The sequence below is a fragment of the Mycobacterium sp. PDNC021 genome, from assembly GCF_048282635.1.
In the GTDB taxonomy this organism is placed as follows: domain Bacteria; phylum Actinomycetota; class Actinomycetes; order Mycobacteriales; family Mycobacteriaceae; genus Mycobacterium; species Mycobacterium llatzerense.
Genome location: NZ_CP182502.1, coordinates 2,907,327 through 2,963,144, shown reverse-complemented (window position 1 = coordinate 2,963,144; position 55,818 = coordinate 2,907,327). Strand labels below are relative to the sequence as shown.

56 protein-coding genes, 1 tRNA gene and 1 pseudogene (2 of these 58 running past the window's edge) are annotated in these 55,818 nt (G+C 67.3%); 19 read left to right on the top strand and 39 right to left on the bottom strand.

All coding sequences use genetic code 11. The features are described from left to right. Positions 1–466, bottom strand: partial view of an FAD-dependent monooxygenase gene (locus ACNO8X_RS14025; protein ID WP_418001484.1) — the start only. The gene continues 983 nt to the left of window position 1, outside the view; the window shows 466 of its 1,449 coding nt (coding positions 1–466); the start codon lies at positions 464–466; the stop codon falls past the left edge of the window. Further along, positions 463–1,029, bottom strand: coding sequence for a TetR/AcrR family transcriptional regulator (locus tag ACNO8X_RS14020; protein WP_418001483.1), 567 nt, complete (start codon positions 1,027–1,029; stop codon positions 463–465). The genes ACNO8X_RS14025 and ACNO8X_RS14020 overlap by 4 nt, the downstream gene beginning before the upstream one ends. Before the next feature lie 126 nt (positions 1,030–1,155). On the opposite strand from ACNO8X_RS14020, the gene ACNO8X_RS14015 reads away from it, so the two are divergent. The 4 genes and pseudogenes from ACNO8X_RS14015 to ACNO8X_RS14000 all read left to right on the top strand — a co-directional run. Next, on the top strand, positions 1,156–1,596 hold the full coding sequence (locus tag ACNO8X_RS14015; RefSeq protein ID WP_231575628.1) for a Zn-ribbon domain-containing OB-fold protein: 441 nt from the start codon (positions 1,156–1,158) through the stop codon (positions 1,594–1,596). Next, positions 1,578–2,795 (top strand): lipid-transfer protein, encoded by a 1,218-nt coding sequence (locus ACNO8X_RS14010; RefSeq protein ID WP_418005897.1) that lies wholly within the window; start codon positions 1,578–1,580, stop codon positions 2,793–2,795. Before ACNO8X_RS14015 ends, ACNO8X_RS14010 begins: the two co-directional genes overlap by 19 nt. A 77-nt stretch (positions 2,796–2,872) precedes the next feature. Beyond that, positions 2,873–3,094: a DUF167 domain-containing protein gene (locus ACNO8X_RS14005; RefSeq protein WP_418005896.1), complete on the top strand. Its 222-nt coding sequence runs from the start codon at positions 2,873–2,875 to the stop codon at positions 3,092–3,094. Between the two features lie 18 nt (positions 3,095–3,112). Then, positions 3,113–3,592 (top strand): annotated as a pseudogene (locus tag ACNO8X_RS14000) (O-acetyl-ADP-ribose deacetylase); the annotation flags it as partial. 516 nt (positions 3,593–4,108) lie between these two features. On the opposite strand, the gene ACNO8X_RS13995 reads toward ACNO8X_RS14000, so the two are convergent. The 6 genes from ACNO8X_RS13995 to ACNO8X_RS13970 form a co-directional block, all read right to left on the bottom strand. After that, a complete protein-coding gene (locus tag ACNO8X_RS13995) occupies positions 4,109–4,843 on the bottom strand; it encodes an ABC transporter ATP-binding protein (protein WP_418001482.1) in 735 nt (244 codons plus the stop codon). Beyond that, on the bottom strand, positions 4,830–5,675 hold the full coding sequence (locus ACNO8X_RS13990; RefSeq protein ID WP_418001481.1) for an ABC transporter ATP-binding protein: 846 nt from the start codon (positions 5,673–5,675) through the stop codon (positions 4,830–4,832). Before ACNO8X_RS13990 ends, ACNO8X_RS13995 begins: the two co-directional genes overlap by 14 nt. Continuing rightward, complete coding sequence (locus tag ACNO8X_RS13985; RefSeq protein ID WP_418001480.1) at positions 5,672–6,910, bottom strand: branched-chain amino acid ABC transporter permease; 1,239 nt, start codon at positions 6,908–6,910, stop codon at positions 5,672–5,674. Before ACNO8X_RS13985 ends, ACNO8X_RS13990 begins: the two co-directional genes overlap by 4 nt. Beyond that, positions 6,907–7,944 (bottom strand): branched-chain amino acid ABC transporter permease, encoded by a 1,038-nt coding sequence (locus tag ACNO8X_RS13980; protein ID WP_043398377.1) that lies wholly within the window; start codon positions 7,942–7,944, stop codon positions 6,907–6,909. The genes ACNO8X_RS13985 and ACNO8X_RS13980 overlap by 4 nt, the downstream gene beginning before the upstream one ends. A gap of 95 nt (positions 7,945–8,039) precedes the next feature. Further along, the gene (locus tag ACNO8X_RS13975) at positions 8,040–9,254 is read right to left on the bottom strand and encodes a branched-chain amino acid ABC transporter substrate-binding protein (RefSeq protein WP_418001479.1); all 1,215 of its coding nucleotides are present in this window, start codon (positions 9,252–9,254) and stop codon (positions 8,040–8,042) included. Positions 9,255–9,461: 207 nt separating this feature from the next. After that, entirely contained in the window at positions 9,462–10,094 is a 633-nt protein-coding gene (locus tag ACNO8X_RS13970) for an ANTAR domain-containing response regulator (RefSeq protein WP_418005895.1), read from the bottom strand. Between the two features lie 99 nt (positions 10,095–10,193). Here ACNO8X_RS13970 and ACNO8X_RS13965 point away from each other — a divergent pair. The 3 genes from ACNO8X_RS13965 to ACNO8X_RS13955 all read left to right on the top strand — a co-directional run bounded on the left by ACNO8X_RS13965 (position 10,194) and on the right by ACNO8X_RS13955 (position 11,108). Beyond that, a tRNA-Leu gene (locus tag ACNO8X_RS13965) sits at positions 10,194–10,270 on the top strand. Between the two features lie 23 nt (positions 10,271–10,293). Then, positions 10,294–10,566, top strand: coding sequence for a hypothetical protein (locus ACNO8X_RS13960; RefSeq protein ID WP_418001478.1), 273 nt, complete (start codon positions 10,294–10,296; stop codon positions 10,564–10,566). A 5-nt stretch (positions 10,567–10,571) separates the two neighbouring features. After that, entirely contained in the window at positions 10,572–11,108 is a 537-nt protein-coding gene (locus ACNO8X_RS13955; RefSeq protein ID WP_418001477.1) for a hypothetical protein, read from the top strand. Positions 11,109–11,157: 49 nt separating this feature from the next. Here the strand turns inward: ACNO8X_RS13955 and ACNO8X_RS13950 are convergent, their stop codons facing one another. Next, positions 11,158–13,020: a hypothetical protein gene (locus tag ACNO8X_RS13950; RefSeq protein ID WP_418001476.1), complete on the bottom strand. Its 1,863-nt coding sequence runs from the start codon at positions 13,018–13,020 to the stop codon at positions 11,158–11,160. A gap of 588 nt (positions 13,021–13,608) precedes the next feature. Between ACNO8X_RS13950 and ACNO8X_RS13945 the strand changes: the two genes are divergently transcribed. After that, positions 13,609–14,970, top strand: coding sequence for an adenylate/guanylate cyclase domain-containing protein (locus ACNO8X_RS13945; RefSeq protein WP_418001475.1), 1,362 nt, complete (start codon positions 13,609–13,611; stop codon positions 14,968–14,970). On the opposite strand, the gene ACNO8X_RS13940 is transcribed toward ACNO8X_RS13945, so the two are convergent. From ACNO8X_RS13940 to ACNO8X_RS13920, 5 genes are read right to left on the bottom strand one after another with little or no spacing between them, the layout of a single operon-like run. Continuing rightward, positions 14,943–15,599: a response regulator gene (locus ACNO8X_RS13940; protein WP_418001474.1), complete on the bottom strand. Its 657-nt coding sequence runs from the start codon at positions 15,597–15,599 to the stop codon at positions 14,943–14,945. The two genes, ACNO8X_RS13945 and ACNO8X_RS13940, sit on opposite strands and share 28 nt — an antisense overlap. After that, positions 15,592–16,740, bottom strand: a complete 1,149-nt coding sequence (macS, locus tag ACNO8X_RS13935) for a MacS family sensor histidine kinase (RefSeq protein WP_418001473.1) — start codon at positions 16,738–16,740, stop codon at positions 15,592–15,594. Before macS ends, ACNO8X_RS13940 begins: the two co-directional genes overlap by 8 nt. Further along, positions 16,740–17,492 carry an amino acid ABC transporter ATP-binding protein gene (locus ACNO8X_RS13930; protein WP_418005894.1) on the bottom strand — a complete coding sequence of 251 codons (753 nt, stop codon included), beginning with the start codon at positions 17,490–17,492 and terminating at the stop codon, positions 16,740–16,742. Before ACNO8X_RS13930 ends, macS begins: the two co-directional genes overlap by 1 nt. A gap of 41 nt (positions 17,493–17,533) precedes the next feature. After that, positions 17,534–18,469 carry an amino acid ABC transporter permease gene (locus ACNO8X_RS13925; protein ID WP_418001472.1) on the bottom strand — a complete coding sequence of 312 codons (936 nt, stop codon included), beginning with the start codon at positions 18,467–18,469 and terminating at the stop codon, positions 17,534–17,536. Position 18,470: 1 nt separating this feature from the next. After that, positions 18,471–19,343, bottom strand: coding sequence for an ABC transporter substrate-binding protein (locus ACNO8X_RS13920; RefSeq protein WP_418005893.1), 873 nt, complete (start codon positions 19,341–19,343; stop codon positions 18,471–18,473). A 219-nt stretch (positions 19,344–19,562) separates the two neighbouring features. Here ACNO8X_RS13920 and ACNO8X_RS13915 point away from each other — a divergent pair, with 219 nt between their 5' ends. The 6 genes from ACNO8X_RS13915 to ACNO8X_RS13890 all read left to right on the top strand — a co-directional run bounded on the left by ACNO8X_RS13915 (position 19,563) and on the right by ACNO8X_RS13890 (position 26,412). Continuing rightward, positions 19,563–20,150 (top strand): HdeD family acid-resistance protein, encoded by a 588-nt coding sequence (locus ACNO8X_RS13915; protein WP_418001471.1) that lies wholly within the window; start codon positions 19,563–19,565, stop codon positions 20,148–20,150. A gap of 143 nt (positions 20,151–20,293) precedes the next feature. Further along, positions 20,294–21,742: a cytochrome ubiquinol oxidase subunit I gene (locus tag ACNO8X_RS13910; RefSeq protein ID WP_043986015.1), complete on the top strand. Its 1,449-nt coding sequence runs from the start codon at positions 20,294–20,296 to the stop codon at positions 21,740–21,742. A 12-nt stretch (positions 21,743–21,754) separates the two neighbouring features. Further along, a complete protein-coding gene (gene cydB, locus ACNO8X_RS13905) occupies positions 21,755–22,810 on the top strand; it encodes a cytochrome d ubiquinol oxidase subunit II (RefSeq protein WP_418001470.1) in 1,056 nt (351 codons plus the stop codon). A gap of 23 nt (positions 22,811–22,833) precedes the next feature. Beyond that, positions 22,834–24,453: a thiol reductant ABC exporter subunit CydD gene (cydD, locus tag ACNO8X_RS13900; protein WP_418001469.1), complete on the top strand. Its 1,620-nt coding sequence runs from the start codon at positions 22,834–22,836 to the stop codon at positions 24,451–24,453. Continuing rightward, positions 24,440–25,960, top strand: a complete 1,521-nt coding sequence (locus ACNO8X_RS13895) for an ATP-binding cassette domain-containing protein (protein ID WP_418001468.1) — start codon at positions 24,440–24,442, stop codon at positions 25,958–25,960. Before cydD ends, ACNO8X_RS13895 begins: the two co-directional genes overlap by 14 nt. After that, the gene (locus ACNO8X_RS13890; protein WP_043398402.1) at positions 25,957–26,412 is read left to right on the top strand and encodes a DUF4190 domain-containing protein; all 456 of its coding nucleotides are present in this window, start codon (positions 25,957–25,959) and stop codon (positions 26,410–26,412) included. The genes ACNO8X_RS13895 and ACNO8X_RS13890 overlap by 4 nt, the downstream gene beginning before the upstream one ends. Before the next feature lie 12 nt (positions 26,413–26,424). On the opposite strand, the gene ACNO8X_RS13885 is transcribed toward ACNO8X_RS13890, so the two are convergent. The 10 genes from ACNO8X_RS13885 to ACNO8X_RS13840 all read right to left on the bottom strand — a co-directional run bounded on the left by ACNO8X_RS13885 (position 26,425) and on the right by ACNO8X_RS13840 (position 37,256). Then, positions 26,425–27,285 carry an acyl-CoA thioesterase II gene (locus ACNO8X_RS13885; protein ID WP_043398406.1) on the bottom strand — a complete coding sequence of 287 codons (861 nt, stop codon included), beginning with the start codon at positions 27,283–27,285 and terminating at the stop codon, positions 26,425–26,427. 12 nt (positions 27,286–27,297) lie between these two features. After that, positions 27,298–28,716, bottom strand: a complete 1,419-nt coding sequence (gene pyk / locus ACNO8X_RS13880; protein WP_418001467.1) for a pyruvate kinase — start codon at positions 28,714–28,716, stop codon at positions 27,298–27,300. 108 nt (positions 28,717–28,824) lie between these two features. Further along, positions 28,825–29,220, bottom strand: coding sequence for a DUF2752 domain-containing protein (locus ACNO8X_RS13875; RefSeq protein ID WP_418001466.1), 396 nt, complete (start codon positions 29,218–29,220; stop codon positions 28,825–28,827). A 198-nt stretch (positions 29,221–29,418) separates the two neighbouring features. Next, positions 29,419–30,039 carry a TetR/AcrR family transcriptional regulator gene (locus tag ACNO8X_RS13870; protein WP_418001465.1) on the bottom strand — a complete coding sequence of 207 codons (621 nt, stop codon included), beginning with the start codon at positions 30,037–30,039 and terminating at the stop codon, positions 29,419–29,421. A 332-nt stretch (positions 30,040–30,371) separates the two neighbouring features. Next, entirely contained in the window at positions 30,372–32,144 is a 1,773-nt protein-coding gene (gene lgt / locus ACNO8X_RS13865) for a prolipoprotein diacylglyceryl transferase (RefSeq protein WP_418001464.1), read from the bottom strand. Continuing rightward, the gene (gene trpA / locus ACNO8X_RS13860) at positions 32,141–32,932 is read right to left on the bottom strand and encodes a tryptophan synthase subunit alpha (protein WP_418001463.1); all 792 of its coding nucleotides are present in this window, start codon (positions 32,930–32,932) and stop codon (positions 32,141–32,143) included. The genes lgt and trpA overlap by 4 nt, the downstream gene beginning before the upstream one ends. Further along, on the bottom strand, positions 32,929–34,200 hold the full coding sequence (trpB, locus tag ACNO8X_RS13855) for a tryptophan synthase subunit beta (protein ID WP_418001462.1): 1,272 nt from the start codon (positions 34,198–34,200) through the stop codon (positions 32,929–32,931). Before trpB ends, trpA begins: the two co-directional genes overlap by 4 nt. Positions 34,201–34,238: 38 nt before the next feature. Continuing rightward, entirely contained in the window at positions 34,239–35,057 is an 819-nt protein-coding gene (gene trpC / locus ACNO8X_RS13850; RefSeq protein WP_260942072.1) for an indole-3-glycerol phosphate synthase TrpC, read from the bottom strand. A 94-nt stretch (positions 35,058–35,151) separates the two neighbouring features. Then, positions 35,152–35,754 carry a TIGR02234 family membrane protein gene (locus ACNO8X_RS13845; RefSeq protein WP_418001461.1) on the bottom strand — a complete coding sequence of 201 codons (603 nt, stop codon included), beginning with the start codon at positions 35,752–35,754 and terminating at the stop codon, positions 35,152–35,154. Beyond that, positions 35,751–37,256, bottom strand: coding sequence for an anthranilate synthase component I (locus ACNO8X_RS13840; protein ID WP_043398572.1), 1,506 nt, complete (start codon positions 37,254–37,256; stop codon positions 35,751–35,753). Before ACNO8X_RS13840 ends, ACNO8X_RS13845 begins: the two co-directional genes overlap by 4 nt. 32 nt (positions 37,257–37,288) lie before the next feature. On the opposite strand from ACNO8X_RS13840, the gene ACNO8X_RS13835 reads away from it, so the two are divergent. Further along, positions 37,289–37,744 carry a peroxiredoxin gene (locus ACNO8X_RS13835; protein WP_260942065.1) on the top strand — a complete coding sequence of 152 codons (456 nt, stop codon included), beginning with the start codon at positions 37,289–37,291 and terminating at the stop codon, positions 37,742–37,744. Here the strand turns inward: ACNO8X_RS13835 and ACNO8X_RS13830 are convergent. Next, entirely contained in the window at positions 37,731–39,404 is a 1,674-nt protein-coding gene (locus ACNO8X_RS13830) for a 2-isopropylmalate synthase (RefSeq protein ID WP_418001460.1), read from the bottom strand. The two genes, ACNO8X_RS13835 and ACNO8X_RS13830, sit on opposite strands and share 14 nt — an antisense overlap. A gap of 159 nt (positions 39,405–39,563) precedes the next feature. On the opposite strand from ACNO8X_RS13830, the gene ACNO8X_RS13825 reads away from it, so the two are divergent. Together ACNO8X_RS13825 and ACNO8X_RS13820 are read left to right on the top strand one after the other, a co-directional pair. Next, on the top strand, positions 39,564–40,235 hold the full coding sequence (locus ACNO8X_RS13825; RefSeq protein WP_418001459.1) for a FadR/GntR family transcriptional regulator: 672 nt from the start codon (positions 39,564–39,566) through the stop codon (positions 40,233–40,235). Next, on the top strand, positions 40,232–41,029 hold the full coding sequence (locus tag ACNO8X_RS13820; RefSeq protein ID WP_418001458.1) for an ABC transporter ATP-binding protein: 798 nt from the start codon (positions 40,232–40,234) through the stop codon (positions 41,027–41,029). Before ACNO8X_RS13825 ends, ACNO8X_RS13820 begins: the two co-directional genes overlap by 4 nt. A gap of 55 nt (positions 41,030–41,084) precedes the next feature. On the opposite strand, the gene atzF is transcribed toward ACNO8X_RS13820, so the two are convergent. The 5 genes from atzF to ACNO8X_RS13795 are packed head-to-tail and all read right to left on the bottom strand — an operon-like array spanning position 41,085 to position 47,871. After that, positions 41,085–42,761 carry an allophanate hydrolase gene (gene atzF, locus ACNO8X_RS13815; RefSeq protein WP_418001457.1) on the bottom strand — a complete coding sequence of 559 codons (1,677 nt, stop codon included), beginning with the start codon at positions 42,759–42,761 and terminating at the stop codon, positions 41,085–41,087. Beyond that, positions 42,761–44,794 (bottom strand): 5-oxoprolinase/urea amidolyase family protein, encoded by a 2,034-nt coding sequence (locus tag ACNO8X_RS13810; protein WP_418001456.1) that lies wholly within the window; start codon positions 44,792–44,794, stop codon positions 42,761–42,763. The genes atzF and ACNO8X_RS13810 overlap by 1 nt, the downstream gene beginning before the upstream one ends. Before the next feature lie 29 nt (positions 44,795–44,823). Then, a complete protein-coding gene (locus tag ACNO8X_RS13805; RefSeq protein WP_043398463.1) occupies positions 44,824–45,471 on the bottom strand; it encodes an urea amidolyase associated protein UAAP2 in 648 nt (215 codons plus the stop codon). Continuing rightward, positions 45,471–46,328, bottom strand: a complete 858-nt coding sequence (locus ACNO8X_RS13800) for an urea amidolyase associated protein UAAP1 (protein ID WP_418001455.1) — start codon at positions 46,326–46,328, stop codon at positions 45,471–45,473. Before ACNO8X_RS13800 ends, ACNO8X_RS13805 begins: the two co-directional genes overlap by 1 nt. Positions 46,329–46,362: 34 nt before the next feature. Beyond that, positions 46,363–47,871: an amino acid permease gene (locus ACNO8X_RS13795; protein ID WP_418001454.1), complete on the bottom strand. Its 1,509-nt coding sequence runs from the start codon at positions 47,869–47,871 to the stop codon at positions 46,363–46,365. A gap of 152 nt (positions 47,872–48,023) precedes the next feature. Here ACNO8X_RS13795 and ACNO8X_RS13790 point away from each other — a divergent pair, with 152 nt between their 5' ends. Continuing rightward, positions 48,024–48,674, top strand: a complete 651-nt coding sequence (locus ACNO8X_RS13790; RefSeq protein WP_418001453.1) for a TetR/AcrR family transcriptional regulator — start codon at positions 48,024–48,026, stop codon at positions 48,672–48,674. Here ACNO8X_RS13790 and hisI read toward each other — a convergent pair. From hisI to hisD, 8 genes are read right to left on the bottom strand one after another with little or no spacing between them, the layout of a single operon-like run. Then, positions 48,671–49,021 carry a phosphoribosyl-AMP cyclohydrolase gene (gene hisI, locus ACNO8X_RS13785; protein WP_418001452.1) on the bottom strand — a complete coding sequence of 117 codons (351 nt, stop codon included), beginning with the start codon at positions 49,019–49,021 and terminating at the stop codon, positions 48,671–48,673. The two genes, ACNO8X_RS13790 and hisI, sit on opposite strands and share 4 nt — an antisense overlap. 34 nt (positions 49,022–49,055) lie before the next feature. Further along, the gene (gene hisF / locus ACNO8X_RS13780; protein WP_418005892.1) at positions 49,056–49,856 is read right to left on the bottom strand and encodes an imidazole glycerol phosphate synthase subunit HisF; all 801 of its coding nucleotides are present in this window, start codon (positions 49,854–49,856) and stop codon (positions 49,056–49,058) included. Further along, positions 49,826–50,641 carry an inositol monophosphatase family protein gene (locus ACNO8X_RS13775; protein ID WP_418001451.1) on the bottom strand — a complete coding sequence of 272 codons (816 nt, stop codon included), beginning with the start codon at positions 50,639–50,641 and terminating at the stop codon, positions 49,826–49,828. Before ACNO8X_RS13775 ends, hisF begins: the two co-directional genes overlap by 31 nt. Next, entirely contained in the window at positions 50,638–51,369 is a 732-nt protein-coding gene (gene priA / locus ACNO8X_RS13770; RefSeq protein ID WP_029105632.1) for a bifunctional 1-(5-phosphoribosyl)-5-((5-phosphoribosylamino)methylideneamino)imidazole-4-carboxamide isomerase/phosphoribosylanthranilate isomerase PriA, read from the bottom strand. Before priA ends, ACNO8X_RS13775 begins: the two co-directional genes overlap by 4 nt. Next, entirely contained in the window at positions 51,366–51,983 is a 618-nt protein-coding gene (gene hisH, locus ACNO8X_RS13765) for an imidazole glycerol phosphate synthase subunit HisH (protein WP_418001450.1), read from the bottom strand. The genes priA and hisH overlap by 4 nt, the downstream gene beginning before the upstream one ends. Beyond that, positions 51,980–52,588: an imidazoleglycerol-phosphate dehydratase HisB gene (hisB, locus tag ACNO8X_RS13760; protein WP_418001449.1), complete on the bottom strand. Its 609-nt coding sequence runs from the start codon at positions 52,586–52,588 to the stop codon at positions 51,980–51,982. Before hisB ends, hisH begins: the two co-directional genes overlap by 4 nt. Then, complete coding sequence (locus ACNO8X_RS13755) at positions 52,585–53,703, bottom strand: histidinol-phosphate transaminase (RefSeq protein ID WP_418001448.1); 1,119 nt, start codon at positions 53,701–53,703, stop codon at positions 52,585–52,587. Before ACNO8X_RS13755 ends, hisB begins: the two co-directional genes overlap by 4 nt. After that, on the bottom strand, positions 53,703–55,022 hold the full coding sequence (gene hisD / locus ACNO8X_RS13750) for a histidinol dehydrogenase (protein ID WP_418005891.1): 1,320 nt from the start codon (positions 55,020–55,022) through the stop codon (positions 53,703–53,705). Before hisD ends, ACNO8X_RS13755 begins: the two co-directional genes overlap by 1 nt. 57 nt (positions 55,023–55,079) lie before the next feature. Here hisD and ACNO8X_RS13745 point away from each other — a divergent pair, with 57 nt between their 5' ends. Next, positions 55,080–55,496, top strand: coding sequence for a nitroreductase family deazaflavin-dependent oxidoreductase (locus ACNO8X_RS13745; protein WP_418001447.1), 417 nt, complete (start codon positions 55,080–55,082; stop codon positions 55,494–55,496). Positions 55,497–55,543: 47 nt separating this feature from the next. On the opposite strand, the gene ACNO8X_RS13740 is transcribed toward ACNO8X_RS13745, so the two are convergent. Next, positions 55,544–55,818 carry the final stretch of a hypothetical protein gene (locus tag ACNO8X_RS13740; RefSeq protein ID WP_418001446.1) on the bottom strand. 280 nt of this gene lie beyond the right edge of the window, so 275 of the gene's 555 nt are visible here — the last part of the coding sequence; its start codon lies beyond the right edge, outside the window; its stop codon occupies positions 55,544–55,546.

Here is a 55,818-nt window from a genome sequence, read left to right as displayed (position 1 = left end):
CGGCACGGATGGGCCCTCGATCGGTGCGCACGGTCACACCGTCATCATCTTGCTCGAAACCTGTTACCGCGGTGCCGAATTCGATGATCCCGCCGAGTTCCGCGAACCGCGCCGCCAGGATCTGGTCGGTGCGCCACTGCGGGATCAGCCAGGTGAACGGATACGGCACCGCGGGGGTGGCCGCGAGTTCGGGCAGACCCAGCAGCTCGTAGATCGGCTTGGTCCAGACCACCTCCGCGCCGCGGTACAGCCGCATGGGCGGAAATGCCTCGCCGGCGGCGAGCACCGCACCAACGACGCCCAGGTCGTCGAACACCTCGAGCGTGCGCGGCTGCAGCCCTTTGCCGCGTGAACCCGGGAACAGCGTCGGCGCCCGGTCCAGCACCCGGCACGCGACGCCACGCCGGGCCAGTTCGATGGCGAGGGTCAATCCGGTAGGCCCGGCGCCGGCGATCACCACAGTCATCGCCCACCGCCCAGCAGTGGCAGCAGCACGTCATCGATGAGCCGCGCACTGAAAGCGGCGTCGACAGGTCGGTCGAGATGCATCTGCCGCAGGGTCACCGCCTCGGCCACGTCGTGGATCAGCTCGACATCGGTGTCGGCGGCGATGTCGCCCCGCGCCATAGCGCGCTGCAGCGCGTCATGGAAGGGCGAGAGTTCTTCCTTCTCGAGATGCTGGCGGATGGCCTCCGCGAGTTGCTCGTCGTGCCGCATGAGCGTCGCGAGTTCGGCCGTCACCCGCGTCAACGGGTCGGCGACATTCGCAGCGATTGCCTCCATGACCGCGAACAGGTCACTGCGCAGCGCCCCGGTATCCGGCATCGACGCGTTCCGGGCGGCGTCCGCGGCGTCGAGTGTCGCGCGGACCAGTTGAGCCTTGTTCGGCCAGCGGCGATAGATGGTCGCCTTGCTGGCACCGGCTCGCACGGCCACGGCATCGGTGGTCAACGCCGCGTAACCCCGCTCGACGAGCAACTCGGCCGTCGCGGCCAGCACTGCCTGTTCCCGCTCCGCTCCTCGCACCATGGCCGAAGTGTACGAAACCGTTTCGTACACTTCAAGCGATTCAAGATGCTTTCCCGGTGTCCGGGACAGAACTGCAACACGTTTCAATTTCTTCCGGTCGCCGGTTACTCTGAGCTGGTGCCAGGAGTGACGGACGCCGGGAGTCAGCCGGCAATCGAAGGTTGGTGGGACACCGACGAGAGCGGTGCGCCGCACCTCATCGGGGCCAAGTGCCCGCAGTGCGGGACCTATGTCTTCCCGCCCCGCGCCAACAACTGCCCCAGCCCGGCTTGCGACAGTGACGTGCTTGAGCCCGTCGCGTTGTCGCGCCGCGGCACGGTGTGGAGCTACACCGAGAACCGGTATCCCCCGCCGGCGCCGTACCCGGCGTCCGATCCGTTCGAACCGTTCGCCATCGCCGCCGTCCAGCTGGAGGCCGAAGGCCTCATCGTGCTGGGCAAGGTTGTCGAGGGCACGCTCGCCGCGGACCTCAAGGTCGGCATGGAGATGGAACTGACGACGATGCCGCTGTACACCGATGCTGACGGTGTCGAGCGCACCACCTATGCCTGGGAGATCGCAAAGTGAGCACGCCTGAGCCTTTGTACATCCTCGGTGCGGGCATGCACCCCTGGGGCAAGTGGGGCCGTGACTTCACCGAGTACGGCGTCGTCGCCGCCCGCGCCGCGCTGGCCGAGGCCGGCCTCGACTGGCGTCAGATCCAGCTGGTCGCCGGTGCCGACACCATCCGCAACGGCTACCCCGGCTTCATCGCCGGTTCGACGTTCGCCCAGAAGCTGGGCTGGAACGGCGTGCCGGTCTCGTCGTCGTATGCCGCGTGTGCCAGTGGTTCGCAGGCCCTGCAGAGCGCTCGCGCGCACATCCTGGCCGGCTTCTGCGACGTCGCGCTGGTCATCGGCGCCGACACCACACCCAAGGGCGCCTTCGCCCCGGTCGGTGGCGAGCGCAAGAACGACCCCGACTGGCAGCGCTTCCACCTGCTGGGCGCCATGAACCCGGTGTACTTCGCCCTGCTGGCCCGCCGCCGCATGGACCTGTACGGCGCCACGTCCGAGGACTTCGCCCAGATCAAGGTGAAGAACTCCAAGCACGGTCTGAACAACCCGAATGCCCGCTACCACAAGGAGGCTTCGGTCGAGGACGTGCTCGCCAGCCCCGTCGTCTCCGACCCGCTGCGGCAGCTGGACATCTGCGCCACCTCGGACGGCGCCGCCGCGCTGATCGTGGCCAGCGCCGAATTCGCCCGTAAGCACCTCGGCTCGCTCGACGGCGTGCCGTCGGTCCGCGCCATCAGCACCGTCACGCCGCAGTACCCGCAGCACCTGCCCGAATTGCCGGACATCGCAACGGATTCCACCGCGGCCATCGCCGGACCGGACCGGGTGTTCAAGGATCAGATCCTCGATGCGGCGTACGCCGAGGCCGGCATCGGCCCCGACGACGTCAGCCTCGCCGAGGTCTACGACCTGTCGACCGCTCTCGAGCTCGACTGGTACGAGCACCTTGGCCTGTGCGCCAAGGGTGAAGGCGAGCAGCTGTTGCGCTCCGGTGCCACCACCATCGGCGGCCGGGTACCGGTCAACGCGTCGGGTGGTCTGGCGTGCTTCGGTGAGGCCATCCCGGCCCAGGCCATCGCGCAGGTATGTGAGCTGACCTGGCAGCTGAAGGGTCAGGCCACCGGCCGGCAGGTCGAAGGCGCCCGCGTGGGCGTGACCGCGAACCAGGGCCTGTTCGGCCACGGTTCGTCGGTGATCGTCGCGCGCTAGTTTTCCGGGCCGCCGAACGTGACGAAAATCCCGAGGAACTACCGATTCCTCGGGATTTTCTGCACGCTGGGCCAGTGATGATTTCGGTCCGCGTCAAACCAGGCAGTCGCAAAGGGCCGTTGGTCGAGACCGACGACGACGGCACCGTGGTTGTCTACGTCCGTGAGCAGGCCGTGGACGGCAAGGCCAACACCGCGGTGATCCGGGTTCTCGCCGAGCATTTCGGGGTGCCGAAGTCGCGGGTGGAGTTGGTGTCCGGCGCCGCGGCCCGGATCAAGAGGTTCCGGGTCGACGAGTAGCGCGGGGATACTGCTGTCATGCCCCGCATCACCGCAGTCCTCGGCGATATCACCCAGCAGGATGTCGATGCGATCGTCAATGCCGCCAACAACGCCATGCGTGGCGGCGGTGGCGTCGACGGTGCGATTCACCGGGCCGGCGGACCGGCCGTGCTGCGGGACTGCATCGACCGCTTCCCCAACGGTCTGGCCACCGGTGACGCCGGCTGGACGACCGCCGGCGCGCTCCCGGCCCGTTGGGTGATCCACACTGTCGGGCCGAATTACCGCGCGGGCCAACGTGATCCGGAGTTATTGCGGTCCTGCTACCGCCGCTGCATCGAAGTCGCCGATGAACTCGGCGCGCGCACCGTGGCCTTCCCGTTGATCAGTGCGGGTATCTACGGCTGGCCGCTCCACGACGCGATCATGATTGCCGCTGAGACGATTTCATCGACCACGACGAAGGTCGAAGACGTCCGCCTGGTGACGATCGACAACGACACATCCCGGACGATTGCGCGGCTGCTGATGTTCGCTACGCCACTGCGAATATTGCAGGGCGTGCACACGCTGCACAGGCGTGGTTATCACCGGATTCGATTGACGGCGGGGCTGAGTCCATCAGGCGCGTATTGGCGGGTGAGCATCGAGCACGCCGATGATCCCGGGAACGAATGCGGCCGAAACCGCATCGGCTACTCCAGCTCAGCGAGATCGGACTTCCTCGATCGCACCATCGACCTCAGCGCCACTCCAGACACCGTCGCCGACGTGATTCTGCGGGCGATGCCGACAGCCGTTGCGAGTGCCGACGACGCCGCCTATGCCGATTGGTTCGCTGGCTTGATGGCCCGAGTCGAGGAACTCATCCAACTGCCCATCGCCTACGCCGACTTCCCGCTCAATACCGATGGCTGGGATGTCGGCGGCACCGCCTACCCACCTCCGCCCGCTCACCCAAAGTGAAGAAGATCGCGAGATTTCATCGATTTCTCGGGATCTTCTTCACGCTCGGCGCCAACCGGCTCCAAATCAGGCCACACCCAGGTAAGCCGCACGAATGCTGTTGTCCGACAGCAGCTCGCGCGCCACGCCTTCCCGGGTGATCCGCCCAGTCTCCAGGATGTAGGCCCGGTCCGAACGGCTCAGCGCCTGCTGCGCGTTCTGCTCGACCAGCAGCACCGTGGTGCCCTGGGAATTGATCTCGGAGATGATGTGGAAGATCTGCGAGATCACCTTGGGCGCCAAGCCCATTGACGGCTCGTCGAGCAGCAGCACCCGCGGCCGCGCCATCAGCGCCCGGCCGATGGCCAGCATCTGCTGCTCCCCACCAGAAAGGGTCCCGCCGGCTTGCGAACGCCGTTCGGCCAGCCGCGGGAACGTCTCCAGCACCCAGTCGAGCCGCTCGCGGTACTCGGCCTTCGAAGTGAACTTGCGCCCGTAGCAGCCCATTTCGAGGTTCTCGATGATCGTCATGCCCGGGAAGATGCCGCGTCCCTCCGGCGCCTGGATCAGTCCGGCGGTCACCCGACGATGCGCCTTCAACTTCGAGACGTCCTCGCCGTCGAACCACACTGAACCCGCAGACAACGGCAACAACCCCGACAGCGCGCGCATCATCGTGGTCTTGCCCGCGCCGTTCGACCCGAGCAGGGTGACCAGCTCGCCCTGGTGCACCTGCAGCGAAACACCGTGCAGCGCCTGGATTCTGCCGTAATGCACCGAGACGTCCCGGACTTCCAGCAGGACCTGGTCAGAGTTCGTCATCGGGCACCCCCAGGTATGCGGCGATGACCTTCGGGTCCTCGCGAATCTCGGCCGGTAGGCCTTCGGCGATCTTGCGCCCGAACTCCAGCACCACGATGCGGTCGGTGACGCCCATGACCAGCCGCATGTCGTGTTCGATCAGCAGCACGGTGTAGCCGTCGTCCCGGATCGCCTGGATCAATTCGATCAGCGCGGACTTCTCGCTCGGATTGAAGCCTGCGGCGGGCTCGTCCAGGCACAGCAGTTTCGGCTCGGTGGCCAGGGCCCGGGCGATCTCCAGTCGGCGCTGATCGCCGTAGGACAGGTTCCTGGCCTTCTCCTCGCCGCGGTGCGCGATCCCCACGAATTGCAGTAGCGCCGCGGCACGTTCGATCGCGTCGCGCTCCTCCCGCCGGTGCCGCGCCGAACGCAGGAGCGCGCCGGGCACCGATGTCTTGTGCCGGGCGTCGGTGCCGACGACGACGTTCTCCAGGGCGGTCATCTCACCCCACAGCCGGATGTTCTGGAAGGTGCGTGCGATGCCACGCCGCGTGATCTCGTGGCGCTTGATCTTGCCGAGCGGTGCGCCGTCGAACATCACCGAACCGGACGACGGCCGATACACGCCGGTGATCGCGTTGAAGCAGGTGGTCTTGCCGGCACCGTTGGGACCGATGAGGCCGAGAATCTCGCCGCGCCGGATATCGAAGGTCACGGCATCGAGTGCGGTGAGCCCACCGAATTTGACGGTGAGATCAGTTGTCGCCAAGAGCTTTTCGCCCTCCGCGACCTGCACGTCACGGTGCAGTGCGGCGAGTTCCTCGTCGGGGGCGGGCTCGATCGGGACGCTCATGCCGCCGCCTTCGAATCGTCGGCATTGCGCAACAACCCGCGCGCGGACTTGCCGTACGCCAGCAGCTGCTGGCGTACCGGGAACAGACCCTGCGGACGGAAGATCATCAGTACCACCAGCGCCAGGCCGAAGAACAGGTATTTGAGGTCACCGAGGTTGATGCCGAGCAGGTGCACGCCGAGTAGCCGGTTGGGCAGATAGACGATGATGAACGCGCCGATGATCACGCCGAGCTTGTTGCCCTGCCCGCCGAGCACCACCGCACACAGGAACAGCATCGAGTTGATGATGTTGAAGGTCGGCGGCGCGACGTACTGCACCTGGCCGGCATACAGCGCGCCGGACAGGCCACCGATGCCCGCGCCGATGACGAACGCCCAGAGCTTGAACTTGAAGGTGTTGACGCCCATCACTTCTGCGGCGTCCTCGTCCTCCCGGATGGCAACCCAGGCCCGGCCCACGCGACTGCGCTCCAGGTTGCCGACCAGCAGCAGGATGCCGATCATGAGGACCAGCCCGAGCCAGAACCACCAGGTGCCGTAGTTGGCGTGGCCGGCGGAGTTGCCGCTGGAGAACACGCCGTTGGGGAGATCTGCCGACGGCTCATTGCTGAATTCGCGGAGCAATTGCCCGGCCCAACTGTCCGTCTCCCCCACCCGCGGATAGGCGATCTGGTTGAGGCCGCGGGCACCGTTGGTCAGGTCGGAGAGGTTGTCGGCCAGGAGCCGGATGATCTCGCCGAATCCCAACGTGACGATCGCGAGGTAGTCGCCGCGCAGCCGCAGGGTCGGGATGCCCAGAACCAGGCCGGCCAACGCGGTGACGGCCATGGCCAGCGGTACGCAGGCCAGCCAGGCCCAGTCCTTGTTGAGGAACCCGTCGACCCCGACCTGGTTCCACGGGCTGTCCGGGCTGGTCAGCAGCGCGACGGTGTAGGCGCCGACGGCGTAGAACCCGACGTAGCCGAGGTCGAGCAATCCTGCTTGGCCCACAACCACATTGAGGCCGATCGCGATGATCGCCACCATCGCGAACTGCGCCATGGTGCCGCCGAAGCTGATGCCCGGGGTGTTGAGGAACGGCGGCGTGTACAGCGGCAGCAGCGCCACCACGGTGAACGCGAGCAGCCCGAAGACCCACTTCGCGGGCCGGCTCTGCTGATCCCACCACTGGCGCAACTGGTCGCCGGGGGCCAGCACGTACCGGCTCCGGCCGCTGGTGCGCTCGTCGCTCATGCTCGTGCCTTCCCGAGACTTTCACCGAGTATCCCGGTCGGACGGATCAGCAGCACCAGCACCAGGAGCACGAAGGCGACCACGTCGCGCCATTGGGTGCCGAAGAATGCCTGCCCGTAGTTCTCCATCACGCCGAGGATCAACCCGCCGAGCAGCGCGCCCCGCAGGTTGCCGATGCCGCCGAGCACCGCGGCCGAAAATGCCTTGATTCCCAACAGGAATCCGCCCGAGTAGATGATGCCCTGCGGCACCTTCAAGGTGAAGAGCAGTGCGGCGGCGCCGGCCAGCAGGCCGCCGATGAGGAACGTGGTGAGAATGATGCGTTCGCGCGATACGCCCATCAGGGTGGCGGTCGCCGGGTCCTGCGCGACGGCCCGGATGCCACGGCCGAACTTGGTGCGGTTGAGCGCGATGTCGGTCAGCAACGCCAGCACGACGGCGGCGACCACGATGACGATGGTGACGTTCGAGATGTTCGCAGAGAAGAGCGTGAACTGAGTCTTGGGCTGCACCAGGATGATCGGCTGCTGTGCATTGCTACCGCCGAATCCTTTGAGGATCTTCGGCAACACGAAGTGCACGAACTCCTGCAGGACGAACGACATCCCGATCGCGGTGATGAGGAACGTCAAACCGCGCGCATTGCGGCGGCGCAGCGGCCGGTAGGCCACGACCTCCAACCCGACGGCGGCGGCACCGGAGACCAGCATCGCGACGAGCATGGCAATGCCCAGATAGCAGATCGTCAACCCGACGCCCAGGCTGTAGGCATTACCGCTGGGCTTGAAGCCGAGGATGATCTGCAGCGCGAAGTAGGCGCCGAACATGCCGAACATGAAGATTTCCGAGTGCGCGAAGTTGATGAGTCGCAGCACGCCGAACACCAGCGTGTAGCCGACGGCAACCAGGGCATAGATCGCACCCCACGACAACCCGTCAATCGTCAACTGCCAGAACCCGTTCAACAGGTTGTCGACGTTGAAATTGATATTGGCCGCGGTGCACACGTAGTGGCCGACGCAGTCGGGTGTCATCGGGTGGCGGCTCCTCGGTTGTCGCGGTGGTGACTTGTCTGCGAACGAACGACGCGCCCGGCACGGGGTCCGGACGCGTCGTCGTCTGCAGGTTCCTACTGGACCTTGTAGATCCAGATCAGGTTGGTGGTCAGCTCACCCTTGTTGTTCCACTGGTACTTGCGGGCCACACCCTGGCCTTCGTACTTGGTGACGAAGTCCAGCAGCGCGGGCCGGGTGACCGCACCGGAGTCGATGCCCTTGACCAGGATGGTGCCCAGGTCGTAGCCCTCGGTGCTGTAGGTGCCGGGCTCCTGCCCGAACTTCTTGGTGTACTCCTCGGCGAACTGCTTGCTCGCCGGGCCGCACGGGCAGGACAGGATGGCGCCCTTGGTGGCCTCGCCGCCCTGCTTGACGAACTCGGGGTCCTTGGTGCCGTCGGCGCTGGCGAACGTCGCGGTCACGCCACCGTCCTTGAGCTGCTGGGCGAACGTCGCCGCCTCGGCGTAGTACCCGCTGTAGAAGATCGCGTCCGGTGCCGCACCCTTGATCTGGGTGACGGCGGCCGAGAAGTCCTTGTCGCCCTTCTTGACGGAGATGTTGCACGCCGAATCGGCGACCGGTCCGAGCGTGGTGCGCACGGCGGTGGCCAGGCCCAGGCCGTAGTCGGTGCTGTCGTCGACGACGCAGACCTTCTTGTTCTTGAGCGTGTTCTTCAGGTAGTTCGCGACCGACGGACCCTGCACGCCGTCATTGGCCAGGCCGCGGAAGAAGGTCTTCCAGCCGTTCTCGCTCAGCGTCACGTTGGTGGCCGAGGCAGTGGCGGCGACCAGGCCGGCTTGGTCGAAAACGGTGCCGGTGGCCTTCGTCTCGCCCGAGAAGGCCGGGCCGACCAGGCCGATGGTGAACTTGTCGTCGACGATCTGCGGCGCGATGCCCGTCGCCTTCTGCGGGTCGCCTTCGGTGTCGAAGGTCTTCAGCGTCACCTGACAACCCGGGTTGGCCGCGTTGTGCTTGTCGATGGCGAGCTGCACGCCGTCCTTGATGTTGATGCCGAGCGCGGCATCAGGACCGTTCAGGGCACCAGCCATGGCGATCGAGACCGGCGGGCAGGTCGCCTTGCCGTCGCCGGCGGGATCGGCGGGAGTCGCGCCCCCGGCCGCCTTGATCTCCGCGCCGTTCTCGTCGATCTGCACCTGCTCCACGATCTTGAGATTCGAGCCGGCGGCGCCGCTCTGCTTCGGTTCGGACTGGCTGCATCCCGCCAGACCGAACACGATCAGACCGGCACTGCCGACTGCAAGAGCATTCCGAGCTACGCGACTGCGCACGCTTCACCTCCGGGTCATGGTTACGTGGCACCGGACGCGGCCTGACTCTTCGCAGGTAAGGCCCGATGTCCGCTACTTCGCGTAGACAGTAACCAACACGGCGCGGCGATACGCGCTGTTGAGCGATGCTCGCCAACCTTGTGTCGAGCGGACCTGTGTAAATGCTGCGGCCCGAAACACAGAGTTAACGAGACCCGGCTCCGCGACTCAGTCGGCTGACGGCTCTGTCGCTTCCGCGACCGGCGGATCCAGCGTCTCGACGACGACCTCGGCCACCCGCTTCATCGTGGTGCGACGGTCCATCGCCGCCCGCTGTATCCACTTGAACGCCTCGGGTTCGGACATGCCCTGCTTGGTCTGCAGGATGCCTTTGGCGCGCTCGACGAGCTTGCGGGTCTCCAGTCGGTCCGACAGCGAGAGGACTTCCTTCTCCAACGCCGTCAGCTCACCGAAGCGGCTGACCGCGACCTCGATGGCCGGCACCAGGTCCGTGATGGAGAACGGCTTGACCAGGTAGGCCATGGCACCCGCGTCACGGGCCCGTTCGACCAGCTCACGCTGCGAAAACGCAGTCAGGATCACGATGGGCGCGATGCGCTTGGCGGCGATCTCGGAGGCCGCGTCGATGCCGTCGCGGCGAGGCATCTTCACATCCATGATCACCAGGTCGGGCTTCAGCTTCTCGGCGAGCTCGACCGCCTCCTGGCCGTCGCCGGCCTCGCCGACGATCTCGTAGCCCTCCTCGCGGAGCATCTCCGCCAGGTCCATTCGGATGAGCGCCTCATCCTCGGCCACGAGAACTCGGCGCGGTGTGACGGCATCAGCTGTTGGCCCGGTCATCCCCACATTGTCGCGTGCCTCGGCCGACGAGGCGACCTCGGGGCGCTGCGCGGCCACCAGAATCACATCCACTATGGTGGTACACCGCACCGCCGAAACGCCCTCGTATCCCAACTGGCAGAGGAAACGGATTCAAAACCCGTGCAGTGTGAGTTCGAATCTCACCGAGGGCACCAAAACTCGCCGCTAAACTGCACGCATGGGGGCACTGCGAGTCACTGCGGATGGGCTGTTCGCCGTTGCCGGTCAACTCGAGCAGCATGCCCAAGCTCTGTCGGCGCACACCGTCAGCGGTGCGCCGCTGCCTGCCGGCCAGTCCACCGCAGATGTCGTCGCCGAAATCCAGACCCGCGTTGATGCCGCATCCGCCGCGCATGCCGAGCGCATCTGGTCCGTCGCGTCCGCACTGACCGCCGCCGGACGCGCCTATACCGACTCCGACCGCTCGGCCTCGTCAGCATTGGCGGAATAGCCTCGATGGCCGAACTCGAACTGCCGACACTGGCACAGATCACCGATTGGGACGTTCAGCACCTGGTCGACGCTGCGGCGCAATGGACCAAGACCGCCGACCTGTGGGAGAACTCATTCCACGATGTCTGGCAGGGCACCCTGCGCCCCGGCGGCACCACGTGGGAAGGCAGCGCCGCGGAGAACGCGCAGGACGTCGCCTGGCGTGATCTGGTAAAGGTCCGCGGGTCGGCCGACGCGCTGCGGACCGCCGCCAATATCGCCCACACCGGCGCGGCGTCGCTCTCTGATGTCAAACGACTGGCGCTGGGCGCAATCGACGAAGCACGCACCAACGAGTTCACCGTCGCCGACGACCTGTCGGTGACCGAGGTCAGGTACCGGTTCGTGGCCAGGGAACGCGAATCGCGCGAGTCGATCGCCGACGACCACACCGCCGACATCCGGCACCTCGCTGCGAATCTCGTTGCGCTGGACCGGGATATCGCGCACCGACTGCGGGCGACCATGTCCGGGATCGGCAACCCGATCTACTCAGTGTGAGCGCCTCCCCGGCGCCTGAAGCGCCGGGGAGGCCTCGCCCAAACCGGGACTATGAGCCCTGGTGCTGGTGTGTCTTGCTGTCCGTCGACGAGTCCTTGCCACCGCCATCGCCGTTGGCCCGACCGGCCGGCTTTGCCGGCTCACTCGCCGCGGCCGGGGTCTGCTTCTTGGCTTTGCCGGGCTTCTTACCAGTCTTGCCCTTGGTACCCGCTTTGCCGCTGTCCGACTTGTCCTGCGTCGCACCATCTTTGGTCTGGGTCTTGGACTCGTTCGCCGGCGACGGCGTGGTGTCAGACTTAGGTGTGTCGGCCTTCGGGGTGTCAGCCTTCGGGGTGTCAGCCTTCGGGGTGTCAGCCTTCGGGGCCTCAGCCTTCGGGGCCTCAGCCTTCGGGGTCTCGTCCTTCGGGGTGTCGGTCTTCACCTCGGACTTCGTCTCATCGGCCTTAGGGGTCTCCGCCTTGGGCTCCTCGGTCTTGGTGTCCTCGGACTTGGTGTCCGCAGCCTTCGGGTCGACGGCCCCGGCGGCTTCGTGCTCGGCGGCGTCAACCACCGTCACGTCACCGGATTCCGACTTGTCGCCGGTCTTGGCATGCTCGGCAGTGTCTTTCGAACCGCTCACCTGAGCCTTCAGCTCCGTGATCGCCGTCTTGGCCGCCGCGAGCTTCTCCTCGCTTGTCGCAGCCGCCGAAGTGACGCTCGCGGCAGTAGTTGGCTGCGCCGCAGCGGGTTTGAAGATTGCCGACAGAGCGTCGGTGAACGCCTTGACGGCATTGGCGAACGCGGTCTGCAACGACGCGGTGAACGAGGCGAATGCCTGCTGCGCCTGAGCGATGGCTTTCTGAATGAACTGGATGAACGCGACGAAGGGTGGTGTCACCGGATTGTGTTGCAGCGCATCGGCGATCGCCTGCTGGATCACCGCCACCGCGAGTTTGGGCGTCCAGTCGGCCTGATAGATGCCGTAGCCGGTGTCTGTGCCGGGAGTGCCGTCGCGGGTGGTGTAGATGTACAGCGGTCCGGTGTAGGTCAACGCCCGCCACGCGGTGATCATGTCCTGGATGAAGGCGGACTGGCTCTGGTTGCTGGCGTCGGTCACCTGACCGTTCGCGTCGAGCACCGTCTGGAAGCCGTACTCAGTTGCCCAGATGAGCTTGGTCCCGTCGCCGTTCTGCACCATGAGCGCCCGGACCCCCTCGACCTGACTGATCGCCGTGAGCGGGATCCCCTCTCCTTGGGAGAACTTCACCAGCTGCGAGAAGTCGTACGGGTGCACTGACAGCGCGTCGAAAAATCCTTGCGCGCCAGCGGCATACATCGCCGCCACGTAGGCAGGCGCGGATGCGGTCAGGTTGCCGATGTCCAGCAGCGGAGCCAGTGCGCCGGCAACGACGGTCGCCGTCGGATCGAGCTGCTTGATCACCGGGTAAACCGCCTTCAACAGAGCGGTGTAGCTGGCCGCATTCATCGGCTGGTAAAACGAGGCCGCATTGACCTCATTCCAGATCTCGTATGCGGAGATCGTGTTGCCGTACCGGTTGACGACCTGAGTCATGAAGTTCACGTAGTCCTGCGGATTCGGCGCTCCGGCACCCGGAAGGGTGCCGGAGGGCGCCGCCCACAACGGCGTGCTGCTGACCACAGCCAGCACGCCCATGTTGTGCGCTGCTGCGGCAGTCATCACATTGTCCATCAGCGACCAGTTGTAGCTGCCCTGCGCCATCGGCTCGATCAGTCCCCACGGCACGAAGACCCTGATGTTCTGCACCCCGATCGATTGCAGCTTGGTCAGGGTGGCATCGATGTCCGCCGGCGACAGTCCGTACAGACTCGAATCCGCGATGCCGATGGTGGTGTTCGATTCATCGATCGTGGCGGTGGGCGTTACATCGACCGTGACCGAGCGCGGCGGCATGGGAGCCACGTGGCTATACGCACAGAGGACGGCCAACGGCATCAATACGACAACGACTCTCAACATCAGAGCTCGGACCAGACGGTTCACCGCAGTCCCCTTTCCACCTGGTCATCGCCATTGATCGATGACGCGTAGGCAGTTAATTTACTGCTCCGACAACAACTAAATGCCTCCAAATCGGAAATCTTATTGAAATAGTCCAGCTATGCATGTTAGGCAAATATAGAGCCAGGCTAAATACCTCTGGTATGTTCGCAACCAGCTAATCAATATCACTTTGCTAATTCGCCATAGGCAAGGATTTCGACCTTGTTTCCGCAGCTAATCAGGGCTCAATGACCTCCGCGTGCGCTATTCGACGCCATCGTCGAATATTTGGCAATTTTGATATTGATCGGTTTCGTCCCTATTTTCCAGTTGCGGCGAAGGGACGCTCAGTACCAACCAAAATCCCGCTCAGCGAGCCGTCCTAAATGGCCAGAGCAACTGGCCATTATGGGTACCGCGGTGGCCTGCTGTTTCGCCGTCAGCGGAGTATCCGCAGGCGAGCACCAAATCCGGCCCTGCACGTCTACCCTTGAATCCATGGCGATCATGGACGACGCTCGCCTCGCCGGTGGCGCCGCGAATCCGAACGCCGACCTGGTCGCTGCTGTGCGCCGCTCGGTGTGTGTGCCGACCGCGACTGTCCGCGAGTGCCTTCACCCTGACGCCGACATCCTGAGCCCGACGGTCGCCCGCAGTCGCCGAATCCTGACCCGCACCAGCCGCCTCGGCGCGATGCTCAGCGTCTTTTTCGCATTCCAGGCCTTGTCCACGGGGCCGTATGCGATGTGGATCGGTGCGGTCAATCTGGGCAGTGCGGCGCTGTTCCTGCTCGTCCCGACGCTCTACCGGTTCGGCGAGCTGGTCGCGCCCGCAGCATTCGTGCTGATCGCCTATACCTCGGTCACCGTCGTGACCATCAACATCGGCACCGGCTCCGGCATCCTGCTGTACTTCGCCGTGGCCGGCGCGATCGCCCTGTTGATCGTGGGACTCGAACATCTGGCCTTTGCGGCCGTCGTCGCCGCGGTCGGCATCGTCACCGCAACCATCCTGGAATTCACGATCCCGGCGCACACCGGCGCGCAGACCGAGTTGGAAAGCCGGGTGTCGTTCGTCATCACGGCGGTGTCCGCCTGCCTGATCGTGATGGCGACCGTCTGGTCCGTCCTGCGCGAGAACGCCATCGCCCAGCGCGCCATCCAAGCGGAGTACCTGCGGTCCGAGTCGCTGTTGGCGAACATCCTCCCGGAGTCCATCGCGCAACGACTCAAGGATCCGGCGCATACGGTGATCGCCGACAAATTCGATGACGCCTCAATCCTTTTCGCCGATATCGCCGGGTACACCCAGCGCGCCAGCGACACCGCCCCTGCCGATCTGGTCCAGTTCCTGGACACGCTGTACACCGATCTGGACGCCCTGGTCGACCGGCACGGCCTGGAGAAGGTCAAGACCAGCGGTGACTCCTACATGGTGGTCAGCGGGATACCGCACGGGCGCGCCGATCACCTCGAGGCGCTGGCCTGTCTGGCTCTGGACTTCAACGACGCGGTGCGCGAACTGACCGACGCGAAGGGGCGCCCCGTCCCGGTCCGTATCGGCCTCGCCGCCGGCCCGGTGGTGGCCGGTGTCGTGGGTTCTCGCAAGTTCTTCTACGACGTCTGGGGCGACGCGGTCAACGTCGCGTCGCGGATGGAGAGCACCGACGTCGCCGGGCGAATCCAGGTGCCGCACAACGTGTATGAACGCCTCCAGCATGCCTACGAATTCGAGGAGCGCGGGGAGATCGACGTCAAGGGCAAGGGTCTGATGCACACCTGGTACCTGACCGGGCGACTGTCCGCGGCCGGCGCCTCGCGGGCCGACGGCGCTCAGTCCAGCCCGTGCTCGATGGCGTAGCGCGCAGCTTCGACCCGATTGGCCACCTGCAGCTTGCGGAACGTCGCTTGCACGTGGTTCTCGACAGTGCGGTGACTCAGGGTCAGACGTTCAGCGATCTGCTTGGCGGTCAAGCCTTTTGCCACGTAGCGGAGAATCTCGGTCTCCCGTTCCGTCAAGCCCGCTGCGGGGTCCGCGCCCGGCGCCTTGGCCATGCGCCGGTGCTCCCCCAGCACCAGGCCTGCGAGCCCTGGGGTGAACACCGCACGCCCCTCGCCCGTCGCACGGACCGCGTCGGCCAACTCGGCCTTGGAGGCGCTCTTCACCAGATATCCGGTGGCGCCGGCCTTCACCGCCTCCAGCACGTCGTCGCGCTCGTCGGAAGCCGACAGCACCAGCACTCGACTGGCCGGGGATACCGCCAGCACCTGAATGGTCGCCTCGACCCCGCTACCGTCGGACAGCCGCATGTCCATCACCACCACCTGGGGCTTGACCACCGCAGCCCGACGTCCCGCGGCCCCGACCCCGTCAGCGGTGGCCACCACGGTGAAACCCGAGTCCTCGAGATCGCGGGCGACTGCGTCGCGCCAGATCGGGTGATCATCGACCACCATGACCGTCAGCTCGGACGGTTGCGGCTCAGGCATCGGTGCCGTCTGTTCTGGGCACGGTCAGCTCCCACTCGGTGCCGGCCCCCGGCGACGTCGTCAGCTCGGCGGTACCGCCGAGCGATTCCAGCCGTCCGACAATGGATTTCGTCACGCCCATGTGCCCCTCCGCCGCCGCCTGCGCCAGCCGTCCGTCGGCAATGCCCACCCCATCGTCGCGGATACTCACCACCACCTGCTCCCCCAGGTCTTCGACGAGGACGAAAGCCCGGGCCTCCGGACCCGCGTGCGCAGCCGTGTTGCCCAACACGTTGGCCACCGCGGCATCGAGCTCGCCCGCCACGGCCGCGTCGAGCAGCACCGGGTCCGGCGGCACGCTCACCGCGACACGGTCCCCGGCACGAGTCCGGAGCATCTCCCCGACGTCGACCAGACCACCCGTCGCCTCGTCCAGGCCGGAACTGACCAGCCGGCGCAGCGCCCGTTCCTGCTCACCGGCCAGCTGCGCGAGTTCCGTTGTCTCACCGCCGATTTCCCGCCCCTTACGGGCCACCAGCGCCAATACCTGAATGGCCCCGTCATGCACCTGCCGGGACAGCCGCTCGCGCTCGGCGGTCGCCGCCGCCAATCGGATCGCCCGCTGCAGCTCCGCGTGGGCCCGGCGGGCGGTCTGGGCGGCCATCCCGACCGCGAGTCCCACCGCCAACTCGATGACGAGCGTCGCCTGCCGCCCCAGATTGGGGTCGAAGTAGCCCTTGAGCACCGCACCGGCCGCCGTTACCAGCAGGCCGACGCCCATACCCGCCACCGGCCCCAGCTGGATCGCCGCCGACAGCGTCGCGTTGGTGGCCCATAACGTCGTCGGCCACGACTGGTTGCCGGCGATCCACTCCGGGGACGCCACCAGATCGGTCGACAACACCAGCAGCACCACCACCAGCACCTCGGCCAGCACCCAGCCCGACCGTCTGCCGAAACCTCTCAGATAGCCCACCGCACACGCCACGCTCCACGCCATGAGGACCCCGAACAGCGCCCACGTGACGGCAGGGTGCCGCAGATCGTCATTCACGGCGAGCTGAAAACCCAAGGCGTACAGGCAACTGAGGAGCCGGAAGCCCTGCGCGGCCCGCCACAGCGGGGCAGCGGGGTCCGGCTCGGAAGCGAGGTGCACGGCCACTACATCACTTTGGACAGGAAGGCCTTCGTGCGTTCATGTTTCGGGTTGGCCATCACCTCACGCGGAGCGCCGCGCTCGACCACCACGCCGGCGTCCATGAACACCAGCTCGTCGGCGACCTCGCGCGCGAAACCCATCTCGTGGGTGACCACCACCATCGTCATGCCCAGCTGGGCCAGATTCTTCATGACCGCGAGCACGTCCCCGACCAGCTCCGGGTCCAGAGCCGACGTCGGCTCGTCGAACAGCATCAGTTTGGGCTCCATCGCCAACGCACGGGCGATCGCGACCCGCTGCTGCTGGCCTCCGGACAACTGGGCCGGATACGCGTCGGCCTTGCTGGACAACCCGACCTGGTCGAGCAGTTCCCGCGCGCGACTCAACGCCGCAGCGCGCTTGACGCCCTTGACATGGACCGGTGCCTCGATGATGTTCTCCAGCGCCGTCCGGTGCGGGAACAGATTGAAATGCTGGAAGACCATGCCGACGTCGCGGCGCTGGCGGGCGGCTTCCCTTGGCGGGAGTTCGTGCAGCTTGCCGCCGCGTTCGCGGTAGCCGACCAGCTGCTCGTCGACGTACAGCCGTCCGGCGCTGACCTGCTCCAGGTGATTGATACACCGCAGGAACGTCGACTTACCCGAACCGGAGGGACCGACGAGCACGAGCACCTGGCCGCGCTCGACTTCCAGTGAGACGCCCTTGAGTACATCCAGGGCACCGAAGCTCTTGCACACCTGCTCGGCGCGCACCATCAGGGTCGATGCGCGATCCGCCTTCGGCTCCTCGCTGGTGGTCATGCGGGCACGCCCCCGTGGTCTCCCAGCTGCGCCCGGGCAAGGGCCTCAAGCTGTTTGGTCGTCAGCTTCCGCGACGCGCCCCGCGAGAAGTACCGCTCCAGGTAGAACTGTCCGACCATCAACACGCTGGTGATGACCAGGTACCAGGTGGCGGCCACCAGCAGCAGCGGAATGGGCTGGAAGAGCACCGCCGAGATGTCGCGGGTACGCGTGTAGAGCTCGAGGGTGTACGGCACCGCTGTGACCAGCGATGTGGTCTTCAGCATGCTGATCAACTCGTTGCCGGTGGGCGGCACGATCACCCGCATCGCCTGCGGCAGGACGGTGCGCCGCATGGTCATCCACCACGACATACCGAGGGCGACCGATGCCTCCGTCTGCCCCTCCGGGACGGAAATGATTCCGGCACGGATGATCTCGGCCATGTAGGCGGCTTCGTTGAGGCCCAGTCCGATGAACGCCATCTGGAACGCCAGCGACAGACCCTGCAGCTGGATATGGAACAGCGACGGGCCGAACGGCACCCCGATCTGGATGTTCTGGTAGATCGACGGGAACAGGCCCCAGAACACCAGCTGCACGTACACCGGAGTACCGCGGAAAATCCACAGATAGCCCCACGCGACCGCCCGGAACACCGGGTTGGGCGACAGCCGCATCACGGCCAGGATGACGCCGAGCACCAAGCCGATCGTCATCGCATAGATGGTGAGCTGCAAGGTATTCCAGGCCGCCTCGGCCACCCGCTCGTCGAGCAGGTACTTGAGGTAGGTGTCCCACCCGTAGGCCTCGTTGGTGGCAGCACCGTAGACGAACAGGCCGGCAATGATGAGGATCGCGACGGCCCCCACCCACCGCCACGGGTGTCGTAGCGGCACCGCGTCGATGGCAGCAGGCCCGTGCGGGGCAGCCGCCGACTCAGCACTCGTCACGTCAGCTGGTGGCCCCGTTGACGACCGGCTTGTCGATCATCCCGGCCTGCACGCCCCAACTGGTGGCGATCTGCTTGTAGGTGCCGTTGTCGATCAGATGCTGCAGCGCCTGCAACAGCGACTGGGCCAACGGAGACCCCTTCTTGACCGGCCAGCCGTACGGCGACGAGTTGAAGACCTCGCCCGCCTGCACCAGCTTGCCGCCCGTCTGCTTGATCGCCCACAGCGTCACGGGCGAATCGGCCGACATGGCGTCAGCCTGGCCGACGACGACCGCATTGGCGGCCTGGTCCTGGTTGTCGAACTTCACCACGTCGATGGGCGGCTTGCCGGCGTCGGTGCACGTCTTGGACTTGGCGGGCAGTTCCTCGGTGTCCTGCACCGTGGTCGACTCGACCGCGACCTTCTTGCCGCAGGCGTTGTTCGGGTCGATCTGGCCACCCGCGCGCTGCGCCCACAGGCTGCCGGCCGAGAAGTAGGTGACGAAGTCGACCTGCTGCTCACGCTGCTTGCTGTCGGTGAACGACGACATCCCGACGTTGTAGGTGCCGGCCTGGATTGCCGGGATGATCTTGGAGAAGTCCGATTCCTCGCGGTAGTCGACCGTCAGGCCGAGCGTCTGGGCGATGGCGTTCATCAGGTCGACGTCGAATCCGACGATCTTCCCGGTGCTCGAGTCCTTGTACTCGTTGGGCGCGTACGGGATGTTCACGCCGACGATCAGCTTGCCGCTGGACTTGATGGCCTCCGGCACGGTGTTGGCGATCGACTCGACCTTGGCGGCGGGAGCGGCCGACGAACTCGACGCGGGCGACGTGGATTCGGTGTTCTTCGTGCAACCCGACAGCGCCAATGCGCTACTGGCAGCCACCACCACTGCAATGCGCCATGCTGTGCCCCGACGGGTCTGACTGACACCTGACACGTTGCCTCTTCCCTACTGCTTCACTGTGTACCGACCACACCTGCCATGACTTGGGAGCACCTTATCGGCACTGTGGTCATCAAGCGTGCCAATCGACGGTTGTCCACTGTGAAAAACAGGGTCGTCCGAACTCTGCGCAGCGCGCGTCAAATATGTGAGACTGCGTCAATGACCACGCAAACTCCGCCAAGTCTGTTGCAGCACCTGTGGAAATCCGCCCTCATCTCGGGCCTGCTCGCCGTGGCACTCGGTGCGGCGGTGTTGGCCTGGCCCGGCATCACCATCCTGGTAGCCGCGATCGCGTTCGGCGCCTACCTGCTCATCAGCGGCATCGGCCAGGTGGTGTTCGCCTTCAGCCTGCACATCACAGCCGGTGGCCGGGTGCTGGCCTTCATCAGCGGCGCGGCATCCCTGGTACTCGCCGTGCTGGCGTTCCGTCACATCGGCGATGCCGTACTGCTGCTGGCCATCTGGATCGGCATCGGCTTCATCTTCCGCGGGGTGGCCACCACCGTGTCGGCGATCAGCGACCCCACACTTCCCGCCCGCGGCTGGAACATCTTCCTCGGCATCATCAGTCTGATCGCGGGCTTCGTCGTGCTGGGTTCGCCGATCGAGTCGATCGGCACGCTGGCACTGGTGACGGGCATCTGGCTGGTGGTCACCGGTGTCGCCGAAGTGATCACCGCGTTCGGAATCCGCAAGGGCGCCAAGGCTGTTGACAAGGCCATCAACGAGGCGACGACCAACGCCTGAGGCCGCTGACCGGAATGTGCTGTGCGGCCAGGCGCACGTGTGCGCCTGGCCACACAATTGCCTGTTCGGCAGGTCTAGACCGCCGCCCGCATGAACTACTACAGTAAGTCGTAGATCAATCCCTCCGGCTCGGGGCAGGCTCAATGGACGCACTGGACGTATCGAGGTGGCAGTTCGGGATCACCACCGTCTACCACTTCATCCTGGTCCCGCTGACCATCGGCCTCGCGCCGCTGTTGGCCGTCATGCAGACCATCTGGGTGGTGACCGGCAACCCGGCCTGGTACCGGCTCACCAAGTTCTTCGGCAAGCTGTTCCTGATCAACTTCGCTCTCGGCGTGGCCACGGGCATCGTGCAGGAATTCCAGTTCGGGATGAACTGGAGTGAGTACTCACGATTCGTCGGTGACGTGTTCGGCGCACCCCTGGCCCTGGAAGGCCTGGCCGCGTTCTTCTTCGAATCCACCTTCCTCGGCCTGTGGATCTTCGGCTGGACCAAACTGCCCCGGCTGGTGCACCTGGCGTGTATCTGGATCGTCGCCTTCGGGGTGAACGCGTCGGCGTTCTTCATCATCTCGGCCAACTCGTTCATGCAGCATCCCGTTGGCGCGCACTACAATCCGGAGACCGGCCGGGCCGAGCTCACCAGCATCTGGGAGCTGTTGACCAACAACACGGGCATCGCGGCGTTCACCCACACGGTCGGCGGCGCGATCCTGACGGCCTCGACCTTCGTCGCGGCGATCAGCGCCTGGTGGATGGTGCGCGGCGGCAACACCGAAGAATCGCGCACCATGTTCCGCCCGGCCGCCATGCTGGGCTGTTCCATCGCGCTGGTCGCCGCGGCCTCGCTCGGGCTCACCGGGGATTTCCAGGGCAAGCTGATGTTCGTCCAGCAGCCCATGAAGATGGCGTCGGCAGAATCGTTGTGCCACACCGAAACCGACCCGGACTTCTCGGTCCTGACCATCGGTACCCACAACAACTGCGACAGCGTCACGCACGTCATCGAGGTGCCGTACGTGCTGCCCTTTTTGGCCGAGAGCAAGTTCGAGGGCGTCCGATTGGAGGGCGTGCAGGACCTGCAGAAGGAATACGTCGCCAAGTACGGCCCGGGTGACTACCGACCCAACCTGTTCGTCACCTACTGGTCGTTCCGCATGATGATCGGATTGCTGGCCTTCCCAGGGCTTTTCGCGCTAACCACCCTGTGGTTGACGCGCAAGGGCCGAATCCCGACGCAGCGATGGCTGAGCATCTTCGCACTGGTGACGCTGCCCATGCCGTTCCTGGCCAACAGCGCCGGCTGGGTCTTCACCGAGATGGGCCGCCAACCCTGGGTGGTCGCCAACAACCCGACGGGCGACCCGAACCTGCATCTCACGATCCGGCAGGGCGTGTCGGACCACAGCGCGGGCACGGTCTGGATCTCGCTGATCACTTTCACCACGCTCTACGCGCTGCTGGCCGTCATCTGGTTCTGGCTGCTGCGCCGCTACACGCTCGAGGGGCCACTCGAACACGACGCCGAACCGACACCACCCACCCCACCCGACAGCGACGACGTCGCCCCACTGTCGTTCGCGTACTAGGAAGGGGCAGCCATGACACTTCAGAACCTCTGGTTCGGCATCCTGGCCGCGCTCTTCCTGGGCTTCTTCGTCCTGGAGGGGTTCGACTTCGGCGTGGGCATGCTCATGGAGTTCTTCGGGCGCACCGACAGTGCCGTCAAAGGCGACCCGGAACAGCACCGCCGCGCCGCGCTGAACACCATCGGACCGGTGTGGGACGGCAACGAGGTCTGGATCATCACCGCGGGCGCCGCGATGTTCGCGGCGTTCCCGGGCATGTACGCCACGCTGTTCTCGGGCCTCTACCTGCCACTGCTGGCCATCCTGGTCGGCATGATCGTGCGGGTCTGCGCCATCGAATGGCGCGGCAAGATCGACGATCCGCAGTGGCGCCGACGGGCCGACATCGGCATCGCCTTGGGCTCCTGGCTGCCCGCCGTGCTGTGGGGCGTGGCCTTCGCCTCCATCCTGCGCGGCCTCCCGGTCGACGCCCGGCATCAGATTCAGCTGTCGGCCGGCGACGTGCTCAACCCGTACTCGCTGCTCGGCGGCATCGCCACGGCCAGCCTGTTCGCGTTCCACGGCGCGGTGTTCGTCACGCTCAAAACCGAAGGGGCCGTGCATGATGACGCGCGCCGCTTCGCCACCCGACTGACCGTTCCGGTGACCGTGATCGTCGCCGCGTTCGGCATCTGGACCCAGGTGGCCTATGGCGACGACGTGACCTGGATAGCACTGGGAATCGCTGTGGTGGCACAGCTTTCGGCCGTCCGGCTGGTGTGGACGCGCCGCGCCGACGGCTGGGCATTCGCGGCGACGGCGGTGGTCGTCGCCGCCGTGGTCGCGCTGCTGTTCGGCTGCCTGTACCCGAATCTCATTCCGTCCACCCTCGACCCGGCGTGGAGCCTGACCATCCACAACGCGTCGTCGTCGCCGTACACCCTCAAGGTGATGACCTGGGCCGCGCTGCTGCTCACGCCGCTGGTGATCGCCTACCAGGGCTGGACGTACTGGGTATTCCGGCAACGGATTTCGGCCGAGCACATCCCGGCTTCCATCGGGTTGTCCCGGAACGGCGGGCCGCACTGACCCGATCGTCGACCAATCCCCGCATGACCGCCGGTCTGCGGCGGCATCTGGCGGCCACGGTCGGCAGCGGGGTCGTCGTCACTGCCGCGGCGCTCGCCGCGGCAGTGCTCACCGCGCAGGTGGTGGCCGGGGTCATCACCACCGGCGCACCGCTGTCGCATTGGGCGCCAAGGCTGGCGGCGGTCGCCGCACTGTGGGCGGTGCGCGCCGGCGCCCAGTGGTGGCAGGCCAGGTTGAGCCAGCACGGCGCCACCGCGATGATCGCCGACCTCGATGCTCAGGTGCTCACCGTCGTCGCCGCACTGCCGCCGCACCGTCGACAGGCGGTGCACGACGAGGCCGCGATCCTGCTGACCCGCGGCCTGGACGGACTGCGGCCGTACTTCACCCGCTACCTGCCCGCCGTGGTCATGTCCGTGTTGTTGACGCCGGCGGCCGTGATCGTGATCGCCGCCTGCGACTTGAAATCCGCGGCGGTCGTCCTGATCGCGCTGCCGCTGATCCCACTGTTCATGGTGCTGATCGGTGTCATGACAACCGAGCGGTCAGCGGCCGCGCTGGCCGCCATGGCCACCCTGCAGTCGCGTCTGCTCGATCTCATCGCGGGCATTCCGACCCTACGCGCTCTCGGCCGCGCCGAGGGCGCCGCGCCACGCATCACCGAACTGTCTGACGCACATCGGCATTCGGCCCTGGCCACGCTGCGTATCGCGTTCCTGTCGGCGCTGGTCCTCGAATTGCTGGCGACGCTGGGGGTTGCGCTGGTCGCAGTCGGCGTCGGTCTGCGGCTGGTCAGCGGTGGGGTCACGCTTCCGGTCGCCCTGACCGTCCTGCTGCTGGCCCCCGAGGTGTTCTGGCCGCTGCGCCGCGTCGGCGTGGAATTTCATGCGGCGCAGGACGGCAAGGTCGCCTTCGGGCAGGCCTACCGCCTGCTGGCAGCCGCAGGGCAACCGGAATCCGGCACCGCGCGGATCGGAGCGCGGCCGACCATCGAGTTGGAGCAGGTCAGCATCGACGGCCGCGACGGGCCGGCGCCGCACCAGCTGACGCTGCGGGCCGCGCCCGGCGCGGTGACCGTGCTGACCGGGCCCAACGGCTGCGGGAAAAGCACAGCGCTGCAGGCGATTCTGGGGCTGACGCCGCCCGACGCAGGCCGGGTACTCATCGGAGATGACGCGCAGCGGCTCGAGGTCGGCGCGCTGGACCGGCAGCACTGGTGGCAACAGATCGGCTGGCTGCCGCAACGGCCGGTACTGGTCCCGGGCACCGTGCGGGCGAACCTGGAACTGCTCGGCCCTCTCCCCGACCTCGACGGTGCCTGCCGCGCATCGGGATTCGACGAGGTGCTGGCCACGCTGCCCGCCGGACTGGACACCGTGCTGGGCCGCGGTGGCTCCGGGCTGTCGCTGGGCCAGCGGCAGCGGCTGGCGCTGGCCCGGGTCCTCGGCAGGCCCTGCCCGGTACTGCTGCTCGACGAACCGACCTCACATTTGGACGCCGAGCTGGAAATCCAGGTACTGCACGCGATCCGGGCCCGCGCCGAGGCCGGTGCCACCGTGCTGGTCGTCGGACACCGCGACGCAGTGCTGGCCATCGGCGACGAGGTCGTCCAGGTGGGAGGTGCTTCCCGTGTCCACAGTTAGATTCGCGATCGCGCTGCTCCGGCCCCGTCTCCCGCGTCTGGCGCTGGCGGTCTTCCTCGGGTCCGCGGCGCTCGGCAGCGCCCTCGCCCTGGCCGGGGTGTCGGCTTGGCTGATCACCCGGGCCTGGCAACAACCGCCGATTCTCCAGTTGTCCGTCGCGGTGGTGGCGGTTCGCCTGTTCGGCATTTCCCGTGGGGTACTGGGCTATTGCGAACGCCTGGCATCGCACGACGTGGCCCTGCGGGCCGCAGGCCGGGCCCGCACCGAGCTGTACCGGCGCCTGTGCGCCGCACCACCGGCGACAGTGCTGCGCCTGAGCAGCGGCGAATTGGTCTCGCGCGCAGGCGCTTCCGTCGACGATCTGGCCGACACCCTGGTGCGCTCGGTGTTACCCATCGCCGTGGCGACGGTGCTTTCGACTGCCGCGGTGATCGTCATCGCCGTCATCTCCCCCGCCGCGGCCCTGGCCCTCACGGCCGGGCTGGTGGTCGCCGGCGGGTGGGCGCCATGGCAGGCGGCCCGCGCCGCGGAGGCCACCGAGCGCCTTGCCGCAGAACATCGTTCAGACCGCGACGGGGCCGTCATGCTGGCCCTCGACCATGCCGCGGAACTGGCGGTGGCCGGCCGTCTGACCGACGTCATCGCGCAGGCCACCGAGGACCACCGGCGCTGGGGCGACGCCGCCGACCGCGCCGCCCGGCCCGCCGCCCTGGTCGCCGCGGTCCCGATCCTGGCCACCGGCGCGAGTGCCATCGCCGCGGTGCTGGCCGCCATCTCGCTGACCTCGACCGTCGCGCCCACCACGCTGGCGGTCCTCATGCTGCTGCCGTTGTCGGCGTTCGAGGCAACCGGCGCCCTGCCGGCCGCGGCGGTGCAGCTGACGCGGGCCCGCATCGCCATCGCGCGGCTGACCGGCATGCTGACCGAAGATGCCGACGACCGCGTCCTCACGGCCGTCCCACCGCTCGAGCCGGCGGCCGGCGATCGAGTTGCCGTGCTGGGGGCCAGTGGCCGCGGCAAGACCACCTTGCTGTTGTCGACTGCCGACCGCTTCCGCGAAACCGATTCACCGGCAGGGTTTTTCGCCGAGGATGCGCACCTGTTCGACACCACGCTGCGCGACAACCTCCTGGTGGCCCGGGGCGATGCCACCGACGGCGAACTCACCACCGCCCTGGAGCAGGTCGGCCTGGGTCCGTGGCTGGCGACGCTGCCCGACGGTCTGTCCAGCCTGCTCGCCGGCGGGGCCGCCGCAGTATCGGCCGGCCAGCGGCGCCGACTGCTGCTCGCCCGCGCCCTGCTGACCGACTTCCCCGTGGTGCTCCTCGACGAACCGACCGAACACCTCGACGCGGCGGACAGCGAGCGGTTACTCACCGAACTCCTCACTCCGGGTGCACTGTTCGGCGCCGACCGCGCGGTGGTGGTGGCCACCCACCATCTGCCGGCGAACGTGGACTGCACGGTGCTGGACCTCAGCAACGACGGGTACCCTGCGCAGTCATGAGCATGTATCCCGGTGGCGGGTATCCCCCGCCGCCACCGCCGCCGTACGCCAACGCGGCATACGGGCCGTACACGGCGGCTCCGCGCAACGGTATGGGCACCACGGCGCTGGTGCTGGGCATCGTGGGATTGCTGACCTCGTGGTCGGTGGTCGGTGGGCTGCTGTTCGGGCTTGGCGCCGTCGCGTGCGGCGTCATCGGCCGCAACCGGGTCAAAGAGGGGCTCGCCGACAACGCCGTGGTGGCCGGCGCGGGCATCGCGCTGGGCGCGCTGGCCACGGTGCTGGCGGTGGTGTTCGTCTTCGTGGTGATCGGCTTCTACCGCCAGGTCGGGTTCAGCGACTACACCGACTGCATGACGCGCGCCGGGCAGGACCAGAACGCGCAGAGCACCTGCGTCCAGGACTTCCGGAGCCGCATCGAGAAGGAGTTCGGCGTCAAGGTCGAGGGCTGAGACCGAAAGGCCTTAGCCCGGAAAGTGTTTGACGATGCCTTCCTGGGTCACCGTCGCCAGCACCTGGCCGGCCCGGTCGAAGAAGTGCCCGGACGCCAAGCCCCGCGAATCGGCGGCCACCGGCGACGTCGTCGAATACAGCACCCAGTCGTCGAACTTGATCGGCCGGTGGAACCAGACGGTGTGGTTCATGCTGACCGCGAAAATCCGGTCGTGGCCCCACGACAGCCCGTGGGTGGTGATGATCGAGTCCAACAGCGTCGTGTCCGACGAGTACACGAGCGCCGCGGCGTGCAGCACCTGGTCGTCGGGCATGGCGCCCATCGTCTTGAGCCACACGCGGTTGTGGTCGAGCTTGCCGCCCTTGTCGCGCATCACCCAGGCCGGGTCGTTGGTGTAGCGCCATTCGATCGGTTTGAGCGCCTCGACGAACAGCGGAACAGTCTCCTCGTAGCCCTTCAGCAGATCGTCAATCGTGGGCAGCGACAACGGATCCGGCACCGCAGGCGCCTTGACGCCATGCTCCAGGCTCCGTCCGCCGGCCAGGTGTGACACCAATGCCGTCGCCAGCAGCGTGTCGCCCTGCATGACGTCGACCCGGCGGTTGGCGAACCGCCGCTCGTCGCGCAACCGGACCACCTTGAACTCCAGGTCCCGCTCCGGGTCGCCGCCGGCGATGAAGTGCGTCGTGATCGTCGTCGGCGGCAGCTTCGGCGGCACCGTACGACTGGCGGCGACGAACGCCTGCGCCATCATCTGACCGCCGAAGGTACGGACCGGGTTCCGGCTGGGATGACCACCGGTGAAGGTGTCGTCATCGACCCGGGCGACATCGAGAACCTTGAGCAGTTCCTCGAAATCAGCTGTCGTCACGTGTCGCTCCCGCTAGTGGTCTTCCTCCCCGATCCGGTGCACGTGGATCAGGTTGGTCGAGCCTACTGTGCCCGGCGGCGCGCCCGCGACGATGACCACCAGGTCACCGCGCTTGTAGCGGTCCAGCTCCAGCAGCGCCTTGTCGACCTCCTGGATCATGCCGTCGGTGCTGTCCATCTGCGGGACGATGAACGTCTCGGTCCCCCAGGTCAGCGCCAGCTGGCTGCGCACCTCCGGCAGGTCGGTGAATGCCAGCAGCGGCAGCGGGGTGTGCAGGCGGGACAGCCGGCGCACGGTGTCACCGGACTGGGTGAACGCGACCAGCGCCTTGGCGTCCAGTCGCTCCCCGATGTCGCGGGCCGCGTAGGAGATGACGCCGCGCTTGGTGCGCGGCACGTGGGTCAACGGCGGCGCGTCCGTGGAGTTCGCTTCGACGGCTTTCACGATGCGCGCCATGGTCCGCACGGCCTCGAGCGCGTACTTGCCGACCGAGGTCTCTCCGGAGAGCATCACGGCGTCGGCGCCGTCGAGAATCGCGTTGGCGACGTCCGAGGCCTCGGCCCGGGTGGGCCGGGAATTCTCGATCATCGACTCCAGCATCTGAGTGGCCACGATGACGGGCTTGGCGTTCTCCCTGGCCATCTGGATGGCGCGCTTCTGCACCAACGGCACTTCCTCGAGCGGCAGTTCGACGCCCAGGTCACCGCGGGCGACCATGACGGCGTCGAAGGCCAGCACGATGGCCTCGAGGTTGTCGACGGCCTCGGGCTTCTCCAGCTTGGCGATCACCGGCACCCGGCGGCCCACCTCGTCCATCACCTCGTGCACGAGTTCGATGTCAGCTGGCGACCGGACGAACGACAGCGCGATCAGGTCGACGCCGAGTTTCAGGGCGAACTTCAGGTCGTCGATGTCCTTCTCGGACAAGGCCGGCACGGACACGTTCATCCCGGGCAGGGACAGGCCCTTGTTGTTGCTGACCCGCCCGCCTTCAGTGACGGTACAGACCACGTCATTGCCGTCGACCTCGGTGACCGTCAGTCCGATGTTGCCGTCATCGACGAGCAGGCGGTCGCCGGCGACGGCATCCTCGGCCAGCTGCTTGTAGGTGGTCGACACGCGGTCGTGGCTGCCCTCGCACTCATCGACGGTGATCCGCACCGTTTCGCCGGTGCGCCACTCGGTGGGTCCGTCAGCGAAGCGGCCTAGCCGAATCTTGGGGCCCTGCAGATCGGCCAGGATGCCCACCGCGCGGCCCGAGGCGTCGGAAGCCTGGCGAACCCGCTTGTAAGCCACCTCGTGGTCAGCGTGCGCACCGTGACTGAAATTCAGCCGTGCCACATCCATCCCAGCTTCCACCAGCGCCCTGACGGTCTCATCGGTGGAGGTAGCCGGGCCCAGGGTACAGACGATCTTTCCGCGCCTATTCACAGTGCATGAGCATAGTGGATCGATTCAGATAACGGTCCGCCGGGAGCGCCGTCAGCACGTCAATATCAGTCGAACAGGGAGTTGCGACGTGGTGTCCGCGGCCGGCCGCTACGGCTGGCTGAACGTCGGCACCAGCGGGAATCCCGGCAGATTGCGGACCACCGTCCACACCACCATCGCCACCAGCGCGGTCACCAGCGGCGGCGCCACCGACAGCCGTCGTCGCCAGCACACGACCAGCCACGCCACCAGCAACGGCAATCCGACGAGCGCGAACACGTTGTCGAGCACCGCGGCCGAGAAGTTGCCGTGCAACACGTCGTGAGTCATGCGCAGCCCGCCGCACAGCGGACAGTTCCATCCGGTGAGCGCCTTGAACGGGCACGGGGGAAACCCGAATCCGGGTCGGTGCGGATCAGCCAGGCCGATGTACGTCAGCGCGGCCAGTGCCACGCCTCCGGTGCCGGCCACCGCCGCCACGCGCACGACCCTGCCTGACGTCATCAGTCCATGATGCCCGGCCGGCACACCGATCGACCAAGGGAGTCGCCTGATCTCAGTCCAGCCGCACAGCCAGATCATCCGAGGGCTCAAGAAGCTCTGATGGCGAGCGGACGTCGGTGACCCCTCGACACCGACGTTCACCGCGAACCAGCGACAATATTGCCGTATTGTAACGGTTCGGGCAAACCCAGTGGGGGCTTATTGGTGCAACTGACCGTGCCGGATCAGCTCATTGACCGAGTGTTCCCACCTGGCCAGTTCGGCATCAGAGGTGAACGACGCGGGCAGATGACGGTCCAGGTGCCGGCGCAAGATGATCGAGCCCAGCGTCAGGACCAACGGGTTCAGCCCGGCCCAGACCGCATCGAGGCCGTCGACCGCATCGCCGGACGCGACCATGCGCTCCCAACGCTCGATCCCGCCGCGTGCCATCGCATCGAATAGCGCTATGCCGCTAGGGGTTTCAGAAGCCACCGCCCGGCCGAGATAGTCCATGACCACCAGGTGGTCGGTGAGCAGGCAATGCACCGCCCGACCGATCTCTTCCACCGAATCAGGACCCGGGCTCTTCAGGGCGGCGAACATGGTGCTGCTGATGAGGTTCATGGCCACGCCATCGACGGCTTTGATCAACCCGTCCTTGGTGCCGAAATGGTGCTGCACCAGCCCGACCGACACACCGGCGGTATCGGCCACAATCTGCAGCGTCGCATCGGACGTGCCCCGCTGTGCAAACACCTGCAGCGCAGCATTGAGGATGCGGTCCTGCCGAGACTGCTGCAGCTGCACTCCGTCGGCTATGTCATCCACAGGGGACATCCAACCACCGCAAACACGAAAATGACCGGTGAGTCAGGAACATACCGATCGCATGAATGTCCAGCTTGTGCGCACTTTCGCAGCGGTAATAATGTGAGGCCGCGCTGAGCCTGCGCCTGTGGTCGTCGCTACTCGACCGTTCGCGCCCTCGTCGCAGGGTCAACGACCAACGACCGCGTAGCCGCATTGACCCTGCACCTACGGCGTCCGGCACTCGCACTATCGCGCCCACACTTCAGGGTCAACGACGTGGGCTGCCGAGTGTGCACACAGTGCGTGCTCGGCGCGAGTTCCGCGATCTGTACGCACATTCGCGGCCGCGCGGGCTGGCCTCAGCCCTGACGACGCCACCAACGACGACGAGGCGCCGGCGGCTCCCACACGGGAACCCCAACTGGCTCAACCTTTTCGGTGGCTGCCACCTTCGGCTCAACTTCTTCGACCGGTTCATCGGCCGGTTCATCGTCGGAATCGGCTTCTTCGTCAGTCTCGTCGGCGACTTCTTCAGCCTCGTCTGCGTCGTCTTCGCCGTCGGCGTCAACTTCGGGCTCTTCGTCGGTGTTGCCTTCAGCCTCGTCGGCTGACTCTTCGGATTCCGTTGTCTCCGCGGCAGATTCGTCGGCGGCAGGTTCGTCGGCGACGTCCGCAGCCTCATCTTCAGCCTCGGCTGCGTCATCCTCCGCTACAACGTCTTCCTCGACTGCAGCGTCTTCGCTCTCGGCCGCGTCAGAGTCGTCGGATTCTGCTGTCTCCGCGTCGGGATCCACTACCCCGGTCTCGTCGGCGACGTCCTCGTCGGCTTCTTCGGCAGGCTCGTCCTCGTCGACGGCCAGCTCTTCGGCCTCGGTGTCGGATTCGTCCTCGTCCTCGACCTCGTCGGAATCGACTGGCTTCTCAACGGATTCGTCGACAGATTCCTCTACGGCTGCCTCGGCGTCGACTGCGTCCTCGTCGACCGCGTCTTCGGCTTCGTCACCCGGCTCCTCGGTATCCGCTGCCTCAGCAGCGTCCTCGTCGGACTCAGCCTCGTCAGCCGACTCGTCCAAGTCGACGGCCTGCTCTGCGAGAGCCACAGTTTCGTCGGGTTGGGTCTCGACGGCGTCGGCCTCGTCGGCGACTTCCTCGGCGTCGTCCCCACCACCGACAGCAGCACCAGCCGCAACAGCCACCGGCACGGCCAACACCGCGCCCTCAGCCTCGACGTCGACCTCGGCTTCAGCCTCGGCTTCGTCGGCATGACGGCCACCGAGCGTCGCCGGATCCTCGCGGCCCCGCGGCGCCACCATCATGTAGACCACCGCGCCGATGAAGACGAATGTCGAGGTGAACGAGTTGACCCGGATCCCGGCGATCAGCGTCGCGGTGTCGCTACGCATCAGCTCGACGCCGAAGCGGCCGACGCAGTAGGCGGCGACATACAACGCGAACAGCCGGCCGTGGCCCAGCTTGAAACGACGATCGGCCCACAGCAGGAGGAAGAAAACCAGGAGGTTCCACAGCAATTCGTAGAGGAACGTCGGGTGCACGACCTCGTAGACCTGCCCCGTCGACACCCCGTTGAGCAGGTGCGGGTTCACCACACCGGAGCCGTCGCTGCGCTGGAAGATCTCCAGGCCCCACGGCAGATCCGTCGGGCGGCCGTAGAGCTCCTGGTTGAAGTAGTTGCCCAACCGGCCGATGGCCTGCGCCAGGATCACTCCAGGCGCGATGGCATCAGCGAACGCGGGCAACGGAATTCCATGTCGGCGGCAGCCGATCCACGCTCCGACGCCACCGAGTGCCACGGCACCCCAGATGCCCAGACCGCCGTCCCAGATCCGGACGGCACCGGAAATCCCCGCGCCGCCCTCGGCGAAGTAGGTGCGCCAGTCGGTCATCAGGTGGTACAGGCGACCACCGATGAGACCGAACGGCACCGTCCACAGCGCGATGTCGTAGATGACGCCCTGTTCACCACCGCGAGCGACCCAGCGCCGGTCGCCGATGATCAGCGCCGCGATGATGCCGGTGATGATGCAGAGCGCGTACGCCCGGATCGGTACTGGCCCCAAGTGCCAGACGCCCTGGGCCGGACTCGGGATGTATGCCAGCAACGATGTGGTCACGCGGAAACTTTCTGTCGCACTCCGTGGGCCAGTTCTTCGGACAAAGTTCGTACCGCGGGGATGCCGCCGTCGCCGAGCGCGGACACCAGCGCCGAGCCGACGATGACGCCGTCGGCGTACGACGCGATCTCAGCGGCCTGCTCGCGCGAGCGCACGCCCAGCCCGACACCCACCGGGATGTCCGACACGGCCCGCACCCGGGACACCAGCTCCGGCGCCATGTTCGACACCGCATCCCGCGCGCCTGTCACACCCATGGTCGACGCGGCGTAGACGAATCCGCGCGACGCCTGCACTGTGGCTGCGAGCCGCTCCGGGGTGGACGACGGCGCCACCAGGAAGATGCGGTCGAGATTGTGGGCGTCGGAGACGCTGAACCATTCGTCGGCCTCGTCAGGAATGAGGTCGGGGGTGATCAGACCGAGGCCGCCGGCCGACGCCAGGTCGCGCGCGAAGGCGTCAACGCCCCAGCGCAGCACCGGATTCCAGTAGGTCATGACGACGGCGTGCCCGCCGGCGTTGCTGATCGCCTCAACGGCGCGCAGCGCATCACGGACCCGGACACCGCCCTGCAGGGCGGTGTTGGTGGCGGCCGCGATAACCGGCCCGTCCATCCCGGGATCGGAGTAGGCAACGCCGACTTCGATGATGTCGCAACCGGATTCGGTCATGGCGACCATCGCGTCGATCGAGGTCTGCACATCCGGGTAGCCGGTCGGCAGGTAACCGATCAGCGCCGAACGCCCTTCGGCCCGGCACGATTCGAACAATCCAGCCAGTCGGCTCATGACGCTTCCCCAGTCTCGCCGTCCATCAGGCCGAACCACTTCGCCGCCGTCTCGACGTCCTTGTCGCCGCGGCCGGACAGGTTCACCACGATCACCGAACCAGGACCGAGCTCCTGACCCAATTTCAGCGCACCGGCGACGGCGTGGGCCGACTCGATCGCCGGGATGATGCCCTCGGTGCGGCACAACAAGCCGAACGCTTCCATGGCCTCGGTGTCGGTCACCGGCCGGTATTCGGCCCGGCCGGTGTCCTTGAGGAAGGCGTGCTCGGGACCGACGCCCGGGTAGTCCAAACCGGCTGAGATCGAATGGGATTCGATGGTCTGGCCGTCCTCGTCCTGCAGCAGGTAGGAGAACGAACCCTGGAACGCACCCGGCGATCCCCCGGTGAAAGTGGCTGCGTGCCTTCCGGTTTCGACGCCGTCGCCGGCCGCTTCGAAACCGACCAGCCGCACGCCCGGGTCGTCGATGAAGGCGTGGAAGACGCCGATGGCGTTCGAGCCACCGCCGACGCACGCGGTCACCGCGTGAGGCAGCCGGCCGGCCTGCTGCTGAATCTGGACGCGCGCCTCCATACCGATGACGCGCTGGAAGTCGCGCACCATCACAGGGAACGGATGCGGTCCGGCGGCGGTGCCGAAGCAGTAATAGGTGTCGTCCGCGTTGGTGACCCAGTCGCGGAAGGCTTCGTTGATGGCGTCCTTGAGGGTCGCCGAGCCGGCCTCGACCGACACCACGGTGCCGCCGAGCAGCCGCATCCGGGCCACGTTCAGCGCCTGCCGGGCGGTGTCGACCGCGCCCATGTAGACGACGCATTCGAGGCCGAGCAGCGCGCAGGCCGTCGCGGTCGCGACGCCGTGCTGGCCGGCGCCGGTCTCGGCGATCACGCGGGTCTTGCCCATGCGCTTGGCCAGCAGCGCCTGCCCGAGCACGTTGTTGATCTTGTGAGAACCGGTGTGGTTCAGGTCTTCTCGTTTGAGGAACAGCCGCGCCCCGCCGGCGTGGTCGGACAGCCGGGTCGCTTCGTACAGCGGCGACGGCCGCCCCGTGTAGTGCTGCTGCAACCGGTCGAGTTCGTCGAGGAAGGTCTGGTCGGTACGGACCTTGTCGTAGGCCGCGGTGACTTCCTCGATGACCGCCATCAGCGCCTCGGGCACCAAACGCCCGCCGTAGGCACCGAAGTGCCCTTTGGCGTCCGGGTCGTGGCTTGTGGCTTCGGCGACCGCGGCGCTCATCCGCGGCAATTCAGTACCAGTGCGATCAGACATAAGAACTCGGGCTGCTTCTTTGCGCAGGAGCCCACAATTCAGCGGGCTGGTTTCGGGCAGGACGGGTGCGTGCCGGCAGTCACCAGGTCTGCGACGGCACTACGGGGATCGCCGCTGGTCACCAGGCCTTCACCGACCAGGACTGCGTCGGCACCGGCACCGGCATAGGCCAGCAGGTCGGCGGTGCCACGCACCCCCGACTCGGCGATGCGGATGATGTTGCTCGGCAGGCCGGGCGCGATGCGGCCGAAGCAGTCGCGGTCGACCTCGAGGGTCTTGAGGTCCCGGGCGTTGACGCCGATGACCTTGGCACCGGCCTGGATGGCCCGGTCAGCTTCTTCCTCGGTATGTACCTCGACCAGTGCCGTCATCCCGAGGGACTCGGTCCGGTCGATCATCGAGGTCAGCACCGACTGTTCCAGCGCGGCGACGATCAGCAGCAGCATGTCGGCGCCGTGGGCCCGGGCCTCGTGAATCTGGTACGGGGTGACGATGAAGTCCTTGCGCAGCACCGGAATCGACACCGCGGCACGCACAGCGTCCAGGTCGGCCAGCGACCCGTTGAAGCGACGCTCCTCGGTCAGCACGCTGATCACCCGGGCACCGCCGGACTCGTACGCCTTGGCCAGCTTGGCGGGATCGTCGATCTGCGCCAACGCACCCTTGCTGGGGCTGGCGCGCTTGACCTCGGCGATGACGCCGATGCCCGGCTCACGCAGCGCGGCGAGTGCATCCTTGGCCGAAGGCGCCTTCTTGGCCCGCTCCTTGACCTCGGTCAGACTCAGCGCGGCTTCGCGGGCGGCAACATCAGCGCGAACTCCCTCGATGATGGAGTCGAGCACGGTCCCCGAAGTCATAACGCGTCGTCGTCCTTCCGTGCCGGTTCGGCAAGCCAGATGATCTTCTCGAAGGGTAGTCGCCGGGGCGGCGCAGACTGCCACCGGGCCACGCTCATTTGCTCCCCCCGTCGTTCTGGGTCGGGTCATGCCCCTCGTCGAGGGCATCCCAGATCATCCGTTCGGACATGCCGTCGGCAGCTTCTTCCTGCACCGCTTCGCGGCGCGCGCCCGGTGCGGCGTATTTCGACGTGGCCGGGGTGGTCGCGCCGCGACCTGCCGAACGCATCAGCAGCACGGCTCCGACCAGCGTCAATACCGCAGCTGCCAGCGTCACACCCGCGCCCCAGTAGTGCCGCTGGGTCCCCACCAGGAACATGACCGCGATCTGCGCCATGTCGGCGGCGCGCACCGAGATGTCGGTGACCGCCCACAGGCTGATGGCCAGGTATCCCATCCCCGCGCTCGCGACGGCGACCAGCAGCGCCAGCAGCCGCAGCGCCCAGCCCCGCACGGCCAGCGCCGCCACCGCGGCAGCGGCGGCCAGCAGCGCCAGCGGGATGAGGGCCGTCGACCAGGCCGCGCCGGACAGCGTCGTCGCCTTCGGCTGGCCCAGCCCGTCGAACGACGACACGTCGACCCAGGGCAGCCGGGAGGCGCCCCACAGCATCAGCGCGGCGACGAGCAGCAGCACCTGAGCGGTGCGGGTGGTCCTCACGGCTCGCTCAGCGTCTCGGCGGCCGCGATCGCGGCCAGGACCGCCTTGGCCTTGTTGGACGACTCGTTGTATTCGTACGGCCCGTTGGAGTCCGCCACCACGCCGCCACCGGCCTGCACGTAGGCGGTGCCGCCGCGCATCAGGGCGGTGCGGATCGCGATGGCGAAATCAGCGTTGCCAGCGAAGTCGAGGTACCCGAGCACGCCGCCGTACAGGCCACGTCGGGTCAGCTCAACCTCTTCGATGAGCTCCATGGCCCGGACCTTCGGCGCCCCCGACAGTGTTCCGGCCGGGAAGCACGCGGTGACGGCATCGAGCGCGGTCTTGTCGTCGGCGAGGTGGCCGGTGACGGTGGAGACCAGGTGCATGACGTGGCTGTAGCGCTCGATGTGGCTGTAGTCCTCGACGCGCACGGTCCCCGGACGGCACACGCGGCCCAGATCGTTGCGGCCGAGATCGACCAGCATCAGGTGTTCGGAGCGTTCTTTGTCGTCGGCCAACAGCTCCTTTTCCAGCAGGATGTCGTCCTCCTCGGTGGCGCCGCGCCACCGGGTGCCGGCGATCGGGTGCGTGGTCGCCACCCCGTCCTTCACCGTGACGAGCGCCTCCGGGCTGGAGCCGACGACCGAGAAGTCAAGTCCACCTTCGGCATTGGGCACGTTGAGCAGATACATGTACGGGCTCGGGTTGGTCACCCGCAGCACCCGGTAGACATCGATCGGATCGGCGTCGGTGTCCAACTCGAACCGCTGCGACGGCACCACCTGGAACGCTTCGCCGGCCTCGATGTCGCCGACCAGCTTCTCGACGATGGCCGTGTACTCCTCGACCGTGCGCTGCTGGCGCGGCTGCGGCTGTGGGCGGCTGAAGACGGCGATGCTCGAGGGCAGCGGCTCCCCCAGCGCCTTGGTCATGACATCGAGGCGGGCGACGGCATCGTCGTAGGCCCAGTCGACACGCTCGTCGGTGCCGTTCCAGTTGACCGCGTTGGCGATCAGAGTGATGGTGCCCTCGTGATGGTCGACGGCAGCGATGTCCGTGGCCAGCAGCAGCACCATGTCGGGCAGCTTGAGGTCGTCTTTCGCAAGTTCAGGGAGCCGCTCCAGCCGGCGCACCATGTCGTAGGCGAAGTACCCGACCAGCCCGCTCGACAACGGCGGCAGCCCCGGCACGGGCGCGGTCTGCAGCAGGGCCAGGGTGTCGCGCACCGCCTGCAACGGGTCACCGCCGCTGGGTGCGTCCTGCGGCGTGCTGCCGAGCCAGGCCGCTTCACCGTCCCGGACGGTCAGCGCCGACGGAGCGCCCGCGCCGATGAATGACCATCGCGACCAGGACCGCCCGTTCTCCGCAGATTCCAGCAGGAATGTGCCTGGACGGTTGGCGGCCAGCTTGCGGTACGCCGACAACGGGGTCTCGCTGTCGGCGAGAACCTTGCGGGTCACCGGTACCACTCGGTGCTCGGCGGCCAGGGCCCGGAATTCCTCACGTGAGGTCGTCTTCACGCGGCAATCCTCCCAGAAGTAGCGTGGCACCTATGAAACGTGGTGACCGGGTTGCCGAGTTCAATCTCCCCGACCAGACCGGGACCGTCCGCAGTCTTTCCGAACTACTGGCCTCTGGGCCGATCGTGCTGTTCTTCTATCCGGCGGCGATGACGCCGGGCTGCACCATGGAGGCCTGCCACTTCCGCGACCTGGCCGCCGAGTTCGCGGCCGTCGGTGCGTCCCGGGTCGGGATCAGCATGGATGCGGTGGAAAAACAGGACAAATTCGCCGAGAAGCACAGCTTCGACTACCCGCTGCTGTCCGACAGCGCCGGCGTGGTGGCCGAGGCGTTCGGTGTGAAACGTGGTCTGCTCGGCAAGCTGATGCCGGTCAAGCGGACCACGTTCGTCATCGACACCGACAGCAGGGTGCTCGAGGTCATCGCCTCTGAGATCAGCATGGACTCCCATGCCGACAAGGCGCTCGAGGTGCTCAGGGCGCGTTAGCCGCCCGGATCACCGCCGCCAGTGACGCGGTGAGCACTGAATCGCTGCGCCCGCAGGCCCATCCGCCGCGGTATTCCAGGTACGTGACCGCGGTGGCGCCGATCGACTGCTGGGTGAGGCCGAGAATCTCGACCGGCCGTCCCACCTCGGCCAAAGCCTGGGTCAGCGCCTCGACCGGCCCGACGCCGCGGTGCGCACTGGTGTGGGCGATCCCGTTCACGCTCAGCGTGATCTCGGTGGTCTCGTCGCTGCTCGTGTGCCAGTCCTTGAGTTCGACAGGACCGCCGGAACCCAGATAGGTGGACTCGAACAGGTCGTACAGCTCGGTCGCGGTCACCTCGACGCCACTGCCATCGGTGTGGGTCTGCACATGCCGGGCGAAGTCGATCTGCAGCCGTCGCGGCAGGTCCAGTCCGTATCCGCTGTGCAGCAGGTAGGCGATGCCACCCTTGCCGGACTGTGAATTGACCCGGATGACGGCGTCATAGCTGCGCCCGATGTCGGCGGGGTCGATGGGCAGATACGGCACCCGCCAATCGATTTCGCGCTCATCACGGCTCGCTGCGGTGGCCCGGGCGCGATGTTCGGCCAGGCCTTTCTTGATCGCGTCCTGATGGGTGCCCGAGAACGCGGTGTGCACCAGGTCGCCGACGTACGGATGCCTCTCGTGGATCGGCATCCGGGTGCAGTGCGACACGGTGCGAGCGATCGCGTCGATATCAGAGAAGTCGATCATTGGGTCGACGCCCTGGGCATACAGATTCAATGCCAGGGTGGCGATATCAACATTGCCGGTGCGCTCACCGTTGCCGAAGACGCAGCCCTCCACGCGCTGCGCCCCGGCCAGGACGGCCAATTCGGCACAGGCCACCCCGGTCCCCCGGTCGTTGTGCGGGTGCACCGACAGGATCACCGCGTCGCGGCGGGCCAGGTTCCGGTGCATGTACTCGATCTGATCGGCGTACACATTCGGCGTCGCCACCTCCACGGTGGCAGGCAGATTCAGGATCACCGGGCGATCCTCGGTGGCGTCCCACAGCTGTGTCACGGCGTCGCAGATTTCCAGCACATAGTCGGGTTCGGTGAGGTTGAACACCTCCGGGGAGAACTGGAATCGGATGTTCGGCAGGTCGTCGGTCAGCGTCAGCACATCGAGCGCGCCGTGCAGGATCAGACTGCGCAACTCGTCACGGTCCTTGCCCAGCACGGTGTTTCGCCACGTGGGTGCGGTCGCGGTGTACATGTGGATGACGACGTCATTGCGCATGCCGCGCACCGACTCGACGGTGCGCTCGATCAGGTCGCGGCGGGCCGGGGTGAACACCACGATGGTGACATCGGCCGGCGCGATATCGGCTTCGGCCAGCAGCCGGACGAAGTCGAAGTCGGTCTGCGAGGCCGACGGGTAGCCGACCTCGATCTCCTTGTAGCCGATGGCGACGAGATGCTCGAAGAACTGGCGTTTGCGGTCAGGATCCATCGGCTCGGCCAGGGCTTGGTTGCCGTCACGCAGGTCGACGGGCACCCAGAGCGGTGCGGTGGTGATGCGGTTGCTCGGCCAATCTCGTTGGACAGCAGGAATATTCACGCGGTTGAAGACATCGGTATAGCGGTGCCACGGCATGCGCGACGGCTGTTGACGGTTCCACGAAGTGCTCATCGGTGGTCTGCTTTCGGTCAAGTGAGGAAGTGACCGGTCGCGACAGAGCCCCACGGCAGGGGGCCGGTCGTTTCAGACCCCGCCGCGGCAACCAAGCAGAAGTACGCGCGTCATGATGGTTAGACTATACACAACTCCTCAGACAAGTAGAGAGGTCGCATGGTCGCGCAAGTATCGCGTCAACCCCTGGCAGCACAAGCCGCACAGCTACTGCTGACGCGCATCAAGGACGGTGAATGGCCACTGGGACAACGCCTTCCAGGCGAGACGACCCTGGCCGCTCAGCTCGGCGTGGGCCGCTCCACCCTGCGCGAAGCAATCCGGGAACTGGCCGGCAAAGGCGTCCTCGACAGCCGTCAGGGCGCCGGCGTCTTCGTCATTGCCCTCGATGTCACCGACGACTGGGACACCGTGCTGCGCAGCGCGAACGTCGCGTCGGTGATCGAAGCCCGCATCGCCATAGAGGCCGAAGGGGCGGCCCTGGCCGCGACTCGCCGAACGCCGGCTGACCTGCGCACTATCCGGCGCACCCTCGCCGCCCGCGGCGTCACCGGTCAGTCGGTACCCGAACACGTGGACGCCGACATGGCATTTCACCGCGCCGTGATCACCGCGGCCCACAACGACGTGCTGACCCAGCTGTTCGACGCGTTCCTCCCCCGGCTGCGGCTCGCCATGATCGACATGTTGAGGATCCGCCCGATCACGTCAGAGCCGTGCGACCACGCCCTGCATCAGCAGCTCGCCGACGCCATCGCCGCACGCGATCCCGATGCCGCGGCCGCCGCCAGCCGCACTCACCTGAGCACCCTGAAGGAATCATTCTCATGACACCCGTGCTGGAACTCGACAACGTGACGTTCCGCCGTGAAGGCAAGCAGATCATCGACGGCATCTCGCTGACGGTGCAGGAAGGCGAACACTGGGCTCTGCTCGGCCCCAATGGCGCCGGCAAGAGCACGCTCCTCGGCTTCTGCGGCGCGGTGACGTTCCCGACGTCGGGCACGGTGCGGGTGCTGGGCGCACAGATGGGCCGCACCGACCTGGCACCGCTGCGGCGGTCCATCGGCCACGTCAATCCCCGACATCGGCTGCAGTACCCGCTGACGGTGAGGGAGGTGGTGCTGACCGGCGTCACCGGCACCATCGACATCGCGGCCCGCTGGATGCCGACTGCCGAAGACATCGCACGCGCCGACGAGTTGATCGGCACCGTGGGACTGACCCACCGCGCCGATGCGGTGTGGCCGACGCTGTCGCAGGGCGAGCGAGGCAGAACGCTCATCGCCCGCGCGCTGATCGCCGAGCCACGACTGCTGCTGCTCGACGAACCGACCACCGGCCTGGACGTGGCCGCGCGCGAACAACTACTGGAAACCCTTGACACGCTGGAGCATTCACACCCCGAGATGGCCTCGATCCTGGTGACACATCACCTCGAGGAACTACCGACGTCCACGTCTCACGCCCTGCTGATCTCCGGCGGCCGCACCGTCGCCGCGGGTCCGTCGGTCGCGACCGTGACGACCGATCATGTGACGGAGGCCTTTTCGCATCCGGTCGAGGTCGGCTACGACCACGGCCGCTGGTCCGCCCGGGCCACTGCGAGCTCGCGCACCGGCTAACTGCTGGTGATTTGTGCACGATTTTCCGCGCTGACCGCGAAAAATCGTGCACAAATCACTGAGTGGCGAACTCCCGGGACTGCAGGTAGGCCCGCCAGCCGCCGAACTCCGAGATGTCGGGCGCCACGATGGCCCCCTCGTCGGCACACACGAACCCGGTCTCCCAGGACCCGTCGTCGAGCTCGATTGCCGCCAGTCCCATCGGTGTCGGCAGGGCGACCAGGAACTTCCCGAGCGCCGCGGGAGAGAGCGACCAGCGCTCCACCTCAAAGGCCCGCCCGCCGTGGGACAGCCGCAGCAGAGCGGGCTTGCCCGACGGCAGCGCCGTCATCCGATAGCTTTCGGCAGTACGTGCCGGCCCGTCCCACCGCGCCCCGAGATCGTGGAGCTGACCAGCCAGCGGCTGGTCCCGCAGATGCGCGCCGGCCACGACCAGCGTCACCGCACCGGCTCCCGCCCGCTCGGGCCAGGACGCCGCCGCACCACGTTCGGCGCCGCTCAGCCGGGCCGCGATGTCGGCCACCACGGCGTCATCGAACGACCGGCCCAGCACCGTCACCCCGAATTGCGCTGTGGTGCCGTCGGATTCGACGACCTCGCCGGCCGGGACCGCGACTCCGCACATGTCGAACAGATTGCAGAAATTCGTGTACGTGCCGATCCTCGCGTTGACCGCGACCGGATCGGCCGCCACCTCGGCGAGCGTCGGCTGCAGCGGCGCGGTGGGCACCAACAGCGCGTCACACTCCCCCAATGCCCGGAATGCCCGGTCCCGCAGGCGATCCAACTCGCGACGGTCGCGCAACAGCGCGGTCGCGGAGTGGACACCGCCCGCGGTGATGATCGCCGCGACCGTCGGATCCAGTCCGGCGTCGTCGCCGGCAGTGGCGATGAAGTCCCCCACCGCTTCGGCGCGTTCGGCGACCAGTGCGCCGTCGTACAGCAACCGGGCGGCGGCCAGGAAGTCGGTCAGATCGATGGGCACGATCCGCATGCCGGCGGCCCGCGCGGCATCGACCGCGCGCTGGAACGCGACATCCCAGCCGGGAGCCATCGCCGGTAGTTCGGCGGGCACCGCCAGCACCGGGTCGGCAGGGGCGGCGAAGCGGGTCGAGGTGGGCCATGGCCGCTGCGTGGTGGACGCCATCACTGCCATGGCGTCCTCCGCGGTCGCCAGGTCGCGCGCCAGGATGGTCACGCAGTCGTAGCTCGGGCAGGCCGGAACGACGCCGGCGGTCGACACCACACCAATGGTGCCCTTGATCCCGACGAGACCTTGATACCCCGCAGGCACCCGGCCGGATCCCGCAGTATCCGTGCCGATTCCGAGGTCGGCGGCACCGATGGCCACCGCGACAGCCGAACCCGACGATGAACCACCCGAAATCCTGTCTGGCCGCCGCGCGTCGCGCACCGCACCGTAGGGGCTTCGGGTGCCGACGAGCCCGGTCGCGAACTGGTCCAGGTTGGTCTTGCCGATCACCACCGCACCGGCTGCGCGCAGTGCCGCCACCACAGGCGCGTCGGTGCCCGGGGTGTACGCGTAGCCCGGGCACGCCGCAGTGGTGAGCAGGCCCGCGACGTCGACGTTGTCCTTGACCGCCAGCAGCTGACCGGCCAGCGGGCCGCGCGCCTGCGAAACTTCCTGGCGCACCGCGTCCTCGTCGCGCACGGTGATGAAGGCTTCCGGCCGCTGCGCGATGGCCGCGAATGCGGCGCTGATCCGATCCATCAGGCGACTTCCTGTCCTGTTGTGGCGCAAGGTTTCTTGCGTGCGCCGATTTCGCCGCTGGCCTCCCAGCGGGCCCGCTCCTCGTTGCGGGCCATGGTCATCCGCTGTCGCACAGCGGCGATGTCGTCGGCCTCCCGCGATAGGAAGGTCAGATAGTCGGCGATCCGGAACTCGCCGTCGGTGATGTCGACGGTGCCGCGGCCGGCGGCGACGTCGGCGCGCAGGTCGGTCAGTTCCTCGGAGGACACCGGGTACCACGACACCTGATCGAAGAACCGCAGCAGCCACGGCTGTTCGGGTTCGAAACCCGGTGCGGACAGCGGGAATCGGTGGTTCCACACCTGCGTGGTGCGGCCCATCAGTTGGTAGCCGCCGGGGCCTTCCATGCCGTAGATACACAGATAGGCACCGCCGATCCCGACCGCGTTCTCGGGAGTCCAGGTGCGGGCCGGGTTGTACTTGGTGGTGACCACCCGGTGCCGCGGATCGACCGGGGTGGCGACCGGGGCACCCAGGTAGACATCCCCCAGGCCGAGCACGAGATAGCTCGCCGCGTGGACGATGTCGAACACCTCCTGCTGGGATTCCAGGCCGTTCATCCGGCGGATGAACTCGATGTTGCTCGGGCACCACGGGGCGTCGTCGCGCACGCCGTTGCGGTACCGGTCGATGGCCAGCCGGACGGTCGGGTCGTCCCAGCTCAACGGCAGTCGTACCGATCGGCTCGGCAGCACCAACCGGTCGACGGGGCCGAGTGCGGACTCGATGTCGAGGACGAACGCCGTCATCGCCTGGTGATCGGTGAGCGCGGCGTCGAATTTGACCTGCAGCGAACGGATTCCGGGTGTGAGGTCGATGATCCCGCGGGGCCGGTGTGCCTCGATCGCGGTATGCAGAGCGTGCACCCGCGCCCGCAGCACCAGATCCAGGGTCATCGTGCCGTATTCGACCAGCAGGTTGTCATCACCGCTGCGGCGCAGCGTCATCGAGGTCGTGCCGTCGCCCGTGACGCCGCGGTGCAACACGCCGTCATCACCGTCACCGCGCGGGCTGCGCACCACCGGTGACGCCGCTCGCCGCGAGGTGCCCAGTGCTGCCAGGGGTGCGGCGGCGCTGGCCCGCACCGGAACGAAGCGCACCCGGTCGCCGGGGGTGAGCTGCCCGAGCTTCCACCGGTCCGCGGACGCCACCGTCACCGGGCAGACGAAACCGCCCAGGCTGGGTCCGTCCGGGCCGAGCAGGATCGGAGTATCGCCGGTGAAGTCCAGGGCGCCAACCGAATACGGGGTGTCGTGGATATTGGATGGGTGCAGCCCGGCCTCACCGCCGTCGGGCCGGGCCCACTGCGGCTTCGGCCCGACCAGACGGACGCCGGTGCGGTCCAGGTTGTGGTCCACCAGATACGTGGCCTCGTAGAGAGTTTCGATATCGGCGCGGGTGAAGAACTCGGGCGCACCGTGCGGACCTTCGGTGACCGCGAGGCGCCATTCGTGGCCGATCGACGGGATCTCCTCGTCGGTGAGTCGGCGCGGACGGCCCACCGCGGCGCCCAGATCGAGCCGGTCACCGGCTGCCAAGGCCCGGCCGGCTGCGCCGAATCGGCCGAGCGTGAACGTCGAGCGCGAGCCGAGATATGCCTCGGCCTCGATGCCGCCGGCCACCGCGATGTAGATGCGCATCCCGACGCCCTGCACCGCACCGATCTCGAGAACACCGCCCTCCGGAACAGCGATGGGCGCCCACTGCCGCGCCGGCACCCCGTCGAGCGTGACCGATACCGGAGCACCCGTGACGCAGACGACGGTCGCCTCATCGAATCCCAGTGTGGGACCGGCCATCGTCGCCTCCAGGCCAGGCACGCCCTCGGCATTACCGACCGCGAGATTGGCCAGCCGCAGTGACAGGTCATCCATCGGCCCTGACGGCGGTACGCCCACCTGCCAGTAGCCGATGCGGCCCGGCCAGTCCTGGACGGTGGTGCTCGGCCCGGGCCGCAGCACGGTGAGGGTCGGGGTATTCGTCGGCAGCGCCATGCGCATATTCCTTTACGTCCGAACGTCGATCAGAGCGGGCGGGTGACGATCATCCGCACCGGCGTGGGATCGAATCCGTTGCACGGGTTGTTGATCTGCGGGCAGTTGGACACCAACACCAGGACGTCGGTGTCGGCACGCAGCGCCACCCGCAGTCCCGGTGCCGACAACCCGTCGACGATGCCGAGGGTGCCGTCGGCCTCCACCGGCACGTTCATGAAGAAGTTGAGATTCGGTGCCAGATCACGCTTTCCGAGACCGTACCGGGCGCCTTCGATGAGGAAGTTCTCGACGCAGGCGTGCTGGTGCCGGGTGTGGTGGCCGTAGCGCAGCGTGTTGGATTCCTGCGAGCAGGCGCCACCGACGGTGTCGTGATTGCCCACCTCGTCGGCCACGACGGTCATCAGTGCCGCACCATCACTGTCCCGCAACACCGTTCCGGTGCTGACGAACAGCGACCGCTGCGCCGTGATGGTGGTCTGTGCGCTGTAGCGCCGGGACGTGTCATGGGCGCCGTAGATCAGCGTGTCGACGGCCTGATTGCCATGCAGGTCGACGATGGTCAGCACATCGCCTTCCGCGATGATCGCCGACCAGGGGCCGCGGGCCTCGACGATCTCGTCGAGGATGGTCGTGCCGGCCACCAGTGCGGGGACCGAGTCGATGACAGTGCTCATTAGCTGGCTCCTCCGGTGAGATGCAGTGCGGTCCAGACGTCTTCGGTGTTGCGATGTGCGCGTTCGTATTCGGGCCCGATGGTGTCGGCGCGAGCGGCCAACGCCGCGAGGTCGTCGGGCGCCGACCAGGCCAGCACCTCCAGATCGGAGGTGCTGAAACTCGGCTCCGGGTCGAGCGGGTGCGCGGTGTTGGCGATCGCCACGATCACCGGCAGGTGCACGATCAGTTCGACTGCCGTGCCGGGACCGGCCGAGCCCGTCGACACCAGTTGGCCCGCATCGTCGGCACGGGCGCCGTGGAAGAACGACACGCCGGGGCCGACGTCACGCGGACCCAGGCCGTGCTTGAGCGCGGCGAGCACCAGCAGCTCCCGGCCGGCCGGGCTGTCCGAGTGCGCGGTGCCGGCCCCGTAGCGGGCTTCGTTCTGCGCCCGGGTTGTGGTGCCGCACAGCGCATCGTGGTGACCGGAGGTGTCAGCGACGATGGTCGCCAATACCCGTCCCTGATCATCGAGCAGCGGATGTCCGGTGGCGAGGTACGCCTGCCACGGCACCTTGACGGTGTCGGCGGTGTTGAGCCGCTCCCAGGGGGCGTCGGCGCGCCAGAGCAGCAGGTGCGCACACGCACGGCCCTCGATATCGGTGAGCCGCAACCGGGTTCCGCGGTCCAGCACCTTGCTGGTGTAGCGGCCGCCGGGCACCGTCTCGGCCCAGGTCAGCCGGTCGGCTTCGACGCCGGCGGGCGGTGTGGGCCACAGCGATGCGGGTACGACGGGCATGGCAGCCGTGTGTGCGCCGGCCTGCGCGCGAGCGTGCGCGCGAGCGGCTGCGGTGGTCGAAGTGGTGGTGAGACTCACGAGAATCCTTTCGGCAGTGGCTGATTGGCGGAGATCAGAGTGTTCCGACGGGGTTCGGATGGGTCCGGCGGTACGGGAAGCACAGGGCACCGAGCGCAACGATCGCGACGATGGTGAACGGCCCGGCCCAAACCAGCAGCGGCATCGCGCCCGTCGGGTCGTAGATTTCCGGCCGTGGCCAGGCCAGGTTGATCACCATCGCCACGCCATAGGCGACCGCGAAGAGGTTGACCGGCAGACCCCAGCGTCCCATCGAGAACAGTGGCCGACCGCCGGCGTCGGTGGCCGATGCGTCCCAACGCATTCCCCGCAGCCGGTGGGCCAGCAGCGGTGCGGTCACCAGCAGGTAGGCGATGTAGATCGCGATGATGCAAACGCTGGCGAGCGTGGCGAAGATCGCGGAGTTGCCGACGTTCACCAAGAGCACACCGACACACGCCACACCGACCACGATCGCCGGCGGAATGGGTGTCCCGGTTGCCGGATTGACGCGGGACAGGAGCGACGAGAACGGCAGCCGCTGATCGCGCGCCATCGAGAACATCAGGCGGGTGGCCGCGGTCTGAATTGCCAAGGTGCAGATGAAGATCGCGATGGCCACGTCGACGAGGAGCAGCGTCCCCCACGGCGACGACAGCACCGCGCCCAGCACGTAGGGCAGGCCCTCGGTCGCGAGGCGACCGTCGGTCAGGCTCGGCGCCGCCATCAGTGCGCCGATGATCATCAGGCCGCCGCCGAGCGCCGACACCGTCAGTGCCGACCGGATGGTGCGCGGCGCCACGCGGCGCGCGTCCCGCGTCTCCTCCGCCAGCTCGCCGGCCGAACCGAAGCCGACCATCACGTAAGCGGCCATCAGTCCGGAGGCGATCCAGGCCCAGCCATAACCCGGACCCGTTGCGCCGGTGTCGAACACGACCTGCGGACCGCGCTGGGCATGGGTGAAGAACACTCCGACGACCGCGATGACTCCGACGATCTCGCAGCAGACCCCGATCGTCGCGACCCGCGACATCCAGCGCACCCCGATGCAGTTGATCGTGGTGGTGACCAGCAGCAGCGCCGTACCCAGCAGCACCGCATTGGCCGCTCCGTCCGGCGAGGTGAGGGCGGTGTCGGTGCCGATGAGCTGGAATCCCGACCACACCGCCGGCAGCACCACCTGCAGCGCGATGGCCGCAGCGGATGCCGTGATGATCTGGGCCAGAATCATGAACCAGCCACCGAACCAGCCGATGACTTCGCCGCCGAGGCGGCGGGCCCACTGATAGATGGCCCCCGAGATCGGGTAGCGGGCGGCCAGTTCGGCGAAGCACAGGGCCACGGCGAACTGGCCGATGAACACCGCCGGCCAGGTCCAGAAGAACGCCGGACCGCCGAAACTGAAGCCGAGACCGAATAGTTGGAAGATCGTGGTCAGGATCGACACGAACGAGAAACCGGCCGCAAACGAGGCGAACTTGCCCAGCGAGCGATGCAGCTGTTGGTCGTAGCCGAACTCGGCGAGATCGTCATGATCTGCCGGCGACGTGTTGGTCAATGTCATCCGATCTCGATTCCACAGAGGTCAATACCTGTCAACTGACAGAATTAGGTGTGCCCATGACACGGATGGGTCACCGAAGTTTCCGGCGTGGGTCGCGGTGTAACAGTTGGGTTTCACGGGAGCCGACGATGCGTGGGTGGCACAGTAGTGGCATGAGCCGCCCGGGCCGCCCCCGCCACCGCGACGCCTTACGCCCCGGCAGCACCGCCGTCGAGCAGATCCTCGATGCCGCCGGAGAACTGTTCGTGACCAAGGGCTTTACCGTGACCTCGACGCGTTCGATCGCCGAGGCCGTCGGCATCCGGCAGGCCTCGCTGTACCACCACTTCCCCAACAAGGAAGCCATCCTCGAGGCGCTGCTCGATGCGACGGTGGTGCCGTCGCTGGAGTTCGCACGGCGGGTGACCCGGTCCGTCGACGACCCGCGGGTCGCGCTGTGGGCGGTGACGGCCGGCGACGCGGCCAGCCTGTTGTCCGTGCCGTGGAACCTGGGTCGGCTCTATCTACTGCCGGAGGTCGACGGTATCGAGGGCTTCCATGACCGGCGCCGCGAGCTGCACGCCGTGTACCGCGAGCTGGCGGTCGACGTCGTCGGTGGCCGCGACGAGTTCCGCTGCGGCCTCCCGGTGCGCCTGACCGAGACGGTCATCGCGCAGCGCGTCGACGACCCGGGCATCGCCGGTGACGAAGTGGCCGAGGCCATCGCCGATGCGGCGCTACGGGTGCTCGGGGTCGATGTCGACGACACGCTGCGGGCGGCGGGGCGGGCACTGGTCGAGCAGCACCTGCCCGTCCCTGATTAGGACTCGGGGGCGAGCAACTGGTCGGCGTCGAAGCAGCTGTGGTCGCCGGTGTGGCAGGCGCCGCCCACCTGGTCGACCTCCAGGAGCACGGCATCGCCGTCGCAGTCCAGGCGGACCGAGTGCACGTACTGGGTGTGTCCCGACGTCAGGCCCTTGACCCACTGTTCGCCACGTGAGCGGGAAAAGTACGTCGCCTCACGGGTTTCCAAGGTGCGCGCCAGCGCGGCGTCGTCCATCCAGGCGACCATCAGGACGTCGCCGGTGCCGCGCTGCTGCACCACGGCGGTGAACAGCCCGGCGTCGTTGCGCTTGATGCGTGCGGCGATTCCGGGGTCCAAAGCGCTCATCGCACCGGACCTCCATTCGCCGATGTCGCTTCGCTCATCGAACGATGATCCCCTCGGCCGCCATCGCCGCCTTCACCTGCCCGATCGTCAGCTCACGGAAGTGGAACACGCTGGCCGCCAGCACCGCATCGGCGCCCGCCTGCACCGCAGGCGCGAAGTGGTCGACCGCGCCGGCTCCCCCGCTGGCGATCACCGGCACAGTCACAGCGGCCCGCACTGCCCGCAGCATCGCCAGGTCGAACCCGGCCTTGGTGCCGTCGGCGTCCATCGAGTTCAGCAGAATCTCGCCGACCCCGAGTTCGGCTCCGCGCGTTGCCCATTCGACGGCGTCGATGCCGGTACCGCGACGACCACCGTGGGTCGTCACCTCCCAGCCCGACGGTGTCGGGTCAGAGTCTGCCGGCACGGTCCGCGCGTCGACGGACAGCACGATGCATTGCGAACCGAACTGCCGCGACAACTCCGACAGCAGTTCCGGCCGGGCGATCGCCGCGGTGTTGACCGAGACCTTGTCGGCGCCGGCCCGCAGCAGAGTATCGACGTCCTCGACCGAGCGGACGCCCCCGCCGACGGTCAGCGGGATGAACACCTGCTCGGCGGTGCGGCGCACCACCTCGAGCATTGTCGAGCGGCCCGACGACGACGCGGTGACGTCCAGGAACGTCAGCTCATCGGCGCCCTCTGCGTCGTACGCGGCGGCCAATTCGACGGGATCACCGGCGTCCCTGAGGTTCTCGAAGTTGACGCCCTTGACCACGCGGCCGCCATCGACGTCCAGGCATGGGATGACACGGGTTGCGAGACTCACAGGTAATCCTCCGGCACACCAACGGATTTCACGATCTCCAGCATCCTCTCGTGCACGCCGGGAGCGGCGGCCAGCGCCGACTTCGACTCCACCGTCCAGGGCTCACCGGCGAGGTCGGTGACGATGCCGCCCGCGGCCCGCACCAGCGCCACGCCCGCGGCGTGGTCCCAGATGTGGTAACCGAAACTGATTGCGCCGCCGAGGATGCCGGCGCCGACGTAGGCCAGGTCAAGGCCGGTGGCGCCATGCATCCGCACCCGTGAGCATTCCCGCGTCAGGCTCGACAGGACCGCGTTGCGCCACCGCCCCGGGAACCGGCCCTTCGAATCGATGTTGAAGGTCTGGATACCGATGATCGAGTCGGCCAGCGTGCTCGGCGCCAACGGCGGCAACACCGACTCCCCGTCGCGGACCGGACCATCCACGGTCGCAACGTACCGCTGGCCCATGAAGGGCAGCCAGGTCAGGCCGGCGACGGGAGTGCCCCGCCACAGCAGGCCGAGCAGGATCGCCGCCATGGGCGAACCGGCCGCGTAGTTGAACGTGCCGTCGATCGGGTCGAGTACCCACACCAGTTCGGAATCGATGGGCTCGCCACCGAATTCCTCACCGTGCACACCGATCCCGGTCGCCGACGTCAGTGCCGCGACGACCTGGCGCTCGATGGCAAGGTCGATCTCGGTGGCGAAGTCGTTGCCCTTCTTGCGCACCGCCGCATCCGCCTGATGGCCCGCGATGAACGGAGCGACGGCATCATCGAGCACGCCGGTCGCGACCGCGACCAGCTCTGCCAACCTCGCCGGTTCGATCACTTCACTGCGGCCAGCGCCTCGGGCAGCGTGAACCGCTCGGCGTACAAGGCTTTTCCGACGATGGCACCCTCGACGCCCTGCCCGGTCAGCGTGGCGATGGCCCGCAGGTCGTCCAGGCTCGACACCCCGCCCGACGCAATGATCGGCGCCTTGGTGCGGCCGGCCACAGTGCTCAGCAGGTCCAGGTTCGGGCCGGTCAGCGTGCCGTCCTTGGTGACGTCGGTGACGACGTAGCGCGAACAGCCTTCGCTATCAAGGCGTTCCAGCACCTCCCACAGGTCGCCGCCGTCGGTTTCCCAGCCACGGCCGCGCAGGCGCCAGCTGCCGTTCTCGAACTGCACGTCCAAGCCGACGGCCACGCGGTCGCCGTATTCGCCGATGGCGCGCTTGCACCACTCCGGGCTCTCCAGCGCGGCGGTGCCGATGTTCACGCGGGCGCAGCCGGTGTCCATGGCCGCCTTGAGCGAGGCGTCGTCGCGGATGCCGCCGGAAAGCTCCACGGCCACATCGAGTTTGCCGACCACCTCGGCCAGCAGCTCCCGGTTGCTGCCCCGGCCGAACGCGGCGTCCAGGTCCACGAGGTGCACCCACTCGGCGCCGTCGCGCTGCCAGGTCTGCGCCGCCTCGAGCGCCGAACCGTAGTCGGTCTCGCTGCCGGCCTTGCCCTGCACCAACCGCACCGCCTTGCCGTCGACCACGTCAACGGCCGGCAACAAAATCAAACTCATAGCCCCTCAACCCAATTCGCCAACAGCGTCGCACCTGCGTCGCCGCTCTTCTCCGGATGAAACTGTGTCGCCGACAATGCGCCGTCTTCGACGGCGGCGATGAACGGCACGTGATGCGTGGCCCAGGTGACCTTCGCGTCGGCATGGCCGCCCCACTGCTGGGCGGCGTACGAATGCACGAAATAGAACCGGGTGTCCGCGTCGAGCCCCGTGAACAGGGTGCTGTCGACAGCGGCGTCGACGGTGTTCCAGCCCATGTGCGGGATCACGGGGGCATCGAGCCGGGTGACCTCGCCGGGCCACTGCCCGCAGCCCTCGGTCTGCACGCCGAACTCCACGCCCTTCGAGAACAGGATCTGCATGCCGACGCAGACGCCCAGCACGGGGTGACCCGCGGCAAGACGGTCGGCGATGATCTGCTCCCCGCCGATCGACCGCAGGCCCGTCATGCAGGCCTCGTAGGCGCCGACCCCGGGCACCACCAGTCCGTCCGCGGCGGCGGCAGCCGCAGCGTCAGCGGTCACCTCGACGTCAGCACCAACGCGCTCGAGCGCGCGCTGCGCAGACCGAAGATTGCCCGAACCGTAGTCCAGAACAACAAGTTTCTTTGTCACAGAGTGCCTTTGGTCGACGGCACGCCGGCCACCCGCGGATCGGGCTCGACGGCCTGGCGCAGCGCACGGGCGACAGCCTTGTACTGCGCCTCGGTGATGTGGTGCGGATCGCGGCCGTACAGCGTCCGCACGTGCAGCGCGATCTTGGCGTTGAAGGCCAACGACTCGAAGACGTGCCGGTTGATCACGGTGTGGTACGGCACCGACGATCCGGCGATGGTGAAGGACACCATGGACTCGGGTTCGCCGGTGTGCACGAAGTACGGACGGCCCGAAACATCAACGGCCGCATGGGCGAGGGTCTCGTCCATCGGGATGAAGGCGTCACCGAACCGGCGGATGCCCTTCTTGTCGCCCAAGGCCTGGCCGAGCGCCTGGCCCAGGACGATCGCGGTGTCCTCGACGGTGTGGTGACCCTCGATCTCGACGTCACCCTTGGCGTGCACGGTCAGATCGAAGCTGGCGTGCGTCCCCAAGGAGGTCAGCATGTGGTCGAAGAACGGCACCCCGGTGGTGATGTCGACCTGGCCGGTGCCGTCGAGGTCGATCTCGACGACGATGCTGGATTCCTTGGTGGTGCGTTCCACGCGGGCGCGGCGGGTCATGAAACTCCTTGTGGGGCTAGTTCCGATGCGGCGAGCTTGGCGCTGACTTCGAGCAGGGCATCGTTCTCCGAGGCCAACCCGACAGTGGTGCGCAGGAAGCCGGGGATCCCGACGTCTCGGATCAGCACGCCGGCGTCGAGGTAGCGCTGCCAGGTCGCCGCGGCATCGGCGAATTCTCCGAATAGGATGAAGTTGGCGTCGCTGGGGATGACCCGGAAACCCAAGTCGGACAACGCCGCAGCTACCCGGTCCCGCTCCGCCGCCAAGGTGGCGACGCTGCTGAGTGTCTCATCGGCATGGCGCAGCGCCGCGCGCGCGGCCGCCTGCGTCAGCACCGACAGGTGGTAGGGCAGCCGCACCAACAACATCGCGTCGATCACCGCGGGATCGGCCACCAGGTAGCCCAACCGCCCGCCGGCGAACGCGAAGGCCTTGCTCATGGTGCGGCTGATAATCAGCTTGGCCGGGTACTCGGCCAGCAGCGCAACACCGCTGGGCTGCGACGAGAATTCGCCGTAGGCCTCGTCCAGGATCAGCACGCCCGGTGTGACGTCGAGCAACCGCCGCAGGTCGTCGAGCGGCACGCTCTGCCCGGTGGGGTTGTTGGGGCTGGTCACGAACACCACGTCGGGCCGTTGTGCGCTGATGGCGGCCACGGCGACGTCGACGTCGAGCCCGAAATCGGTGGCTCGTGTCGCCGACAGCCATTCGGTCTGGGTGCCGTCGGAGATGATCGGGTGCATCGAGTACGACGGCACGAAACCGATGGCGCTGCGGCCCGGCCCGCCGAAAGCCTGTAGCAACTGCTGCAGGATTTCGTTGGAACCGTTGGCCGCCCAAAGGTTTTCCGCCGTCAGCGCGACACCCGTCTGCGCCTGCATGTACGCGGCCAGGTCGGCGCGCAGCGCCATGGCATCGCGATCCGGGTACCGGTGCAACTCGGCCGCCGCCTCGGCGACCGATGCGGCCACGTCGTCGATCAGCGCCTGGGTGGGCGGGTGCGGGTTCTCATTGGTGTTTAGCCGCACGGGAACCACCAGTTGCGGTGCGCCGTACGGCGACTTGCCGCGCAGGTTCTCCCGCAGCGGCAGGTCGGCCAGGGAAATCTTGCCCATCAGCGTTCGAACCTCCGGCGGACGGCCTCACCGTGCGCCGGCAGGTTCTCTGCCTTGGCCAACGTGATCACGTGACCCGCAACGTCTTTCAGGGCCGCCTCGGTGTAGTCGACGACATGGATGCCACGCAGGAACGTCTGTACCGACAGCCCGCTGGAGTGCCGCGCGCAACCGGCGGTGGGCAGCACGTGGTTGGACCCGGCGCAGTAGTCACCGAGGCTCACCGGCGACCAGGCACCGACGAAAATGGCCCCCGCCGAACGGATTCGGCCGGCCACCTCCGCGGCGTCGACGGTCTGGATTTCCAGGTGCTCGGCGGCGTAGGCGTTGACCACCCGCACTCCGGTGTCGAGATCGTCGACCAGCACGATGGCCGACTGCTTGCCGTTCAGCGCGACCGTCACCCGCTCGCGGTGCAACGTGGTGGCGACCTGCGCGGCCACCTCGACATCGGTGGCGTCGGCCAGCTTCTCGCTGGTGGTGACCAGCACGCTGGCCGCCATCTCATCGTGCTCGGCCTGGCTGATCAGATCGGCGGCGATGTGCACGGCGTCGGCCGAGTGATCGGCCAGGATGGCGATCTCCGTCGGGCCGGCCTCGGCGTCGATGCCCACCTGGGAGCGGCAGATGCGCTTGGCGGCGGTGACGAAGATGTTGCCCGGCCCGGTGATCATGTCGACCGGCGCCAGCTCGTCACCGGTGATGTCCACGCCGCCGTAGGCCAGCAGCGCGATGCCCTGGGCACCGCCGACTGCCCACACCTCGTCGACCCCGAGCAGGGCCGCGGCGGCCAGGATGGTCGGGTGCGGCAAGCCGCCGTGGTCCTTCTGCGGCGGGCTGGCGATGACCAGCGAGTCGACGCCTGCGGTCTGGGCCGGCACGACGTTCATCACGACGCTCGAGGGGTAGACGGCGTTGCCGCCCGGCACGTACAGCCCGACGCGCTCGACCGGGACCCACCGTTCGGTGACGGTCGCGCCCGGGGCCAGGGTCGTGGTGGTATCGGTGCGCCGCTGGTCGGCGTGCACGGCGCGGGTCCGCTCGATCGCGACCTCCAGCGCCAACCGCACGTCCGCGGGCAACCGGGTCAGCGCGGCGTCCAGCTCCGCCTTGGGGACCTGCACCGCGGCCGGCCGCACCCCGTCGAAGGTCTCGCCGTATTCGAGGGCGGCCACCGCACCGCGCTCGACCACGGCGTCGACGATCGGGCGTACCTTGGGCAGCACCGAATCCACGTCGACACCGCCTCGGGGCAGCACCGCTCGCAACTGCGCCGCGGACAGCTGCTGACCTCGCAAATCGATACGCGCGAGCTTCACTGCAGTGTTCACCCCACTATTCTCCCAGAGCAAGCCAAATCGAATACGGAGGCGTCAATGTCAAGCCGTCAGGAACACCCCAACAACGCCGCCGGCGTGCCGATGATCTTCCCGGTGTGGTTCGAAAACCTCCAGATCAAGTACATCAACCCGGCGCTGCGCCCGTTGTCCAAGAAGCTGCCGGGGTTCTCGGTCATCAAGCACCGCGGCCGCAAGTCGGGCACGGAGTTCGAGACCATCGTCACCTCGTACCGCAAGGGTGATGTGCTGGCGATTGGGCTCGCCCACGGCAAGACGAACTGGGTCAAGAACGTGCTGGCCGCCGGCGAGGCCGACATCCACGTCTCGCGCAAGGACCTGCACCTGGTCAATCCGCGAATCCTGCCCGCAGGCACCGACGATCCGTCGCTGCCGCGGATCGCGCGGATCGTCGGGAAGCGCCAGGGCGTGTTCGTCGCCGACATCGCGCACTAACGAACGAGGGCCACGCTGAAATTCAGCGTGGCCCTCGTTGTCAGCCGCTACTTGCAGATGTCGTTGATCTGCTTGCTGTCGGCGCCCGCGTCGTCCAGGCGCACCTTCTGCTGCGGGTCATCGGTCTGGGAGCCGGCAGTCGCCGCCGCGCCGATGTCCAGCAGAGTGTTCGCGTACTTGCGCGCCGCCGTCGCGAGGTCGGCCGGGGCGGCCGGATCGATCCGGTTCAACAGGTACTGGCCACCGGTGATCAGGGCCAGGCGAGCATTGGCCGCGACGGCCAGCGCGCCCGTCGTGTCATCCGGCCCGCCGGGGACCGCCA

Bases quoted from the DNA above. Each gene is read 5' to 3' on its own strand.
- trpB (WP_418001462.1), bottom strand. From the start codon at position 34,200: ATGTCTGATCGCACTGGTACTGAATTGCCGCGGATGAGCGCCGCGGTC.
- ACNO8X_RS13990 (WP_418001481.1), bottom strand. From the start codon at position 5,675: ATGAGCGTCCCGATCGAGCCCGCCCCCGACGAGGAACTCGCCGCACTG.
- ACNO8X_RS13940 (WP_418001474.1), bottom strand. From the start codon at position 15,599: ATGCCTGAGCCGCAACCGTCCGAGCTGACGGTCATGGTGGTCGATGAT.
- priA (WP_029105632.1), bottom strand. From the start codon at position 51,369: ATGAGTTTGATTTTGTTGCCGGCCGTTGACGTGGTCGACGGCAAGGCG.
- ACNO8X_RS13960 (WP_418001478.1), top strand. From the start codon at position 10,294: ATGGGGGCACTGCGAGTCACTGCGGATGGGCTGTTCGCCGTTGCCGGT.
- ACNO8X_RS13795 (WP_418001454.1), bottom strand. From the start codon at position 47,871: ATGACATTGACCAACACGTCGCCGGCAGATCATGACGATCTCGCCGAG.
- ACNO8X_RS13930 (WP_418005894.1), bottom strand. From the start codon at position 17,492: ATGGTGCGCGCCGAGCAGGTGTGCAAGAGCTTCGGTGCCCTGGATGTA.
- ACNO8X_RS13755 (WP_418001448.1), bottom strand. From the start codon at position 53,703: ATGGGCAAGATTTCCCTGGCCGACCTGCCGCTGCGGGAGAACCTGCGC.
- atzF (WP_418001457.1), bottom strand. From the start codon at position 42,761: ATGGATCGGATCAGCGCCGCATTCGCGGCCATCGCGCAGCGGCCGGAA.
- ACNO8X_RS13945 (WP_418001475.1), top strand. From the start codon at position 13,609: ATGGCGATCATGGACGACGCTCGCCTCGCCGGTGGCGCCGCGAATCCG.
- ACNO8X_RS13875 (WP_418001466.1), bottom strand. From the start codon at position 29,220: ATGACGTCAGGCAGGGTCGTGCGCGTGGCGGCGGTGGCCGGCACCGGA.
- hisI (WP_418001452.1), bottom strand. From the start codon at position 49,021: ATGAGCGCTTTGGACCCCGGAATCGCCGCACGCATCAAGCGCAACGAC.
- ACNO8X_RS13995 (WP_418001482.1), bottom strand. From the start codon at position 4,843: ATGACGAACTCTGACCAGGTCCTGCTGGAAGTCCGGGACGTCTCGGTG.
- trpA (WP_418001463.1), bottom strand. From the start codon at position 32,932: ATGAGCCGACTGGCTGGATTGTTCGAATCGTGCCGGGCCGAAGGGCGT.
- hisB (WP_418001449.1), bottom strand. From the start codon at position 52,588: ATGACCCGCCGCGCCCGCGTGGAACGCACCACCAAGGAATCCAGCATC.
- ACNO8X_RS13950 (WP_418001476.1), bottom strand. From the start codon at position 13,020: ATGCCGCCGCGCTCGGTCACGGTCGATGTAACGCCCACCGCCACGATC.
- ACNO8X_RS13745 (WP_418001447.1), top strand. From the start codon at position 55,080: ATGTCAAGCCGTCAGGAACACCCCAACAACGCCGCCGGCGTGCCGATG.
- ACNO8X_RS13985 (WP_418001480.1), bottom strand. From the start codon at position 6,910: ATGAGCGACGAGCGCACCAGCGGCCGGAGCCGGTACGTGCTGGCCCCC.
- ACNO8X_RS13955 (WP_418001477.1), top strand. From the start codon at position 10,572: ATGGCCGAACTCGAACTGCCGACACTGGCACAGATCACCGATTGGGAC.
- ACNO8X_RS13980 (WP_043398377.1), bottom strand. From the start codon at position 7,944: ATGACACCCGACTGCGTCGGCCACTACGTGTGCACCGCGGCCAATATC.
- ACNO8X_RS13830 (WP_418001460.1), bottom strand. From the start codon at position 39,404: ATGAGCACTTCGTGGAACCGTCAACAGCCGTCGCGCATGCCGTGGCAC.
- ACNO8X_RS13870 (WP_418001465.1), bottom strand. From the start codon at position 30,039: ATGTCCCCTGTGGATGACATAGCCGACGGAGTGCAGCTGCAGCAGTCT.
- cydD (WP_418001469.1), top strand. From the start codon at position 22,834: ATGACCGCCGGTCTGCGGCGGCATCTGGCGGCCACGGTCGGCAGCGGG.
- ACNO8X_RS13915 (WP_418001471.1), top strand. From the start codon at position 19,563: ATGACCACGCAAACTCCGCCAAGTCTGTTGCAGCACCTGTGGAAATCC.
- ACNO8X_RS13810 (WP_418001456.1), bottom strand. From the start codon at position 44,794: ATGGCGCTGCCGACGAATACCCCGACCCTCACCGTGCTGCGGCCCGGG.
- ACNO8X_RS13835 (WP_260942065.1), top strand. From the start codon at position 37,289: ATGAAACGTGGTGACCGGGTTGCCGAGTTCAATCTCCCCGACCAGACC.
- ACNO8X_RS13970 (WP_418005895.1), bottom strand. From the start codon at position 10,094: ATGACCGGGCCAACAGCTGATGCCGTCACACCGCGCCGAGTTCTCGTG.
- ACNO8X_RS13805 (WP_043398463.1), bottom strand. From the start codon at position 45,471: ATGAGCACTGTCATCGACTCGGTCCCCGCACTGGTGGCCGGCACGACC.
- trpC (WP_260942072.1), bottom strand. From the start codon at position 35,057: ATGACTTCGGGGACCGTGCTCGACTCCATCATCGAGGGAGTTCGCGCT.
- ACNO8X_RS13890 (WP_043398402.1), top strand. From the start codon at position 25,957: ATGAGCATGTATCCCGGTGGCGGGTATCCCCCGCCGCCACCGCCGCCG.
- ACNO8X_RS13910 (WP_043986015.1), top strand. From the start codon at position 20,294: ATGGACGCACTGGACGTATCGAGGTGGCAGTTCGGGATCACCACCGTC.
- ACNO8X_RS13825 (WP_418001459.1), top strand. From the start codon at position 39,564: ATGGTCGCGCAAGTATCGCGTCAACCCCTGGCAGCACAAGCCGCACAG.
- ACNO8X_RS14005 (WP_418005896.1), top strand. From the start codon at position 2,873: ATGATTTCGGTCCGCGTCAAACCAGGCAGTCGCAAAGGGCCGTTGGTC.
- ACNO8X_RS14020 (WP_418001483.1), bottom strand. From the start codon at position 1,029: ATGGTGCGAGGAGCGGAGCGGGAACAGGCAGTGCTGGCCGCGACGGCC.
- ACNO8X_RS13790 (WP_418001453.1), top strand. From the start codon at position 48,024: ATGAGCCGCCCGGGCCGCCCCCGCCACCGCGACGCCTTACGCCCCGGC.
- ACNO8X_RS13820 (WP_418001458.1), top strand. From the start codon at position 40,232: ATGACACCCGTGCTGGAACTCGACAACGTGACGTTCCGCCGTGAAGGC.
- cydB (WP_418001470.1), top strand. From the start codon at position 21,755: ATGACACTTCAGAACCTCTGGTTCGGCATCCTGGCCGCGCTCTTCCTG.